Annotated in this window: 39 protein-coding genes and 2 tRNA genes (2 of these 41 only partly in view); 12 read left to right on the plus strand and 29 right to left on the minus strand. The window is 43.1% G+C overall.

The annotated features are described in order from the left end of the window. From D1164_RS07265 to D1164_RS07290, 6 genes are all read left to right on the plus strand, one after another. A protein-coding gene (locus D1164_RS07265; protein WP_119349288.1) for a hypothetical protein crosses the window boundary here: on the plus strand, nucleotides 1–699 show its 3' portion. The gene continues 171 nt to the left of window position 1, outside the view; the window shows 699 of its 870 coding nt (coding positions 172–870); the start codon falls outside the window, past its left edge; it ends in the stop codon at nucleotides 697–699. Next, the gene (locus D1164_RS07270; protein WP_119349289.1) at nucleotides 699–2,030 is read left to right on the plus strand and encodes an NAD(P)-binding domain-containing protein; all 1,332 of its coding nucleotides are present in this window, start codon (nucleotides 699–701) and stop codon (nucleotides 2,028–2,030) included. Before D1164_RS07265 ends, D1164_RS07270 begins: the two co-directional genes overlap by 1 nt. 28 nt (nucleotides 2,031–2,058) lie before the next feature. Further along, nucleotides 2,059–3,648, plus strand: a complete 1,590-nt coding sequence (locus tag D1164_RS07275) for a cytochrome C (RefSeq protein ID WP_119349290.1) — start codon at nucleotides 2,059–2,061, stop codon at nucleotides 3,646–3,648. Beyond that, on the plus strand, nucleotides 3,630–5,357 hold the full coding sequence (locus tag D1164_RS07280) for a hypothetical protein (protein ID WP_147372083.1): 1,728 nt from the start codon (nucleotides 3,630–3,632) through the stop codon (nucleotides 5,355–5,357). Before D1164_RS07275 ends, D1164_RS07280 begins: the two co-directional genes overlap by 19 nt. Beyond that, nucleotides 5,350–6,957 carry a TonB-dependent receptor gene (locus D1164_RS07285; RefSeq protein WP_119349292.1) on the plus strand — a complete coding sequence of 536 codons (1,608 nt, stop codon included), beginning with the start codon at nucleotides 5,350–5,352 and terminating at the stop codon, nucleotides 6,955–6,957. The genes D1164_RS07280 and D1164_RS07285 overlap by 8 nt, the downstream gene beginning before the upstream one ends. 65 nt (nucleotides 6,958–7,022) lie before the next feature. Beyond that, a complete protein-coding gene (locus D1164_RS07290; protein ID WP_119349293.1) occupies nucleotides 7,023–7,763 on the plus strand; it encodes a hypothetical protein in 741 nt (246 codons plus the stop codon). A gap of 32 nt (nucleotides 7,764–7,795) precedes the next feature. Here the strand turns inward: D1164_RS07290 and D1164_RS07295 are convergent, their stop codons facing one another. From D1164_RS07295 to rpsO, 8 genes are all read right to left on the minus strand, one after another. Continuing rightward, a complete protein-coding gene (locus D1164_RS07295; protein WP_119349294.1) occupies nucleotides 7,796–9,163 on the minus strand; it encodes a citrate synthase in 1,368 nt (455 codons plus the stop codon). 168 nt (nucleotides 9,164–9,331) lie between these two features. Further along, nucleotides 9,332–10,759: a sulfatase gene (locus tag D1164_RS07300; RefSeq protein ID WP_119349295.1), complete on the minus strand. Its 1,428-nt coding sequence runs from the start codon at nucleotides 10,757–10,759 to the stop codon at nucleotides 9,332–9,334. A 198-nt stretch (nucleotides 10,760–10,957) separates the two neighbouring features. Next, nucleotides 10,958–12,328: a dipeptidase gene (locus D1164_RS07305; RefSeq protein WP_119349296.1), complete on the minus strand. Its 1,371-nt coding sequence runs from the start codon at nucleotides 12,326–12,328 to the stop codon at nucleotides 10,958–10,960. A gap of 143 nt (nucleotides 12,329–12,471) precedes the next feature. Further along, nucleotides 12,472–14,142 (minus strand): tetratricopeptide repeat protein, encoded by a 1,671-nt coding sequence (locus tag D1164_RS07310; protein WP_241558266.1) that lies wholly within the window; start codon nucleotides 14,140–14,142, stop codon nucleotides 12,472–12,474. Between the two features lie 175 nt (nucleotides 14,143–14,317). Then, nucleotides 14,318–14,950 (minus strand): deoxynucleoside kinase, encoded by a 633-nt coding sequence (locus D1164_RS07315; RefSeq protein ID WP_119349298.1) that lies wholly within the window; start codon nucleotides 14,948–14,950, stop codon nucleotides 14,318–14,320. Between the two features lie 16 nt (nucleotides 14,951–14,966). Continuing rightward, complete coding sequence (locus D1164_RS07320; protein ID WP_119349299.1) at nucleotides 14,967–15,449, minus strand: hypothetical protein; 483 nt, start codon at nucleotides 15,447–15,449, stop codon at nucleotides 14,967–14,969. 96 nt (nucleotides 15,450–15,545) lie between these two features. Further along, nucleotides 15,546–17,831 (minus strand): polyribonucleotide nucleotidyltransferase, encoded by a 2,286-nt coding sequence (locus D1164_RS07325; protein ID WP_119349300.1) that lies wholly within the window; start codon nucleotides 17,829–17,831, stop codon nucleotides 15,546–15,548. Nucleotides 17,832–17,935: 104 nt separating this feature from the next. Next, the gene (gene rpsO / locus D1164_RS07330) at nucleotides 17,936–18,205 is read right to left on the minus strand and encodes a 30S ribosomal protein S15 (protein ID WP_119349301.1); all 270 of its coding nucleotides are present in this window, start codon (nucleotides 18,203–18,205) and stop codon (nucleotides 17,936–17,938) included. 251 nt (nucleotides 18,206–18,456) lie between these two features. Here rpsO and D1164_RS07335 point away from each other — a divergent pair, with 251 nt between their 5' ends. The 5 genes from D1164_RS07335 to D1164_RS07355 all read left to right on the plus strand — a co-directional run bounded on the left by D1164_RS07335 (nucleotide 18,457) and on the right by D1164_RS07355 (nucleotide 35,283). Continuing rightward, on the plus strand, nucleotides 18,457–21,699 hold the full coding sequence (locus tag D1164_RS07335; protein WP_119349302.1) for an HYR domain-containing protein: 3,243 nt from the start codon (nucleotides 18,457–18,459) through the stop codon (nucleotides 21,697–21,699). A 473-nt stretch (nucleotides 21,700–22,172) separates the two neighbouring features. Further along, nucleotides 22,173–25,811 carry an HYR domain-containing protein gene (locus D1164_RS07340; RefSeq protein WP_119349303.1) on the plus strand — a complete coding sequence of 1,213 codons (3,639 nt, stop codon included), beginning with the start codon at nucleotides 22,173–22,175 and terminating at the stop codon, nucleotides 25,809–25,811. A 246-nt stretch (nucleotides 25,812–26,057) separates the two neighbouring features. Further along, on the plus strand, nucleotides 26,058–29,057 hold the full coding sequence (locus tag D1164_RS07345; RefSeq protein ID WP_119349304.1) for an HYR domain-containing protein: 3,000 nt from the start codon (nucleotides 26,058–26,060) through the stop codon (nucleotides 29,055–29,057). 263 nt (nucleotides 29,058–29,320) lie between these two features. Beyond that, nucleotides 29,321–32,215 carry an HYR domain-containing protein gene (locus D1164_RS07350; RefSeq protein WP_119349305.1) on the plus strand — a complete coding sequence of 965 codons (2,895 nt, stop codon included), beginning with the start codon at nucleotides 29,321–29,323 and terminating at the stop codon, nucleotides 32,213–32,215. A gap of 275 nt (nucleotides 32,216–32,490) precedes the next feature. After that, nucleotides 32,491–35,283: an HYR domain-containing protein gene (locus D1164_RS07355; protein ID WP_119349306.1), complete on the plus strand. Its 2,793-nt coding sequence runs from the start codon at nucleotides 32,491–32,493 to the stop codon at nucleotides 35,281–35,283. Between the two features lie 74 nt (nucleotides 35,284–35,357). Here the strand turns inward: D1164_RS07355 and D1164_RS07360 are convergent, their stop codons facing one another. From D1164_RS07360 to tamL, 18 genes are all read right to left on the minus strand, one after another. Then, nucleotides 35,358–35,687, minus strand: a complete 330-nt coding sequence (locus D1164_RS07360; RefSeq protein WP_119349307.1) for a DUF3467 domain-containing protein — start codon at nucleotides 35,685–35,687, stop codon at nucleotides 35,358–35,360. Between the two features lie 12 nt (nucleotides 35,688–35,699). Next, the gene (gene rpoC / locus D1164_RS07365; protein ID WP_119349308.1) at nucleotides 35,700–39,962 is read right to left on the minus strand and encodes a DNA-directed RNA polymerase subunit beta'; all 4,263 of its coding nucleotides are present in this window, start codon (nucleotides 39,960–39,962) and stop codon (nucleotides 35,700–35,702) included. Between the two features lie 53 nt (nucleotides 39,963–40,015). Further along, nucleotides 40,016–43,828: a DNA-directed RNA polymerase subunit beta gene (rpoB, locus tag D1164_RS07370; RefSeq protein ID WP_119349309.1), complete on the minus strand. Its 3,813-nt coding sequence runs from the start codon at nucleotides 43,826–43,828 to the stop codon at nucleotides 40,016–40,018. A gap of 107 nt (nucleotides 43,829–43,935) precedes the next feature. Next, the gene (gene rplL / locus D1164_RS07375) at nucleotides 43,936–44,316 is read right to left on the minus strand and encodes a 50S ribosomal protein L7/L12 (RefSeq protein WP_119349310.1); all 381 of its coding nucleotides are present in this window, start codon (nucleotides 44,314–44,316) and stop codon (nucleotides 43,936–43,938) included. Nucleotides 44,317–44,350: 34 nt separating this feature from the next. Continuing rightward, complete coding sequence (gene rplJ / locus D1164_RS07380; protein WP_119349311.1) at nucleotides 44,351–44,869, minus strand: 50S ribosomal protein L10; 519 nt, start codon at nucleotides 44,867–44,869, stop codon at nucleotides 44,351–44,353. Nucleotides 44,870–44,881: 12 nt separating this feature from the next. Further along, nucleotides 44,882–45,577 (minus strand): 50S ribosomal protein L1, encoded by a 696-nt coding sequence (gene rplA / locus D1164_RS07385; protein ID WP_119349312.1) that lies wholly within the window; start codon nucleotides 45,575–45,577, stop codon nucleotides 44,882–44,884. Between the two features lie 21 nt (nucleotides 45,578–45,598). After that, complete coding sequence (gene rplK / locus D1164_RS07390) at nucleotides 45,599–46,039, minus strand: 50S ribosomal protein L11 (protein ID WP_119349313.1); 441 nt, start codon at nucleotides 46,037–46,039, stop codon at nucleotides 45,599–45,601. 21 nt (nucleotides 46,040–46,060) lie between these two features. Then, the gene (gene nusG / locus D1164_RS07395) at nucleotides 46,061–46,609 is read right to left on the minus strand and encodes a transcription termination/antitermination protein NusG (RefSeq protein ID WP_119349314.1); all 549 of its coding nucleotides are present in this window, start codon (nucleotides 46,607–46,609) and stop codon (nucleotides 46,061–46,063) included. A gap of 19 nt (nucleotides 46,610–46,628) precedes the next feature. Next, complete coding sequence (secE, locus tag D1164_RS07400; protein WP_119349315.1) at nucleotides 46,629–46,820, minus strand: preprotein translocase subunit SecE; 192 nt, start codon at nucleotides 46,818–46,820, stop codon at nucleotides 46,629–46,631. Between the two features lie 136 nt (nucleotides 46,821–46,956). After that, nucleotides 46,957–48,144, minus strand: coding sequence for an elongation factor Tu (gene tuf, locus D1164_RS07405; protein ID WP_119349316.1), 1,188 nt, complete (start codon nucleotides 48,142–48,144; stop codon nucleotides 46,957–46,959). A gap of 34 nt (nucleotides 48,145–48,178) precedes the next feature. After that, nucleotides 48,179–48,250, minus strand: a tRNA-Thr gene (locus D1164_RS07410). A 61-nt stretch (nucleotides 48,251–48,311) separates the two neighbouring features. Continuing rightward, nucleotides 48,312–48,384: transfer RNA gene (locus D1164_RS07415), tRNA-Gly, on the minus strand. 258 nt (nucleotides 48,385–48,642) lie between these two features. Beyond that, nucleotides 48,643–48,945: a ribosome hibernation-promoting factor, HPF/YfiA family gene (gene hpf / locus D1164_RS07420; RefSeq protein ID WP_119349317.1), complete on the minus strand. Its 303-nt coding sequence runs from the start codon at nucleotides 48,943–48,945 to the stop codon at nucleotides 48,643–48,645. A gap of 15 nt (nucleotides 48,946–48,960) precedes the next feature. After that, on the minus strand, nucleotides 48,961–49,854 hold the full coding sequence (locus D1164_RS07425) for a tyrosine-type recombinase/integrase (RefSeq protein ID WP_119349318.1): 894 nt from the start codon (nucleotides 49,852–49,854) through the stop codon (nucleotides 48,961–48,963). A gap of 41 nt (nucleotides 49,855–49,895) precedes the next feature. After that, nucleotides 49,896–50,087, minus strand: a complete 192-nt coding sequence (gene rpsU / locus D1164_RS07430; protein ID WP_119349319.1) for a 30S ribosomal protein S21 — start codon at nucleotides 50,085–50,087, stop codon at nucleotides 49,896–49,898. A 111-nt stretch (nucleotides 50,088–50,198) separates the two neighbouring features. After that, on the minus strand, nucleotides 50,199–51,302 hold the full coding sequence (locus D1164_RS07435) for a helix-hairpin-helix domain-containing protein (protein ID WP_172594374.1): 1,104 nt from the start codon (nucleotides 51,300–51,302) through the stop codon (nucleotides 50,199–50,201). A gap of 12 nt (nucleotides 51,303–51,314) precedes the next feature. Further along, nucleotides 51,315–52,679, minus strand: coding sequence for a sodium-dependent transporter (locus D1164_RS07440; protein WP_119349321.1), 1,365 nt, complete (start codon nucleotides 52,677–52,679; stop codon nucleotides 51,315–51,317). A gap of 123 nt (nucleotides 52,680–52,802) precedes the next feature. Next, nucleotides 52,803–55,139 (minus strand): translocation and assembly module lipoprotein TamL, encoded by a 2,337-nt coding sequence (tamL, locus tag D1164_RS07445; RefSeq protein ID WP_172594375.1) that lies wholly within the window; start codon nucleotides 55,137–55,139, stop codon nucleotides 52,803–52,805. A 92-nt stretch (nucleotides 55,140–55,231) separates the two neighbouring features. Here tamL and D1164_RS07450 point away from each other — a divergent pair, with 92 nt between their 5' ends. Further along, on the plus strand, nucleotides 55,232–55,996 hold the full coding sequence (locus D1164_RS07450) for a TrmH family RNA methyltransferase (protein WP_119349323.1): 765 nt from the start codon (nucleotides 55,232–55,234) through the stop codon (nucleotides 55,994–55,996). Here the strand turns inward: D1164_RS07450 and porT are convergent. The 3 genes in view from porT to D1164_RS07465 are tightly spaced (at most 43 nt apart) and all read right to left on the minus strand, a layout consistent with a single transcriptional unit that may run on beyond the window. Then, a complete protein-coding gene (porT, locus tag D1164_RS07455) occupies nucleotides 55,984–56,772 on the minus strand; it encodes a type IX secretion/gliding motility protein PorT/SprT (RefSeq protein ID WP_119349324.1) in 789 nt (262 codons plus the stop codon). The genes D1164_RS07450 and porT overlap by 13 nt on opposite strands. A gap of 26 nt (nucleotides 56,773–56,798) precedes the next feature. Continuing rightward, nucleotides 56,799–57,536 (minus strand): bifunctional demethylmenaquinone methyltransferase/2-methoxy-6-polyprenyl-1,4-benzoquinol methylase UbiE, encoded by a 738-nt coding sequence (ubiE, locus tag D1164_RS07460; RefSeq protein WP_119349325.1) that lies wholly within the window; start codon nucleotides 57,534–57,536, stop codon nucleotides 56,799–56,801. A 43-nt stretch (nucleotides 57,537–57,579) separates the two neighbouring features. Continuing rightward, a protein-coding gene (locus D1164_RS07465) for an AIR synthase-related protein (protein ID WP_119349326.1) crosses the window boundary here: on the minus strand, nucleotides 57,580–57,671 show its end. It continues 949 nt past the right edge of the window; the window shows 92 of its 1,041 coding nt (coding positions 950–1,041); its start codon lies beyond the right edge, outside the window; the stop codon is at nucleotides 57,580–57,582.

The raw sequence follows: 57,671 nt of genomic DNA on the forward strand, positions 1-57,671 counted from the left end.
CTTGGGATTCTCGGTTCCTTTTTTATACTATTTGGGGTTTTCAGTTATATGGTCAGGAAAAGAATTCGCCGTTTTTCAAAAGTAGGATTACTAAAATACTGGCTCGAATTTCATATTTTCCTTTGCACATTAGGACCGGTACTGATTTTATTTCACACCTCCTTTAAATTTGGCGGGTTGGTTGCTGCCAGTTTCTGGAGCATGGCCGCCGTAGTGGCCAGCGGCGTCATTGGGCGTTTTATCTATTTGCAAATACCCCGTTCCATTGGAGGGCGCGAATTAAGCCGGGAAGAATTAAACACATTAAAAACGGGTTTATTGGCTGACCTGACAAACAAATATAACCTGGATGTGGAAATGGTAGCTTTTTTAAGCGATGCACTGACGCAAAAAACCATTTACCCGGAAAGGAATCCAATCATTAGGCTCTACCAACGCTTGAGGTCAGAAAAACGATTGCTAAAAGAGATGAAAGTGAAGCTAAAAGCACATAAGATCCCATCATCGGATTTTAAAGGGGTCAACAAAACCATAAAACGGGAAATTGTTCTGACCCGAAAAATCGATTGGTTGTGGTTTATGCAACGCATATTCCGTTACTGGCATGTGGCACATTTACCATTCGCATTCGTTATGCTGGCCATAATGGTTGTTCATATCATTGTAGCCATACTTTTTGGGTATAACTGGATATTCTGATGACAGTCCTAACAGAAAAAATAATCATATACGGAGCGGCAGGAATTCTCCTGATCGCTGTCATCTATCTTTACATAAGGAAGCTACGTAGAGAATCTAAAATTGTAGACGATAAAATAAGGCTGGCAAAAGAGGAAGGATTGTACGAACCGGTTTCCCTTCACCCGGTTATCAATCCCAATTCCTGTATTCAAAGCGGAGCTTGCATAAAAGCTTGTCCCGAAGAGGATATAATTGGCATTAAAAACGGAAGGGCGATGGTTATTAATGCCAGCCGCTGTGTTGGACACGGGGCTTGTTTTCATGCCTGCCCTACCCAGGCAATTACCCTGTGCATAGGCACTGAAAAACGCGGCGTTGATCTTCCACATGTCAACCCGTATTTTGAATCGAATGTGAAAGGAATTTTTATTGCGGGAGAAATGGGAGGAATGGGCCTAATCAAAAATGCTGTTGAACAGGGTCGTCAGGCTGTGGACAATATTATTCGTTCCCTGAAAATCAGAGAAAGGAATGTCTATGATCTGATTATTATTGGAGCCGGTCCGGCAGGGATATCAGCTACCCTCGAAGCAAAAAAGCATAAACTAAACACCATAACACTTGAACAAGATTCGCTCGGAGGAACCGTCTTTTCTTTTCCCCGTACCAAAATTGTAATGACCTCCCCCATGGATTTACCGCTTCACGGGAAGGTAAAATTATTTGAAACCAATAAAACCACCTTGCTGAAACTCTGGACTTCGGTACTCAGCAAGAATGAGATTGAAATTCTGGAATATAAAAAAGCAGAAAAAATTATTCGTCAAAACGGAGGGTTTATTGTCAATACGGCTGATGGGAGCCAGTATACTACGCAACGTGTTTTGCTGACTATTGGAAGAAGGGGCTCTCCTCGAAAACTGAATATTCCGGGAGAAGAGCTTCCAAAAGTTTTTTATCGGTTGTTGGAACCTGAGTTCATCCACCATAAAAAAATTGTAGTGATTGGTGGCGGAGATTCGGCAGTCGAATCTGCTTTGCTTTTAGCGGAACAAAATGAGGTAACTTTATCCTACCGGAAAGATACCTTTTCGAGATTAAAACTTAAAAACAACCAGAAAATAAAAGAAGCCATGGCTTCCGGCAAACTGGAAGTTCTGTTCAACTCAAATTTGATGGCCATTGAAGAAAACAGGGTGACCATAAAAACAGACGGGGAAGAACAACCCATTCAGTTGGTAAATGACCTGGTTTACATCTTTGCCGGAGGGGAATTACCTACGGAATTTCTGAAAAACGCAGGGATTGAAATTACCCGTAAATTTGGAGAAGCAATTTTAAAACACTAAAAATATCAATACAAACTAATTTATCCGGATGCATATAAAACTTAAAACCGGATTTTGGGTTTTTACCTTATTGTTTTTGGGAAACCGGGCTCTTGCACAGCTTTCTCCGGGAGAGTTGTCTCATGCCCACGCCCATCTGGAGGGACTGGCCAATTGTACCCAATGCCACATTCTGGGTGAAAAGGAAACAACATCAAAATGCCTGGCATGCCACAAAGAAATACAGTCTTTAGTACTTCAAAATAAAGGGTATCATGCATCTGCCGAAGTAAAAGGGAAGGAATGCGCACAGTGTCACGGGGAACATTTCGGCCGAAAGTTTAAGGTGATTCGGTTCGATGAAAATTCGTTCGATCATAATCTTACCGGATACAAATTAGAAGGCAGACACAGCAAAATAGAATGTGCCGACTGCCATAACGGCGAACTTATCCAAAAAAGCATTTCGCAGAAAAAAGACAATACCTTCCTGGGACTGGGAACCGAATGCCTGAGTTGTCACGATGACTATCACCAGAACACCCTTTCTGCCAATTGCCTTTCGTGCCACAACCAGGATACCTTTCTTCCGGCAACCGGATTCGATCATCAGAAAACCGGATTCCCATTAATTGGCAAACATAAATTGGTGGATTGCGCAAAATGCCACGCTGTTGAACAAGTAAACGGGAAGGAATTCCAGCGGTTTGCAGGTGTGGATTTTTCCAATTGTACCAGTTGTCACCAGGACGTGCACCGGAACAAATTCGGGAACGATTGCCGGAAATGCCACAACGAATTTTCATTTCATGAGATAAAAAGCCTGAGCGCCTTCAACCACAACCGGACAGATTTTCCGCTACGCGGGATGCACCAGGCCGTCAATTGTAAATCATGCCACTCGGGAAGCTACACACAGCCGGTAGCACACAACCACTGTTCAGACTGCCACAGCGATTACCATGAGAACCAATTCCAAAAAAACGGTGCTTCACCCGACTGTGCCGTGTGCCACTCGGTAAATGGTTTCTCCCCTTCTTCCTTCGGGATTGAAAGACACAACCAATCGGAATTTGCACTGGAAGGCGCGCATCTGGCAACTCCTTGTTTTGCCTGTCATTTTCAAGAAGAAAAATGGAATTTTGCCAATCCGGCAACTGACTGTATTGATTGCCATGAAAACATTCATAAGAATGTATTAAATGAAAAATATATTCCAAATAACAATTGCAAAAATTGCCATTCGACTTTCTCCTGGGATAAAATTTCATTTGACCATAGTGTAACTAATTTTCAGCTTTTGGGTAAACATGCTCAGGTTACCTGCCGTGACTGTCATTTCAGGGAAACCAGCGGAATGATAAACCAAAAGTTTGCACACCTTGCTGAAAGCTGCGAAAATTGTCATGAAGATGTACATTTCAATCAATTTGAAGTGCAGAAAAAGAATGAATGCCAACGGTGCCATGCATTTAATGACTGGCTACCGGAAAAATTTAATCATGACGATACTCAATTTAAACTTGACGGGAAACATGCAGGACTGGCATGCAAACAATGCCACAAAACAACAGGCGATTTACCCCGGAATTTCATCGTTTACAAATTTGAAGATATATCATGCGCAAGTTGCCACTAGCTACCGGATTCTTAATGCTTGTTGGAGCAGGGCTGTTCCAAACTATTAACGCAGGATTATTTCAGCAAAACCCACACGGCGATGCTCTGAAAATCGACTGTGCCAAATGCCACTCTACTGAAGGATGGACTTTTTCTGCATCAGCGGCAGTTTTCAGTCACGATTCCACCCGGTTCAAACTGGAAGGTCAGCATGCTTATACCGATTGTAAGGCATGCCACACCTCACTGGTTTTTTCCAAAACCACAACCAACTGCGTGGATTGCCACACCGATATGCATAACAATACGGTTGGTTTTGATTGCGCCCGGTGCCACGACTCCAAATCATGGTTGGTACAAAACATATCTGAAATTCACCAAATGAGCCGTTTCCCGTTACTGGGAGCCCATAATACTGCGGATTGTGCATCGTGCCACACATCTGTTTCCTTTCTTGAATTTCAACCTTTGGGAGTTGAATGTATTGACTGCCACCGAAAGGAATACCTGGCAACCACCACTCCGAATCATATTCAGTCCGAATTTTCCACCGATTGTATAGAATGTCACAAAATAGATGCTTTTACATGGACAACAGAGGGATTAAACCACGACTTTTTCCCTTTAACCAAAGGGCATGAAACAAGCAACTGTGCAGCCTGTCACACCTCAGGGTTACAAGAGCCTTTATCCACAGATTGCTACAGTTGTCATCAACAAAACTTTGCTACAGCCATTAATCCGTCTCACCAGCAGGAGGGATTTACCACAAACTGCATCGATTGTCATACTACTGACCCGGGCTGGCAGCCTGCAAAATTCGAAACTCACGATGCCTTTTACTTCCCAATCTACTCAGGCGAACACCGAGGTGAATGGGAAAGCTGCACCGATTGCCACACCCAGCCAGAAAATTATTTAGTTTTTAGTTGTATTAATTGCCACGCACACAATCAAAATGAAATGGATAATGAACATCAGGGAATCAGCGGATATTCCTACAATAGTTTATCCTGCTTTGCCTGTCATCCCACTGGCAACAAAGAAGGCGCTTTCAACCATGGTGCTACAGAATTTCCGCTAACCGGCGCCCACCTGACTACTGAATGTGCCGACTGCCATACCACTGGTTACGCAGGCACTTCCATGTTGTGTGGTTCATGTCATACAAACAATTTCAATGAAAGTACAAATCCGAATCATCAATCGCTGGCAATTCCTACAAACTGCGAAGATTGTCACACCACCAATCCCGGATGGGAACCGGCTTTGTTTCCCATTCATGGAGATTTTTATGCATTAAATGACGCGCATGCATCCGTTGCAAACAATTGTTTCCTGTGTCATGAAGGAAATTACGCCAATACGCCAAACAGTTGCTACGGGTGTCATTCAACAGATTACAACAATACCACAAACCCGGCACATGCACCTGCACAGTTTCCTACAGACTGCATATCTTGTCATAATGAAGCTGCCTGGTCTCCGTCAACCTTTAACCACGACGGGCAGTTCTTCCCTATCTACAGTGGAAGGCATCAGGGCGAATGGAATACATGTGTCGACTGCCACACCGAACCTACCAATTATTCCGTATTCTCCTGTATTATTTGTCACGAACACAACCAACCGGAAACAGATAGCAGGCATACAGATGTATCCGGATATGTTTATTCAAACACCAGTTGCTACACATGTCACCCAACCGGAATTGCAGAGGATGATTAGAAAAAAAACATACAGGATCCCGGCTCTTTTTTTCACTTCTATTTTGAGTGCTGCGTTGCAGATTTCCGCACAAAATCTTCCAGGCACGTCTCAAGGAAACATCTCATACATCACCAGCCAGAATATTTATGTGAAATTTGAATCTACTGAAGCGATTGAAAATGGGGACACACTTTTTATTTTACAAAATGAGGTTTTGGTTCCTGCCCTTGTGGTCCAGCACCATTCTTCCATCTCTTGCCTCTGTATGCCCCTCGAAAACCATACATTTCAAATTGCTGATATAATTTTCGTTAAAAAGAAAAGAACAAAAAAAAATAGTTTGCAGGAAACGCCCCCGGAAAGTGTTCCTGAAAAAGACATAAGCGAACACGTCCTGACTTCGCAGGAAAAAGAGAGGGAGGAGAACTTCAGCGGAAGGCTTTCCTTCTCATCTTATTCCAATTTTGCAAATACATCTTCTGCTGACGCGCACCGGTTCCGTTATACTTTCTCCTCAAAAGCCGATAATATCTCAAATTCGAACCTTTCCGCTGAAACTTACATTTCTTTCACACATAAGCAGGGCCAGTGGAATTTGGTAAGGGAAAATCTCAACAATGCCCTGAAAATATATAACCTGGCTCTAAAATACGAATGGAACAAATCGGCCACACTTTGGGCCGGGCGGAAAATCAACCCTGTCATTGCCAACGTAGGCGCAATCGACGGATTACAGTTCGAATATAATTTCGGTAAAATATTTACAGGTATTGTGGCAGGTTCGCGACCCGATTTCGAAGATTACGGGTATAATTTCAACTTGTTCGAATACGGTGGCTATTTCGGACAGAAACTGAAAGTAAAAAATGGTTTTGTACAAACATCGCTGGCTGTATTCGAACAAAGAAACAACGCTCAGGTCGATCGGCGATTTGCTTATTTTCAGCATACAAATTCAGCTGTCAAAAACTTACATCTTTTTTCTTCCATTGAATTGGACTTATATAAACTGGAAAACAACCAACCCAAAAACACACTGAACCTTATCAGTTTATATTTTTCTGTAAGCTACCGGATTTCCAGACGGATATCGCTATCTGGTTTATATGACAACCGCAAAAACGTCATTTACTACGAAACATTCCGAAACTACGCTGACGAAGTATTGCAACAAGCCAGCCGGCAGGGAATCCGTTTTCGAGTAAATTACCGCCCGGTGAATTACCTCACATTTGGTATAAATGCAGGAACACGCTTCAAAAAAGAAGATCCACGGCCGACAAAAACATTAAATGGGTACGGTTCCTGTACCCGGATTCCAGGCATAAATACCTCGGTTAGCATATCTGGCTCACTCATGCAAACCGGTTACCTCGATGGCCATATTTACGGGGTGCGCTTCACGAAGGACATTATCCCGGGAAAAATATTTTCCATGTTGCACTACCGGCACGCCGAATTTAAATATTCAAAATCAAGCCTGAAACAAAACATTGCGGAAATAGACTTTTCTTACCGTCTCAACAAAAAGTGGTATTGGTCTGTTAACTTTGAAATTACTGAATCAAAAAATGATTTTTATAATCGATTGTATTTTAGTACAAAATACAATTTCTGATAAAAAAGAAGCCAGGTTGGGCAAAAGAGTATATTACATTTTGAATGATATAATTAATTAAAAAAATGAGAATCTTCTTAATATTGATTTTAGCGTTAGGGGTGGCCTCGTGCGTAAGAAATAAAAACGGGCAATCAGTTCAGGGAACAGAAACTACAAATGAAAAAGTTTTTGAGGTCGCGGAAGTGATTCAGGCAAGTAGTTACACCTATCTGAAAGTAAAGGAAAATTCAGATGAAAAATGGATGGCTGTTACCAAACAGGACATCCGGGTTGGTGATGTGTATTATTATGAAGGAGCATTACAAATGACCAATTTTCATAGTAAGGATTTAGACAGAACATTTGAAGAAGTCTATTTCATAAGCCAAATCAGCAAAAAGCCTTCGATGATGGACAAGCTGGAAAACATGGGCGGACCGGCTGAGCCGAAACACTCCGGTAAAATTGAGACAAAACAGAAGAGCACCATCAAGCTAGAAAAAAGCAACAGTGAAATGACCATTGCAGAGGTATTTGCCAACCGCGATAAATACAGTGGCAAAGGAATTGAAATCAGAGGGGTGGTGGTGAAGGTAAACAAGGAAATAATGGGCCGAAACTGGATCCATATTCAGGACGGAACCAGCAGCGATGGCAAATTCGACTTAACCATTACCTCGCAGGATTTGGCCCAGGTAAACGACGAAGTAACTTTTAAGGGTGTAATCACGCTTGAAAAAGACTTTGGGGCCGGTTACTTTTACGATGTAATAATGGAAGACGCTTCACTTACAAACAAGGTAGAAGCTGGCGCAACCATGTAACCCAAAAGCTTTCTTCCGGCCCTTTTCAACCATTACACTCTTTCATCCAGTGTAATATAATTTTGTTGAGGAAATACATTTTTATAGGCAGGACGGATAATCCTCCCGGAGCCAAACGTAAGCTCTTCCAGGCGGTGTGCACACCATCCTGCAATTCGTGACATGGCAAATAACGGGGTGTACAAAGGTTCCTTAATGCCGATACAATTATATACGAAACCCGAATAGAAATCGACATTGGCACATACCCGTTTGGCCACTTTGTCTCCTTTATATTCATAGAATATCTGAGGGGCCAGGTTTTCAATCATCTCGTAGAGTTCATATTCTTCGAGACGGCCTTTTTCCCTGGCCAGTTCGCGGGCTTGGTTTTTCAGCAACTTTGCCCGGGGATCGGAGATGGTGTAAACCGCATGGCCAATCCCGTATATCTTTCCGGAAAAATCGTTGGCCTGCCGGTTTAGTATTTTTTTCAGGTAATCGGAAACTTCACCCTTGTTATCCCATTGTTTTACATTCTTCTTAATATTGTCCATCATACAAAGGACTTCGTGGTTTGCGCCGCCGTGCAAAGGCCCCTTTAGCGAGCCAAGTGCCGAAGCCACCGCCGAATAGGTATCAGTCAAAGTTGAACTGGTTACCCTGATCGTAAATGTTGAGTTGTTACCTCCGCCATGTTCTGCATGAAGAATCAGTGCAAGGTCAAGAATATCAGCTTCCAGCCGGGAATATTTACCTGCCCCTTTCATCATCATCAGAAAGTTCTCAGCAGTGCTCAACTCCGGATCGGGATGCCGGATTGACAGCGTTCTTTTCTGATAATAATGACGCATGGAATGATAGGAATATGCAATGATGGTCGGGAATTTGGCAATCAAATTCAACGACTGGTCAATCAGATTCTCGGTTGAAATGTCTTCTGCATTATCATCAAGAGTATATAAGGCAAGAACAGTTCTTGCCAAAACATTCATAATGTTTTGCCCTTTGTTGGCCAAAATCATACTGTTGGTAAAATCATCGGGAAGTTTGCGCAATTCCCCCATGTACTTCACGAACTCACTGAGCTCTGTTGCCGTAGGTAATTTCCCGGAAAGTAACAGGTAAACCACTTCGTCAAACCCATGACGCTTCTGCTCTGCGGCACCATGTACCAATTCCTCCACATCTATCCCGCGGTAGATCAATTTTCCGCCAGTAGGAACCAGAATGTCTCCCTCGCGCTGGTACCCGACCACATCACCAATATTGGTAAGGCCTACTAAAACTCCCGAATGGTCCGCATTGCGAAGCCCACGTTTCACATTAAATTTTTCAAAAAGAGAAGGTTCTATTTTTGAAACGTTTTCCACTGACCCGGATAAATATTTTACAACGGAAGAAATCTCTGACTTGCTCATAATAATCTCTGATAGTTATTCGATCCAAATTTACTTCAGGAACAAATTGAACGGACTGGAAGCAATAAAAATCAGATGCATTGGAATGAAGATTTAATATTCATGATAAAAATCATGACAGTGCCAGTTGGAAGTAAATGATTAAATCACTCGTAAAGCAGGGTCAAATCACTGTTCAACCTGATAAGCTGGATTTGAAACGGGAAATTGAGCCCCTGATTCCAAAAGCTTGTTATCAAGTACCTTTTTGAGTTCCCTTGTTTTTTGGGGAAGTTTTGCTGACAAATCTGTTGTTTCTCCCGGATCAGCAGCCAGGTTAAATAATTCCATACGGCTGTCCTCGTAATAAACTACCAGCTTCCAGTCTCCTTCTCGTAATGCGGAACCCGGTTTCCAGGCGCTGCCGTGGTAATGTGGAAAATGCCAGAAAAGTACATCGCGCCCGATATTTCCATTTTGGGTCAGAACTGGCAGTAGACTTTCTCCATCATATTTTTCATGTTCAATACCTGCAAGATCTAAAATCGTTGTATAAAAATCCATGCTGATAACGGGTTGCTCTGCAACCTTGCCGTTTTCCTCAATATCCGGCCCGGCAATAATCAACGGCACCCGGATTCCTCCCTCGTAACACCAGCCTTTCCCGGCGCGCAACGGACCATTGCTGGTTGGGGCATTTTCCCTTGTAAGCGTGGAAAGTCCGCCATTGTCGCTGGTAAAAATGACCCATGTATTTTTATCCAGCTCCTGATTTCTGAGGGCTTCCATAACTCTCCCCACGTTTTCATCCATCGCTGCCACCATGGAAGCAAAATCGGCATTCTCCTGCACCAGCTTCGTCCAACCATCGCCTTCTTTTTTATGCAGAACCGAATCAAGCGCCAAATTTTCCCTTTTTAGCCGGTATTTGCCGATGTGTTTTTTTGATGCCTGAATCGGAGTGTGCACGGTATAAAATGCAAGGTACAGCAAAAACGGATGGCCGTTGCTTTCCCGGATAAACCGGATACTTTCATTCGTCAGCCGGTCGGTTAGGTATTCACCTTCGGGCCCGTCTTCCAGCTTCGGATTTTTGTAGGGTGAGTAGTATCCTCCAGGTGGGCTGCCCCGGTGGTGACCGCCAATATTGATATCAAACCCCTGATCTTCCGGAAAGAAACCTTCATCGCCTAAATGCCATTTCCCAATGAAGCAGGTTTTATACCCGGCTTCTTTGAGCTTTTCAGCCAGGGTAACCTCCTCCAAAGCCAGTTCATTCTTATCCTGCGGGCCCAACAAAAGACGGTTTTTAGGATCGAGCCCGGGAATCCAGTCGGTAATATTCACCCGGTTCGGATGTTTTCCTGTCATTAGCGCCGCACGGGTAGGACTGCATACCGGATTTGCTGCGTAAGCCTGGGTAAACCTTACCCCGTTTTCAGCAAGCCGGTCGATGTTCGGTGTGTCATAAAAACTTTCCGGGTAGTTACATTTTACATCGGCCCAGCCCAAATCATCCACCAGAATAAAAACAAAGTTGGGCGGCTGCTTTTCCCGGGAGCAGGAAAACCAAAGGATTGGGATAAAGATGAAAACCAACAGTTTAGTTCCGGACATCTATAATATTTGACTGTTTCGTCAGATTTAATTCGTATTATTCAGCGAGCGACCCAGAGTTGCCCGCTGAATAATTGCTTCATGTTATATTCATTTGATGTACGATTGAACTCTAAAAACGTTGGCCTAGTACTGACATTTAATCAACTGAAAGAGCGAAACGAATTTAAAAGTTCAACTCAAATGACAATTAGTACATTATTTACTCATCTCCGCAAAATACTTGTAAAACAGCGGAATCGTTTTTATTCCGTTGAAAAACTGCTCCAGCGGATAATTCTCGTTGGGTGAGTGAATGGCATCCGACTCGAGGCCAAATCCCATCAAAACCGTTTTTATTCCCAACACCTCTTCGAACGTTGAAATAATAGGGATACTGCCTCCCGAACGCACTGGAACCGGACGTTTACCATACACATCGGAGTATGCTTTTTCTGCTGCCTGGTAGGCAGGAATGTCGATAGGACACACATATCCCTGGCCGCCATGCAACGGAGTTACCTCCACTTTAACAGATGCAGGCGCGATATTCTCAAAATAATTTTTGAACAATTCAGAAATTATTTGGTAGTCCTGATTGGGAACCAGCCGGGTGGATATTTTGGCAAAAGCTTTCGACGGCAAAACGGTTTTGGCACCTTCGCCGGTATAGCCTCCCCATATTCCGCACACATCAAACGAAGGACGGATGCCGGTACGTTCGGTGGTTGTAAATCCTTCCTCACCGGCCAACTCATCCACATCAATCGCCTTCTTATAAGCTTCCTTGCTAAATGGCGCCCGCCCCAACAGTTCACGTTCTTCAGAAGACACCGTCAACACATCGTCGTAAAACCCGGGGATGGTTACTTTTCCTTTTTCATCCACCATTTGATCGATCATGGAACAAAGTACATTTATCGGATTGGCCACTGCACCCCCAAACAAACCGGAATGCAAATCGCGGTTGGGACCGGTAACCTCCACCTGCCAGTAGGCCAGTCCACGCAAACCGGTGGTAATAGACGGCGTGTCGGCAGAAATCATAGCTGTGTCGGAAACCAGAATCACATCGGCCTGCAACATCTCCTTGTGGTTTTCGCACCACTTGCCAAGGTTGGGCGACCCAATCTCTTCCTCTCCTTCAATCATAAACTTCACATTGCAGGGAAGCGTACCGGTTTTTACCATCATTTCAAATGCTTTGGCATGCATCATGCCCTGCCCTTTATCATCGTCGGCACCGCGACCCCAGATTTTTCCTTCACGAACCTGCGGTTCAAACGGGTCGGTATCCCACTTTTCAATGGGATCAACTGGCATTACATCCATGTGGGAATAAACCAAAACAGTTGGTAAGTCCGGGTTAATAATTTTTTCAGCATAAGTAACCGGGTTCCCTTCGGTCTCAAAAACTTCAGCTTTATCCACTCCTGACTCCAGCAAAAGCTCTTTCCAATATTTGGCAGCTTTATACATATCAGGTTTATGTTCTTTAATGGAACTGATTGATTGAATACGCATCAGTCCGAACAATTCATCCAAAAACCGGTCTTTGTTTGCTTCAATGTAATTATTGATGGTTTCCATAATTTATTTTTTTTGAAAATTTCAGTAAAAAATATAATTCGGAAAAAATACAGTTTTCTCTTTGAATAAGAAAAGCAAAATGTCATAAAAAAAGGGCAACCTGTTAGCGGCTGCCCTTTCAGTCATTCATATATCTTTAAACGCTAGTTCACAATTTGCTGAAATTTAGCATTGTTGAAATACTTTGCAAATTCCACATCGGTTTTTGCTTTCCCTTTCATAGCAGGATCCATGCTACATGCTGACTGGAGACTTTCGAGCAGCAGGTTTTCTCTTGCTGTGCGTGCGCCGATAACAGCTTTCAGGTATTCATTCAGAGCCGATTCACTTTCATCAGCTTCCAAATCTCTGAGAGCGCCGTTGTTGTCGCCACTCAATATTTTTGCCAGAGCGCTGTTTTCATCTTTGAAATCACTCATGTATCTTACAGCCTGATCGTAATTTGCTTTTTTGATATTAACCATACCCTGGTTGTAATCTACCTCGTCGCCAGCGCCTGAAGCAGCTCCAAATAATGTTTCTGCCGCATCCACGCTTCCTTCATAAAGAGCGATTGCACCAAGATTATTTTTAATGATAGGCTCATCGTTTTTCAACCTTTCAGCTTTTTCAAACAGTGGTTTTGCATCGTCATAATTCATTTGTTTAACCAGAATATAACCTGCATTGTTTGGTCCACGCCAGTCATTCGGATAAACTTTGATGAATGAATTATAAATGGCGAGTTGTTCATCCAGGCTGTCGAACAAGGTAGCCGCATAAAGCAACTCGGCAGGATTCAACGAAGCAGGATCTGATTTGGCCAGCGCCTTCAGCTCTTCATCAGTCTTACCAATGAGTTCAACACTGGTGAGCAGCTTGGCACGACGCAATTCAGGAAGAACGGTTTCTGCCAGTTCGGTGAAAGTTTCAGACAAGTTCCTGATTTCACGCTCACGTACTTCAGGATCGCTGTACATAGAAAGAACTCTCAAAATCAACTCTTTATCCTGAATATTAGAAGCTTCCAGTTTTTCTTTGAAACCATCCCAGTCTTCCGGGGTATATTTGGTTTGCAGGTCGATATTTACACCTACTTCTTTCAATTTTTTCGAAAGAAATTCGGAAGATGTATTTTTACGTTTGCCAGCCAGTTCAGTATTGAAATCGATGGTTCCGTCTGGTGAAGCATACGCAGAAACCTCTACATTTTTCAAATCAATACGTTCTTCCTCATTGGCTTTTTGGGTGTACTCCAAATAAGCCTTAATATCTTCGGCGGTAATTTCTTCATTCCGCAAGTTGGCACGGTTAATCAGATAATGAATATCTGCAAGCATTTCATCCGGAACAATTCTTTGAAACGGATCGATATTCGGATCGTATTTACCTGTGTTGTTTGCTTCGCGACGAACGCCTAAAATGGCTTTCGGTGCATTCGCAACCATTGTGCTGGTAGCAACTACGCCATCAGCTATTTTAATGGGATCAAAATCAAGTGTTTTAGCCCCTTTTGAGGCAGTCATGTTTACGATAAGTTGTGATCTCCTCATGGCTTCTACAAATTCTGCAGCATCTTTATAACTAAAAGTTCCTCCGGCATTGTAGCTAATCACCCTGTTGTTACCCTGAACCTTTTCTCCCTGAAGCGTAACCGGCCCCAAAGCCTTTTCGCCTCCTTCGTATTTCAACACAGGAGTGGCCGTTAAAGTGGCCTTCTTGTTGAAATATTTTACCGGGAACCTGCCATCGATAACTACATCAACTTCCCCTGCATGGGCTTCAAGTACCTCGGGTGTCACTTTAAATTGAATCTGATCAGCATTCTTTTTCATCTTTTTCAGCCCCGCACAACCCGAAAAAAGTACAGCAGCTAACGCCAAGAAGAGTAAAGATTTAAATTTGAAATTTTTCATAACATACCGTATTATTTAATTGATTTAAACATTATTTCCCTCCGCACACAAAAATAGCAAGCTTTTTCATTTCAGAAAGAGTTAGCCGGGAATTTTATGACAAAATCACCCGATTTATTCCTAATTTGTAATCACTTTTACTTATAATGTTTTTCAGAAGCTGGTAGTGCTCCAAATTTTTCACAAAATCAATCTGGCTTATATCCACCATAAGCACCGGGAATGTATCAACCTGTTTTAAATGACTAATATATCCTTCCTGTACCTTGCGGAGATAACCGGCTGTAATTCCCTGTTCATAATCTCTTCCCCGCATTTTTATATTTTCGAGCAACCTGGGTGTTTCGGCATGCAGAAACACATATAAATCAGGGTTTGGTATGCCATCGGAAACGATATCATAAATCTGCCGGAACAACTGATATTCATCAGAGTTCAACGTATGTCGGGCAAAAACAGCTGTTTTGGAAAAATGATAATCGGCTACAAACTGGGGCCGGGAAAGATCCGGACTCATTATCTCCTGCTTCACCTGAGTGTACCGGTTGGCCAGAAATGAAAGTTCAAGAGGAAAGGCATACCGGTCCTTATCTTTGTAAAACTTTGGCAGAAAAGGATTGTCATCAAACTGTTCTGTAATAAATTTGGCATTTAAGTCTTGCGCAAGCATTTTCGCCAGGGTAGTTTTACCTACTCCTATATTTCCTTCAATCACTAAAAACCGCATGCTTTGTCCAATAACCTTACATTAGTTTTTTGTCCATTCTCACTTTCCTGTCTTTTTTACTTCCCCAAAAGTAACCGGTAATCAACCCTATGGAGAAACCTGCCGACAGCATAACCCAGTCCTCTTCAGGGAATAGTTTCATCAGCAAGTAGCCCAGTAACAATCCGGCAATCATTCCAAAAAAGGAAAACAGGTACGTAAAATAAAAAGGTGGAAAATAACCGTGGAATTTTTGCATGTGAGAAGACAGGCGGTTAATGAGCCGGTCGTATTCGCGGCGTGACTTTCCGGGAATCTGAATCGCTTCATCCATTTTCCGGGAAATTTCGGCAATGTTCAGTTTTTCTTTTTCACAAACAGGGCAATCTTTGGAAAAAGCCCCTACCCGCTCAACATTTCGTTTAAACTCTTCTACCCTGAAAAACTGCAGATCACGCTTCCTGGTACCTTGCAGTTTCTCATCGAGCTGAGAAATCAATTCAGTTGCCCACTTTTCCATAATCTCAAAATTATATTGAATCAAATTTAGCAATAAAAAAAGAAAAGCCGTTCGGTAAAATACCGAACGGCCTTATCTCTTTAAGTATTTTATTGACTAATTATCATGTCGCGGATTACGATAATCTCTGCGATCCCTGTTGTCGCGTCGGTTATCCCTGCGATTATCGTGGCGGTTGTCGTGGCGGTTGTCGTGGCGGTTGTCTCTTCTCGGGGGACGATCACCTCTTGGCGGACGCTCAACATACCCCTCAGGTTTTGGAAGCAGTACTTTGCGCGAAAGCTTCAGTTTACCGGTTTTTTCATCAATACCGATAAGCTTCACTTCAATTTCTTCCCCTTCCTTAATAAAATCTTCGGCAGATTCCACCCGTTCCCAGGCCATTTCAGAAACATGAAGAAGTCCGTCTTTTCCAGGAATAACTTCGACAAATGCACCAAAAGAAACAACAGATTTTACTTTCCCTTTATACACTTCTCCCACTTCGGGCAGGGCAATAATAGCTTTAATCCGTTTTTTGGCAGCTTCTATTGCCTCAATACCTGCTCCTGAAATTTCAACAATACCCTTATCTTCGTTTTCTTCAATAACGATGACCGTTTCGGTTTCCTCCTGTATTGCCTGAATGATTTTACCTCCGGGGCCAATAACGGCGCCAATCATATCCTTCGGAATCTCAATCTTTTCTATCCGTGGCACATTGGGTTTAAAGTCTGCCCGTGGTTCGGGAATTACTTCAAGCATTTTACCCAGAATGTGGAGCCTTCCTTCTTTGGCCTGACTCAACGCCTGCGAAAGCACTTCGTATGAAAGTCCGTCTACCTTGATGTCCATTTGGGTAGCCGTGATCCCGTTTTCAGTACCAGCCACTTTAAAGTCCATATCACCAAGATGATCCTCGTCTCCCAGGATGTCAGAAAGGATGGCATATTTATCCGATTCTTTGTCTGTAATCAATCCCATCGCTATCCCTGAAACCGGCTTTTTCATCTTCATACCCGAGTCCATCATGGCCATCGTTCCGGCACACACAGTTGCCATGGAAGAAGAACCGTTTGATTCCAGGATGTCAGAAACCACACGAACGATATACGGGAAGTCCTGCGGAATCATCTTTTTCAGCGCCCGGTGCGCCAGGTTACCATGTCCTATTTCACGACGGCTAAGTCCTCTCGGCGTACGCGGCTCACCTACACAAAACGGTGGGAAATTATAATGGAGCAGGAATTTTTCTTTCCCTTGCACTGTTACATTATCGATAATCTTTTCATCCATTTTGGTACCCAGAGTTATCGAAGTCAGCGACTGGGTTTCGCCCCTGGTAAAGAGGGCCGAACCGTGAGCGCCGGGCAGGTAGTCTACCTCACCCCAAATTGACCTGATTTCATCTGTTTTCCGCCCATCGAGCCTGATTTTATCATCAAGAATCATTCGACGCATAGCCTCTTTTTCCACATCGTGGAAATATGTTTTAATCAGCATTTCCTGAACGTCGAGGTCTATTTCCCCATTTTCCGCGTTGGCCTCTTTGTATGCTTCGATAAACTCATCGCGGATGGCATCAAATGCCCCCATACGTTCCTGTTTGTTGTTGATTTGCTGTTTAGCCAAATCATAACATTTCTGATACAGGTCGGTCTTCACTTTTTCACGCAGCTCTTCGTCGTTTACTTCATGGCTGTATTCCCTTTTTACTACACCCAGTTCGGCAGCCAGTTCTTCCTGCGCCTTACAGTGTTTTTTTATCTCCTCGTGGGCAAACTTAATAGCTTCCAGCATTTCTTCTTCTGAAACCTCCTGCATTTCGCCCTCAACCATCATGATATTGTCGAAAGAGGCACCCACCATAATATCGATATCAGCCTGTTCCAGCTGTGCATGAGTGGGGTTAATCACAAATTCACCATTTATACGTCCCACGCGTACTTCGGAAATAGGTGTTTCAAACGGAACATCGGAAACAGCAATGGCTGCTGAAGCTGCCAGCCCGGCCAATGCATCAGGCAAATCTTCCTTGTTAGCCGAAATCAAAGATATCATCACTGCAGTTTCAGCATGGTAATCTTCGGGGAAAAGAGGACGTAACGCGCGGTCAACCAAACGTGCTACCAAAATTTCCTCATCAGAAGGCCTGCTTTCGCGTTTCAAAAATCCACCCGGGAAACGACCTGCTGCCGAAAATTTCTCGCGGTAATCAACCGAAAGTGGCATAAAATCCACATTCTCTTTTGCTTCCTGTGCTGACACAACGGTGGCCAGCACCATGGTTTCACCCATTCGTACCACTACTGAACCATCGGCTTGTTTAGCCAGCTTACCGGTTTCTATGGTAATCGACCTGCCATCGGCAAGTTCGATTGTTTTTGTTGTTGCATTTACCATAATTTTTCTTAAAAATTCAAATATTATCTTAATTACAATGGGTGGTGAGGCTTTGCAATATATAAAAAAGAAAGGCAATATACTATTGCCTTTCTGATATTTTTTTACTTACGTAAATTCAATTTTTCAATAATGGCGCGATAACGTCCAATATCCTTTTCCTTTAAATAATCGAGCAGACGACGACGCTTTCCTACCAATTTAATCAGCGCCCTGCGGGTACTAAAATCTTTTTTGTTTTGTTTCAGGTGTTCGGTCAGGTGAATAATCCTGAAGGTAAATAACGCAATCTGCCCTTCGGCGCTGCCAGTATCTTTCTCATCCTTGCCATACTGGGCAAAAAATTCCTGTTTTTTTTCCGGTGTTAAATACATTTTTAAAATTTTAAATTATACCATATTTAAACCGCAGCATCGCCTTCAATAACAACGGCTTAAAATTACCGGGCGCAAAAATAGGTAAAAGTTTTTGATTTCCAAGCCATATATTAATGATTGTGCAAGTCCCAAATTTATTCCAAAATTTTCTTATTCTCATAAAATATATTATTTGATTTTAGACCGATTGTTTGTACCTTGTCTCCATTTTTAGAAAAACTATTATTAATCTTAAATTTTAATATACTATGAGAAAAATTTACTTGTTGTTTTTGACAATAATGAGTACATCCGTGTTCTGCTATGGACAGATTTCACACCGGACGATTGAAGATAACGCCGGGATCGGGTTAAAATCCCAGGAGATCAACACTGATGTGCCCGTACAATTGTCTGCCGTTGCCGGCGAAGTGGTTTACCTAAAAACAAACACCTGTGATTACTGGTCTGTTGACGGCAATGTTATGGCATTAGACGCAACATTTGGTTCCGGAAACTGGACTGCCATGGAATTTGAGACCGTTGATGTAGGGGCATTGCTGGCCAGTGAGGTAAGATTCATTTTTATGGACGGATCTGATTGTGGCACATGCGAGTTTATAACCTTTTTAAATGCCTACAGAACGGATTTTGAGGATTGGGTTACAAACGGAGGATCTTTATTTTTAAATGCTGCCAGAAATGAATGCTCCGGAACCTTCGAAATGATGGCAGGAATATCTTTAAATGACGGATCAAGTGGCGTGGGCTATCCTGCAGACAATACACATCCTGTTTTCGTGGGGCCCAAAACCCCTGTATTGGCCAATCCTTATTACGGAAGTTCCTGGAGTCACGATTATCTTTCAGGACCTGACTTATATGTGATTATGACCGGCTTGCATACAAATCCAATATTGGCAGAAAAAGATCTCGGAGCCGGCAAAATAATGTTTGGCGGATTAACCCTGGATTTCATTGGAGACCATGAGTACTGGACTCCTGAACCCGAAGTCTCAAACCTGTACTCAAACATACTGCAATACATGTATGACGCTTCAATCTCCAGATGTCCAGACATTGTAACCAATAACGATCCCGGCACCAGTGGGGCTGTTGTAACCTATGATGCCCCGGCAGCTGAAGGCGCCATTGTTACCCAGATTGATGACAGTGGCCTTACCAGCGGAGACATTTTCCCAGTGGGAGAGACTGTACAGGAGTATGAATTCGACTTTGGCCCGGAAGGAAAAGATACTTGTAGTTTCACCGTTACTGTTGAAGACAATGAAGCGCCAGTGGCAGTTTGTAAGGAATCGGGAATAGGCAATGCGGCATATATCATCTCAACAAGTGGTGCTCCCTGGGGTCAAAATACAAATGAACAGGCCATGGATATGGTTTTCGGAAGTGGAAACTGGGATCAGCTGTATTACGAAACACTTGATCCGGGCACATTGCTATCAAATGCCTATGATTTTATTTTCATGGAAGGAGGAGATGATAACGCCAATGAAATGGAAACGTTCGTTGATGCGAATATTTCAGCTTTGGAAACATGGGTCGCCAATGGCGGACATCTCTTTTTAAATGCTGCTCCCAATGAAGGCGACGGAATGAATTGGGGATTCTGGGGAGTAGAACTAAATTACCCCTCTTCTTCAGGCTCGGCAGAGGCAGCTGCTCCCGAGCATCCTATTTTTGCAGGGCCCTTTACTCCTGTTATTACCGGACCTTATTCAGGCTCTTCATATTCTCATGCAAGTATTCCTGAAGAATTAAATGTTGTTGTGTTAATTCAGGAAGTAGGCAATCCTAATAAGCAAATATTATCTTATGCTGAATGGGGTTCAGGACTGGTATTTTTTGGTGGAATGACCACTACAAACTTCCATTCCCCACAACCCGAAGCAACAAATTTGCGTGCAAATATGATTGACTTCCTTTCAAGAACACAACTTGATTTCCAATTGGATAAAAATAAATCTGTTACCATTACTCCTGCTGATATTGATGGAGGAAGTTCTGACAATGTCGATATTGCATCCATGGAGGTAAGTCCTTCACAATTTGGAATTGATGATGTGGGCGAACAACTGGTTACGCTTACCGTTACCGATAACGCCGGAAACTCATCGTCTTGTACTTCCACCATTATCATTAAGGCAGATTACGTTACTGCCCCCCAAGTGGTTGCCAATTCACTGGAAGTTTATTTAGATGAAACAGGAAAGTATGTACTGAATCACGAAGATTTGGAAGTAATGGCAGAGGGCACCACCGATAACCTCACGCCTTTCGAAGAACTTGACCTTTCTGCATATCCTAAAATTTTTGAGTGTGACAATATTGGAGAAGTTATTCACACCCGGCTTACTGTTGAAGATGCTGATGGAAATATTTCGCGTGCATGGACTACTGTTACAGTGCTCGACACCCTTCCTCCTGCGGCCCTTTGCCAGGATATCGAAGTGTACCTCGACGAAAACGGGGAAGCATCCATTACTCCTGAAGACGTTGCTGTTTCCGGGGAGGATGGCAGCTATGATGCCTGTGGTATTGTATCATTGGAACTGGACAAACAAACCTTCGGGTGTGCCGATGCCGGCCCGAACAATGTAACCATTACCGTGACCGATCCAAGTGGAAATACAGGTACCTGTACCGCTGTTGTTACGGTAAAAGATACCTTCCCGCCGGTATTTGAACCGGTAGCCGACATTCAACTGGAAGTTGAGCCGGGTGTTACCGAAACAGCCATCAACTATCCCGGCATTGTGGTGACCGACAACTGTACGCTGGAACCGCAACTTTCTGAAGGACTCGGGCCAGACGGTTTGTTCCCCCTTGGAACAACCACTGAAACCTGGGTTGCCAGCGATCCGGCCGGGAACATGGCAACCGTTTCCTTTACCGTAACAGTAGCTGTAATCAACAGCCCGCCGGTACTGGTAAATCCCATAGCAGACCAGGCTGTCAATGCTTCCTATGTACTCAAAGTACCGGTCAGACCGGAGTTGGGTGAAGTGTTCGATGATGTTGACGGGGATGAACTGACAATCAGCGCCATGCTCGAAAACGGGGACCCGCTGCCGGCTTGGGCGGAAATGGTGAATGACTCTCTGGTATTTACCCCGCTTATTGCAGACACCGGTTGTGTTTCCATTATTGTTAAAGCTACTGACCCTGACGGTGCAGCTGCTGCAGACACATTCCAACTCTGCGTGGACGGATACCCGGTAAGCTCTCCTGCTGTGGATGCAGCGGCCCTGAATGTTACCCTCTATCCTAATCCAACCAGGGACAGGGTAAACATTGAAGTGCAGAACAGCATTTCAGGCCCTGCTGAAATATCGGTTTTCACCATGGACGGAAAACGGATTTTACAAAGAAACTATACAGACAACCGGCGGATCTCTTTCAGCATGAAAGAACATGTTTCGGGAATGTACTTTGTTAAAATCAATCTGCAGGGAAAGGATATTGTTAAAAAGCTTATCCTGAACAAATAGAAAAAAAACAAGTAAATTTTTTAATATAGAAGGGGTGGCCTGTTAATACAGGTCGCCCTTTTTTTTTCTAAATAAAAACACTTTGAAACTACACTTAACCTTTTGCTATCTATTCACTGCTTTCTAGTTAATCGTAGATAAGCTGAACTCCAAATAAATATTCTATACTGAAAGAATACCGGCATCATTTTTTGGGTGGCATAAGATAAAAAATTTACGATTTGAATATATTATTTTACAAATCGAACATCTATCATCCTTCCAAAATTCCTAATTTTAGCTCTAATTCTCTAAAACCTTTAAACAGAAACAAATCATCAAGGATTGACCGATTTCCGGCTTAAATTGGGGCTTAAGTGACCAGAGTTCATTGAAAAGGAATAACCCGGAAAGTGTACCTAACACTTTTTTAAGACAACTTCAATAAAAAATACAATAACCAAATTATCAATTCCATTTAAAACCAAATTGTTATGAAAAAATTTTACCTTTTCTTTTTATCAATGCTAATTTCAGCAACCAGCCTCTTCGGACAAAATTTGACTTACTCCATTGAGTTAAGTGATTATTTCGGAGATGGCTGGAATGGAGGGATTATTGATGTAGCAGTAAATGGGAATGTTATTCTGGATAATATAACTCTCCCGTCAGGCCATGGCCCAATAATCTATACTTTTTCTGTAGTTCCGGGAGACACGATTACTACCGATTTTATTGGAGGTTTCTTTATCGGGGAATGTCAATACGTTATTAAAAATGAAGAAGGAGTTGTGGTGGTGGAATCCGGGCAAGGGCTAGCTATTCCCGTTAACATTACCTATACGGTCCCGGGATATTCTTGCCCTGATGATATTTTGGTTGACAATGATCCGGGAATTTGTGGAGCAATTGTTAACTTTTCGGTTACTGCACCTGAAAAAGGTAGTATTGTTCAAACCGGTGGATTACCTGGTGGCAGTGAGTTTCCGATAGGGACAATGACAAACACATTTGAGTTAACTGATTCTCTTGGGGTTGAAACAACTTGCAGCTTTACGGTTACCGTTAACGACACCGAAGCGCCGGTATTGGATTGCCCCGAAAACATTGTAATTTCCAACGATCTGGACGAATGTGGCGCGATTGTTACTTTTAGTACACTGACTGATGAAATTCTACTGGATGAAGTTCTTCCCGGCAGTCTTTCTGACTGGGAAATTACAGATGAACAGTATAATCCAACATTATCTTATGACGAGATTGTTTCTCCCTATGACCAAACTACTGCAATTCGAACCAGAGTAGTTGGAAATACTCTTATGATGTGTGAAACGAAAGTTCTTACAAAAACCTACAACACCAGCGGCAACACCGAAACAACTGACCTTCAGGCCTATCTAGAATTTTCCTCAAATCTAACTACATATAATTTCCCTTATATTATTGTAGAATTGTTAGATGAGAATAATCAAAGTCTTGGACAACAAGTTTATTATGGAAAGGATATGGTAGGAAGTTTCTTTCTAAACGCATATATTTTGACAAATCCTGGTAATTATACAGAACTTCCTTCTGCAACAGGAGATATGATTCTGGATCTTTCAGCCATTGGAGAGAACATAGACTTTAACAAAATTAGCATTAAACTTTCCAATTATACCTGCATAGGAGAAAATTCCATAATCTTCGACCACCTGCGGGTTATTAATGGCGGTTCAGGTAATACTGACCCGGTAGCATCTGATAATTGTTCCGGTGTTCTGGCCGAAGCCAGTATTCCATCGGGTAGTTTTTTCCCAATTGGCACAACTCCTGTAACCATAACGGCATCCGATGCAGCAGGCAATACAGCAACCTGCATTTTTACCGTAACGGTAGAAGATACTGAAGAACCCGTAGCATTATGCAAAGAACAAGGAGAGGAGGGCAAAGCAGCTTACCTAAGAAATTCTGACTTTGACCCATGGCAAAACGGAAATGTGATTGGAATGAACAAGGTATTTGGCGAAGGCAACTGGGATGATTTGAGGTTTTCAACCGTTGATCCCGGAATACTCTTTTCCCAGGAATACAGCTTCGTTTTTATCGATGGCTGTAATGACGGAGCCGCAGCAATGGAAACTTTCATCAATGCCAATACAGCCCAGATGGAAAGCTGGGTAAATGATGGAGGTGCCTTATTTTTAAATTCTGCCCCTAACGTAGACGATGGAATGAATTTCGGATTCGGAGGCTTTGAACTGACATTTCCGGAAAGCACCGGTGAGGCAACAACAAACAATCCGGGCCATCCTATTTTTAACGGTCCCAACCTTCCGGTGGGCACCCAGTGGACAGGAGATTCCTTTGCCCATGCCATTATTACTCCCCCGGAACAGAACTATACTTCGCTGATCGTCAACACCTCAAGCCAAAAGGATGTACTGACAGAAATCAAATGGGGCAAAGGCACAGTTCTTTTTGGAGGGATGACCCTTCCCATTTTCCAGGAACCCGGTTTTGGTTCGGGCCCTCATCCTGAAATCGAGAACCTGCATACTAACATGCTGCAATACCTTGCAGATAATGCTGCCAACTACCAAAATTTGATTTTTTATCTGGATGAAAACGGACAAACATCAGTAGCACTGGAGGATATAGATGCAGGAAGCTCCGACAACTGCGGCATTGCATCAATGGAACTCAACCAGTACGACTTTGATTACAACCACATTGGAGAACAGCAGGTCACTTTAACGGTTACTGACGAAGCAGGAAATTCCTCATTCTGTACCTCCATTGTTATGATCGCCGACAGCATTGCACCCGTTGCGGTAGCCAATCCAATAGAAGTGATTCTTGACGAAACCGGAAGGTATGTGCTTAATCAAGAAGACCTCGAAGAAATGGCTGCAGGCACCTCCGACAATGCGACTCCGTTTGAAAATATAAAACTGACCGCCTATCCCAAAATATTTGTTTGTGACAACGTTGGTGAAACAATGCATGTAAGGCTGACAGTGGAAGATGAAAGTGGAAATATCGACAGGCAGTGGACTACTGTTACAGTGCTTGATACCCTTCCTCCTGCGGCCCTTTGTCAGGATATCGAAGTATACCTCGACGAAAACGGGGAAGCATCCATTACTCCTGAAGACGTTGCTGTTTCCGGGGAGGATGGCAGCTACGATGCCTGTGGTATTGTTTCATTGGAACTGGACAAACAAACTTTCGGGTGTGCCGATGCCGGCCCGAACAATGTGACCGTGACCGTGACCGACCCAAGTGGAAATACAGGTACCTGTACCGCTGTTGTTACGGTAAAAGATACCTTCCCGCCGGTATTTGAACCGGTAGCTGACATTCAACTGGAAGTTGAGCCGGGTGTTACCGAAACAGCCATCAACTATCCCGACATTGTGGTAACCGACAACTGTACGCTGGAACCCCAACTTACCGAAGGACTCGGACCAGACGGGTTGTTCCCCCTTGGTACAACTACTGAAACCTGGGCTACCAGCGATCCGGCAGGGAACATGGCAACCGTTTCCTTTACCGTAACGGTAACTGCAATTAACAGCCCGCCGGTACTGGTAAACCCCATTGCCGACCAGGTTGTCAATGCTTCCTATGTACTCAAAGTACCGGTCAGACCGGAGTTGGGTGAAGTGTTCGATGATGTTGACGGAGATGAACTGACAATCAGCGCCATGCTCGAAAACGGGGACCCGCTGCCGGCTTGGGCGGAAATGGTGGATGACTCGCTGGTATTTACCCCGCTTATTGCGGATACTGGTTGTGTTTCCATTATAGTTAAAGCTACCGACCCCGACGGAGCTGCTGCTGCAGACACATTCCAACTCTGCGTGGACGGATATCCGGTAAGCTCTCCTGCTGTGGATGCAGCAGCCCTGAATGTTACTCTCTATCCTAATCCAACCAGGGACAGGGTAAACATTGAAGTGCAGAACAGCATTTCAGGCCCTGCTGAAATATCGGTTTATACCATGGACGGGAAACGGGTTTTACAAAGAAACTATACAGACAACCGGCGGATCTCTTTCAGCATGAAAGAGCAGGTGTCGGGAATGTACTTTGTTAAAATCAATCTGCAGGGAAAGGATATTGTTAAAAAGCTTGTCCTGAACAAATAGCAAAAACAAGTAAATTTTTAATATCGAAAGGGTGGCCTGTGATTACAGGTCGCCCTTTTTTTATTCTTGTCCGGGCTCATTTAAAACCAAACTTATGGTTGAAAACTTTTAGAATAAAAAATTAACTTTTTCTTTGAAAAACATAAAAATTATTACTTCTTTTATTATTCTGCAATAAGTACCATACGTTCAGAATGATACAAAAACATAAAAATCAACAGTTTATAACCTTTTAAAAATTACAGAATGAAAAAAAATTTACTTGTTTTTTTTAGTTTGATGTTGCTTGCCCTGTTTGGCTATGCCCAGCAAAAAGCGCTATCGGATTTGTTTCCCAAAAAAGATGCGCTTCTGAAGAGTGCTTCTCTGGAAGTAACTTCTCAGGTTATTCAAAAATCAGCAGAAACCTCCAATTGTACTATTGATGCCCTAATTCTCTTTTCTGACGATGAGGCTACCACTTTACAAACCAATTTAATGGCAACCGGCAAGTTCAATTCAGTCGGTTTGTTTAATCTCAACCTAAATCCAAATGTAACGTTAGCCGATATTCAGAATTACGATGCTGTTCTTGTATATTTTAATTACCCAGCCAATTACAGTATTATTAAACAAGCACTTCAGGGTTATATGGATTTAGGAGGAGGAGTTGTTACGTGTGTTGCTACAAACTTTGGAAGTTGGAATTTACAACTCGACCCCGGCTATGCCGTGGTTGGCACAGCACCAGGCTATACCTTCTCCGCACTGTCTTTCGGGACTATTCATGACAGTTCTCATCCTATAATGGAAGGAATTTCAAGCATTACCTTAAGTAATAATGCATACTACTACGGCGCCCCCCTAAATCCTGAGGCAACTATCATTGCTGATTGGAACAACGGCGAACCGGCAATAGCTGTAAGGGAGAATATTAGCACAGGAAGCGCCCGCGCAGCCGATCTGAATTTTTTCCCACACCCATACCATGTTGAGGACCCAAATGCCTATTTATTAATGGCCAATACCTTGCTCTGGACATCACAAAAATGTGACTGCCCAGACATTGTAGCCGATAACGACCCCGGTACCTGCGGAGCCGTTGTAACCTATGATGCCCCTGCACCGGGAGGCGCCATTGTTACCCAGGTTGATAACAGCGGCCTTACCAGCGGAGACCTTTTCCCCATAGGAGAGACTGTACAGGAGTATGAACTCGACTTTGGCCCGGAGGGGAAAGACACCTGCAGTTTCACCGTAACGGTAAATGACGCGGAATTACCCGTGCCAACCTGCCCGGCAAATGTCACTACAGGAAATGACCCGGGCGAGGACGGAGCCCTTGTTTGGTACGCATCCACACAAAACTTTACAGGTCCTTTTGCTCCTGAGAACTGGGACCTGGTAACCAATGGAGGTAATGGGCACATCGATCTTTCTGGCGCCCCAACACAGATTACATTGTGGGGTTCTGACGGTAGTGGGGCATCCTCACCGGATACCGAATACAAAATTACTATCCCTTCTGATGGTATGATGTCATTCGACTGGGACTATTACACCTACGATTGGGGGCCCAACTATGACCCATTCGGATACAGCATAAATGGTGTATTCACACAGTTGACAGACAATTCAGGGAGTGGTACACAAAACGGTTCCATTTCCATTCCTCTAAACCAGGGCGACGTATTTGCTTTTGTTGTCCAAACAACGGATGACGCTGTAGGTCCGGGGACCTCAACAATGGTAAGTTTTAGTTTTGACAGCAACAATATTGATGTCAGCGATAATTGCCCCGGGGCAACCATCGAAGCCGATCACGAAAATGGCTCCTTCTTCCCATTCGGGGAAACAGTGGTCACTTTAACGGCTACCGATGCATCAGGCAACATGGCCACCTGTAGTTTTACAGTAACAGTGGTAGACATCGATCCCCCCGTTGCTGTTGCCAATCCAATAGAAGTAGTACTTGACGAAACCGGAAAATATACACTCACTCCCGAAGACCTCGAAGAAATGGCACAGGGATCAACGGATAATTATACTGCTTCCGGTGACCTGAAACTAAGCGCCTACCCCAAAATGTTTGTTTGCGATAACGTGGGCGAAACAATGCACGTAAGGCTGACCGTAGAGGACGAAAACGGGAATACCGATTGGCAGTGGACTACTGTTACAGTGATTGATACCCTTCCCCCTGTGGCCCTTTGCCAGGATATCGAAGTGTACCTCGACGAAAACGGGGAAGCATCCATTACCCCTGAAGACGTTGCTGTTTCCGGGGAGGATGGCAGCTACGATGCCTGTGGTATTGTATCATTGGAACTGGACAAAGAAACCTTCGGGTGTGCCGATGCCGGCCCGAACAATGTAACCATTACCGTGACCGATCCAAGTGGAAACACAGGTACCTGTACCGCTGTTGTTACGGTAAAAGATACCTTCCCGCCGGTATTTGAACCGGTAGCTGACATTCAACTGGAAGTTGAGGCAGGTGTTACCGAAACAGCCATCAACTATCCCGGCATTGTGGTAACCGACAACTGTACGCTGGAACCCCAACTTACCGAAGGACTCGGACCAGACGGGTTGTTCCCCCTTGGTACAACTACTGAAACCTGGGCTGCCAGCGATCCGGCAGGGAACATGGCAACCGTTTCCTTTACCGTAACGGTAACTGCAATTAACAGCCCGCCGGTACTGGTAAACCCCATTGCCGACCAGGTTGTCAATGCTTCCTATGTACTCAAAGTACCGGTCAGACCGGAGTTGGGTGAAGTGTTCGATGATGTTGACGGAGATGAACTGACAATCAGCGCCATGCTTGAAAACGGGGACCCGCTGCCGGCTTGGGTGGAAATGGTGGATGACTCGCTGGTATTTACCCCGCTTATTGCGGATACTGGTTGTGTTTCCATTATAGTTAAAGCTACTGACCCTGACGGTGCAGCTGCTGCAGACACATTCCAACTCTGCGTGGACGGATACCCGGTAAGCTCTCCTGCTGTGGATGCAGCGGCCCTGAATGTTACCCTCTATCCTAATCCAACCAGGGACAGGGTAACCATTGAAGTGCAGAACAGCATTTCAGGCCCTGCTGAAGTATCGGTTTTCACCATGGACGGGAAACTGGTTTTACAAAGAAACTATACAGACAACCGGCGGATCTCTTTCAGCATGAGAGAGCATGTTTCGGGGATGTACTTTGTTAAAATCAATCTGCAGGGAAAGGATATTGTCAAAAAGCTTGTCCTGAACAAATAGCAAAAACAAGTAAATTTTTAATATCGAAAGGGTGGCCTGTGATTACAGGTCGCCCTTTTTTTTGTTCTTGTCCGGGCTCATTTTATCAGTGCCCCTTTTTTTATATCAAACCTATGGTTGAAAACTTTTAGAATAAAAAAATCAACTTTTCCTTTGAAAAACATAAAAAATATTATTTTTTTATCCTCCTCAATAGGCATCACACATTCAGCGTATTGCGACAAATAAAAATCAATAGTTCACAACCTTTAAAAAATTACAGAATGAAAAAAATTCTACTTGTTTTTCTTACAGTGCAATTTTTGTTGTACAATGCATTTGGTCAGAATGAGAATTCTCCGGGGATTTATATTCCGGGCATTAAAACACTCAAAAAAAGTGCTGTTATTCCTCAGGTGCCAGATTCAAACCCAAAAGCCTCTACATCAGGAACTATCGTCCTTAATTTTGAAGGACTGAACAATATGGATCCAATAAATGAATTTTACAACGGCGGAACCAGCGGGAGTGGAAACACCGGGACAGATTATGGAATCTCATTTACTGCTGATGCGCTTGCCATTATAGATGCAGATAATGGAGGTTCGGGAAATTTTGCCAATGAACCCAGTCCAAGTACCATTATGTTTTTTGTAAATAGTGATCCAATACTGAATTTACCTGCCGGGTTTACGACGGGTTTTTCCTTTTACTACTGCTCTGCCGCTAATGGCGTGGTAGAAATCTATGATGATTTGAATGGCACAGGGAATTTGATAGGCTCATACACTTTTGCTTCTAATAATGGCATAGGGGCAGGCGACCCTACCGGCGATTTTGCAAATTGGGAGCCTGTAGGAGTACCTTTCAACGGAGTTGGAAAATCTGTTATTTTTGAAGGAGTTGCCAATCAGTGTGGATTTGATGATATTACCTTCGGAAGCATATCTCCGGGGCAACCTACTTGCCCAGACATTGTAGCCGATAACGACCCCGGTACCTGCGGAGCCGTTGTAACCTATGATGCCCCTGCACCGGGAGGCGCCATTGTTACCCAGGTTGATAACAGCGGCCTTACCAGCGGAGACCTTTTCCCCGTAGGGGAGACTGTACAGGAGTATGAACTCGACTTTGGCGAAGGTGGAAAAGACACCTGCAGTTTCACCGTAACGGTAAATGACGTGGAACCACCGGTGCCAACCTGCCCGGCAAATGTCACTACAGGAAATGACCCGGGCGAGGACGGAGCCCTTGTTTGGTACGCATCCACACAAAACTTTACAGGTCCTTTTGCTCCTGAGAACTGGGATCTGGCAACCAATGGAGGTAACGGGTATATCGATCTTTCAGCCGCCCCAACACAGATTACATTGTGGGGTTCCAACGATAGCGGGGCATCCTCACCGGATACCGAATACAAAATTACTATCCCCACTGATGGGACGATGTCGTTCGACTGGGACTATTTAACTTTTGATGTAGACGGTCCCTACTATGACCCATTCGGATACAGCATAAATGGCGTGTTCACTCAGTTGACAGCGGACAATGGAAGTGATACACAAAACGGCTCCATTTCCATTCCTTTAAACCAGGGCGACGTATTTGCTTTTGTAGTCCAAACAACTGACGATGGAATGGGACCGGGAACCTCAACGATGGTCAGCTTCAGTTTTGACAGCAACAATATTGATGTCAGCGATAATTGCCCCGGGGCAACCATCGAAGCCGATCACGAAAATGGCTCCTTCTTCCCATTCGGGGAAACAGTGGTCACTTTAACCGCTACCGATGCATCAGGAAACATGGCTACCTGTAGTTTTACGGTAACAGTGGTAGACATCGATCCCCCTGTTGCTGTTGCCAACCCAATAGAAGTAGTGCTTGACGAAACCGGGAAATACACTCTCACTCCCGAAGACCTCGAAGAAATGGCACAGGGATCAACGGATAATTATACTGCTTCCGGTGACCTGAAACTAAGCGCCTATCCCAAAATATTTGTTTGCGATAACGTGGGCGAAACAATGCACGTGCGACTGACCGTAGAGGACGAAAACGGAAATACCGACTGGCAGTGGACTACTGTTACAGTGCTCGACACCCTTCCCCCTGTGGCCCTTTGCCAGGATATCGAAGTGTACCTCGACGAAAACGGGGAAGCATCCATTACCCCTGAAGACGTTGCTGTTTCCGGGGAGGATGGCAGCTACGATGCCTGTGGTATTGTTTCACTGGAACTGGACAAACAAACCTTCGGGTGTGCCGATGCCGGCCCGAACAATGTGACCATTACCGTGACCGATCCAAGTGGAAATACAGGTACCTGTACCGCTGTTGTTACGGTAAAAGATACCTTCCCGCCGGTATTTGAACCGGTAGCTGACATTCAACTGGAAGTTGAGGCAGGTGTTACCGAAACAGCCATCAACTATCCCGACATTGTGGTAACCGACAACTGTACGCTGGAACCCCAACTTACCGAAGGACTCGGACCAGACGGGTTGTTCCCCCTTGGTACAACTACTGAAACATGGGCTGCCAGCGATCCGGCAGGGAACATGGCAACCGTTTCCTTTACCGTAACGGTAACTGCAATCAACAGCCCGCCGGTACTGGTAAACCCCATTGCCGACCAGGTTGTCAATGCTTCCTATGTACTCAAAGTGCCGGTCAGACCGGAGTTGGGTGAAGTGTTCGATGATGTTGACGGGGATGAACTGACAATCAGCGCCATGCTTGAAAACGGGGATCCACTGCCGGCTTGGGCGGAAATGGTGGATGACTCGCTGGTATTTAACCCGCTTATTGCAGACACCGGTTGTGTTTCCATTATAGTTAAAGCTACCGACCCCGACGGTGCAGCTGCTGCAGACACATTCCAACTCTGCGTGGACGGATACCCGGTAAGCTCTCCTGCTGTGGATGCAGCGGCCCTGAATGTTACCCTCTATCCTAATCCAACCAGGGACAGGGTAACCATTGAAGTGCAGAACAGCATTTCAGGCCCTGCCGAAGTATCGGTTTTCACCATGGATGGGAAACTGGTTTTACAGAGAAACTATACAGACAACCGACGTATCTCTTTCAATATGAAAGAGCAGGTGTCGGGAATGTACTTTGTTAAACTCAATATCCAGGGAAAGGATATTGTTAAAAAGCTTGTCCTGAACAAATAGCAAAAACAAGTAAATTTTTAATATCGAAAGGGTGGCCTGTGATTACAGGTCGCCCTTTTTTTATATAATCCTCTTTGATCTATTCCCCAAAAAAATGTGCGAATCATTCCAAACGCGCGGAACAATTTATCTTTCAATTTGTTTTACCTTTATACAGAATAAAAAACAAATTCAAACTTTCTAGGATGTACACAGCCACAAATCTTTTACAAAGCCACTTTTATTAACAATAATATATCAAACAATTAAAATTTATAACCTTTTATAACATTATTATGAGAAAGATTTACCTGCTTTTATTAATCATGATTTATTCCTCCGCTCTCATGGCACAAGACTGCCCCGGAGATATCGTGGTTAACAACGATCCAGGCATCTGCGGAGCCGTCGTAGATTATGCCGCGCCTTCTCCGGCAGGAGCCACCGTTACCCAGATTGACGAAAGTGGCCTCACCAGCGGCGACCAGTTTCCTGTCGGAGAAACCCTTCAGGAATATGAACTTGATTACGGCATAGGAGGAAAAGATACATGCAGTTTTACCGTTACGGTAAACGATACTGAAGCGCCTTTGCTTAGCTGCCAAAACATTTCAGTTAACAATGATCCGGGCGAGGCCGGGGCTGAAGTAACCATCCCTGTTCCGTATCATAACAATCCGGCAGTAACAGAGACTGTTGATGTGCTTCTCTTGTATGCTGACTATGATTCGTATGCCCAGGATGTTAAAGCCAAATTGCTGGGAACGGGAAATTTCTCAACTGTGCATACTTTTAATATAAGTAGCAGAGTTCCTGAGTTAGAAGGCTTGCTGGAATTTGATGTAATTATGCTGTGGAGAAATGGATCCTTCCCTGATCCGGAAGCGCTGGGCAATGTTTTAGCCGGGTTTGTGGATGCAGGAAGAGGATTGGTTATGGCCGGCAATGCCCTCTCCGATATATCTTACCTGGCAGGGGCATTTGAGACAGATGAATACGGAGTTATTGTTCCGGGTTACATTCAATACGGGGGACAAGCATACCTGGGAGATGTCCATCTTACCAGTCACCCGTTAATGAACAGCATCACATCTTTCGACGGTGGCCTCCTGAGTTACAGGTCGATCTCCAATGCCATTACTCCAGGTTCCTACAGGGTAGCAGACTGGACCGACGGGAATCCGTTAATAGCTGCAAAAGAAAATGTTGGTGCATCCAATGCCCGGCGCGTAGACCTCAACTTCTTTCCCCCTACCGTAACCGATCATGGAAGGGTCCCCTGGGATGTAAATACTGATGGCGATTTAATTATGGCCAACGCCATTCTATGGGTTGCCGGTGCACCCATTGCCTACGACAATTGCGGCCCCGTGGAATTTTCCAATAATTTTAATGCATCTACTTCCCCCTCCGGATATTATCCGATAGGTTCCACATCTGTTACACTAAATGCTACCGATGAAGCGGGGAACACTTCTACATGCAACTTCACCGTTACAGTGGAAGATATTGACCCTCCTGTTGCTATTTGTAAAAATATTTCTGTTGTTCTCGATGAAAACGGACAGGTCACAATTGAGGGATCCGATGTGGACGGTGGGAGTACCGATAATCATGCTATTGCAACGTATGAATTAGATACGAATACTTTTGATGACAGCATGCTGGGAGAAAACACCGTGGTTTTAACAGTTATTGATGAAGCAGGAAATAGTTCTACGTGTACAGCGACAGTTCAGGTTTTTGACAATAATCCTCCTGACATTGTTGTTCAACCAATCGAAGTAGCTCTGGATAATACCGGAAATTATGAATTGACCCTGGAAGATCTGAAGGAAATGGCTGAAGGTACAACTGACAACGGCACATCTTTCGACAATCTGAAATTTAGCGCTTTCCCAACAACATTTGCTTGCGAAAATGTGGGTGAAGAAATAAACGTAAGACTAACGGTAGAAGATGAAAGTGGGAACAGTGACAAAAAATGGACCTCAGTCACCGTAGTTGATATTATTCCACCAACTGTTGTTTGCCAAAACATTGAAGTGTATCTGGATGAAAATGGGGAAGCTTCCATTACACCTGAAGAAATAAATGTAAGTGGAGAAGGTGGAAGCTACGACGCATGTGGTATTGCGTCACTCGAACTGGATAAAATGGCTTTTGGCTGTGAAGATACAGGAGAGAATAATGTAGTCCTTTCTGTTACTGACCACGGTGGTAACACCGGCTCCTGCACTGCAATTGTTACAGTAAAAGATACCTTTCCGCCAGTATTTGAACCGGTGGCTGACATAGTTGTGGAAGTAGAAACGAATATCACCGAAACAACTATTGATTATCCGAATATTGTAGTGACAGACAACTGCTCCGTTACTCTGGAGCTTACAGAGGGTTTGGGTCCCGATGGGGTATTTCCCGTTGGTACCACAACTGAAACCTGGGCTGCCAGCGATCCAGCCGGGAACAGCATGACCCTTACATTTACCGTGACTGTTACACCGGTCAACAGCCCGCCGGTACTGGTAAACCCCATTGCCGACCAGGCTGTCAATGCTTCCTATGTACTCAAAGTACCGGTCAGACCGGAGTTGGGTGAAGTATTCGATGATGTTGACGGGGATGAACTGACAATCAGCGCCATGCTCGAAAACGGGGACCCGCTGCCGGCTTGGGCGGAAATGGTGGATGATTCACTGGTATTTACCCCGCTTATTGCAGATACTGGTTGTGTTTCCATTATAGTTAAAGCTACCGACCCCGACGGTGCAGCTGCTGCAGACACATTCCAACTCTGCGTGGACGGATACCCGGTAAGCTCTCCTGCAGTGGATGCAGCGGCCCTGAATGTTACCCTCTATCCTAATCCAACCAGGGACAGGGTAAACATTGAAGTGCAGAACAGCATTTCAGGCCCTGCTGAAATATCGGTTTTCACCATGGACGGAAAACGGATTTTACAAAGAAACTATACAGACAACCGGCGGATCTCTTTCAGCATGAAAGAGCATGTTTCGGGAATGTACTTTGTTAAACTCAATATGCAGGGAAAGGAAATTGTTAAAAAGCTTGTCCTGAACAATAAATAGAACAAGATAAGTTCCAGTAAAAAGGGGCGGCTGATAATCAGCCGCCCCTTTTTTATTTCTTTTATGTTATGAAATTATGCCTGAGCTGTTGGCCCGCCAAAATTCATCGGAGGCATGCCACCATGATCCGGACCTGATTTGATGTTTTTAATCGGCCCGTGAACAGCTTCAAACTTTTTAATGTTATCCTGCAAGGCAAGCAACAATCGTTTGGCATGTTCCGGTGTCAGAATTACCCGCGACTTAACGTTCGCCTTGGGAATTCCGGGCATAATACGTACAAAATCAACTACAAATTCTGAACTGGAATGGGTTATAACCGCAAGGTTGGAATAAATACCCTGGGCCACTTCTTCACTCAATTCAATATTCAATTGTTGCTGTTTTTGCTTTTTTTCATCCATAACATTACTCTGTTAATCGTTCTTTTTCATATCAATCAACCGATCATATTCCTCTTTGGAACCCACAATCAGATTTTTGTATTCTTTCAGACCGGTGCCTGCAGGAATAAGATGACCACAAATCACATTTTCCTTCAGACCGTCAAGATAATCGGTTTTACCGTTAATCGCCGCCTCATTCAATACTTTCGTTGTTTCCTGGAACGACGCTGCCGACAACCAACTCCGGGTTTGCAATGCAGCTCTTGTGATTCCTTGCAAAATCTGGCTCGATGTTGCGGAAATAGCATCCCTTGCTTCAACCAGTTTTTTATCCTTCCTTCTCAGCTGAGAATTTTCATCTCTCATCCTACGGGCGGAAATAATCTGACCGGCCTTCAAACCTTCGGCATCACCCGGTTCAATAACCACTTTCTTATTCCAAATCCAGTCATTCTCCGAAATAAACTCGTTTTTATCGACAATCTGTTTCTCAAGGAAACGGGTATCACCCGGATCATCAATCTCAACCTTACGCATCATCTGACGAATAATCACCTCAAAGTGTTTATCGTTGATTTTTACCCCCTGCATTCGGTAAACATCCTGTACTTCATTCAGAATATATTCCTGCACTGCTGTGGGGCCTTTAATCCCTAGAATATCGGAAGGTGTGGTTGCTCCATCGGAAAGTGAAGTTCCCGCCCTGATATAGTCATTTTCCTGTACCAGGATTTGTTTTGAAAGCGGGACAAGATACTTTTTCACATCACCTGTTTTCGAAGTGATAATGATTTCACGGTTACCGCGTTTGATCTTTCCGAGAGAAACTTCACCGTCAATTTCAGAAACCACTGCCGGGTTAGAAGGGTTACGTGCTTCGAAAAGCTCTGTTACACGTGGCAAACCACCAGTGATATCGCCTGCTTTACCAGCAGCCCTTGGTATTTTCACCAAAATTGTCCCAGCTTTTACTGCTTGTCCTTTCGATACAGCAATATGACCACCTACAGGAAGGTTATACGAACGAATCATTGATCCGTCTTTATCCATAATCTTCAGGGTAGGATTCTTGGTTTTATCCCGGGTTTCGATAATTACTTTCTCACTGTAACCAGTCTGCTCATCCGACTCTTCACGGAAAGTGATACCTTCAATCAGGTTTTCAAATTCAATTTTACCATCGAATTCAGTAATAATCACACCATTAAACGGATCCCACTCGCAAATCAACTTCCCTTTCCTTACTTCTTCTCCATTTTTCACATACAGTTTCGAACCGTAAGGAATGGCATGTGTTGACAGTGGAATTTTAGTGTTTTTATCTATTACTTTAAGCTCTGCCAAACGACTGACCACTATATTGATAGGGTTGCCGTCTTCCCCTTTTAACTCAACAGACCGCAGTTCTTCGATTTCAACATAACCATCGTAGCGGGCTTCAACAGTAGATTGTGCCGAAATATTCCCGGCAATACCCCCAACGTGGAAGGTACGCAATGTTAACTGTGTTCCCGGCTCACCGATTGACTGTGCTGCAATAACCCCTACTGCTTCACCTTTCTGCACCATTTCGCCTGAGGCAAGGTTACGTCCGTAACATTTTGCACAAACACCGACTTTCGATTCGCAGGTTAGTACCGAACGAATTTCAATACTTTCGATGGGAGAATCTTCTATCTTTTGAGCAATATCCTCTGTTATTTTATCTCCCGATCTGATGATAAGGTCGCCATTAAGCGGGTGATATATATCGTGTACCGAAGTCCGCCCCACAATTCTGTCGAAAAGTGAAGCCACTATTTCCTCATTATTTTTAATGGCTGCAGCCACAATACCACGCAATGTTCCGCAGTCTTCTTCCGAAATAATAACATCCTGAGCCACATCCACCAAACGCCGGGTAAGATACCCGGCATCGGCTGTTTTAAGTGCCGTATCAGCCAACCCTTTACGGGCTCCGTGAGTTGAAATAAAATATTCCAGTACCGACAACCCTTCCTTAAAGTTAGCCAGAATCGGGTTCTCTATAATTTGAGACCCGGTAGAGCCAGACTTTTGTGGCTTTGCCATCAATCCCCTCATTCCGCACAACTGGCGAATCTGTTCTTTCGAACCACGGGCGCCGGAGTCGAGCATCATATAAATGGAATTGAACCCTTGCTTATCGGTACTGAGTGTTTTCATTACCGACTGGGTAAGCCGTGAGTTAGCATGTGTCCAAATATCGATTACCTGATTGTAACGTTCGTTGTTGGTAATGAATCCCATGTTATAGTTGGAAATCACTTCCTCTACCTCTTCGTAGCCACCACCAACGATTGTTTCCTTATCTTCAGGAATAATAACATCATCGACATTGAAAGACAAACCACCACGGTATGCCATATGATATCCGAGATCCTTAATTGCATCGAGGAAAGCCACAGTTTCAGCATTTCCACATCTTTTGAACACATCGGAAATAATTGAACGGAGCGATTTTTTTGTAAGTAACTGGTTAATATATCCCACTTTACGGGGAACGTACTCATTAAACAGTACCCGTCCGACTGTCGTTTCAATTATATGCTTAAAGTAATCGCCGTTTTCATCCACGTCTTCTACTTTCACCTTGATGATAGAATGAAGTCCGATGGCCCTTTCGGCGTATGCAATCATCACTTCTTCCGGAGAATAGAAAGTCATTCCTTCCCCTTGTGATCCCTCACGTGGTTTGGTCATGTAATACAATCCAAGAACCATATCCTGGGAGGGTACCTGGATGGGCGCGCCATTAGCCGGGTTCAGCAGGTTATGTGAAGCCAGCATCAACAATTGCGCTTCCAAAATAGCCGCATTTCCCAACGGGAGGTGAACAGCCATCTGGTCGCCGTCGAAGTCGGCATTAAATCCGGTACAAACCAGCGGGTGCAACTGAATAGCTTTTCCCTCAATCATCACCGGCTGAAAAGCCTGGATTGATAAACGGTGCAGAGTGGGCGCACGGTTCAGGAGAACCGGATGTCCCTTCAATACATTTTCAAGAATCTCCCAAACTACCGGGTCTTTACGATCCACGATTTTTTTGGCAGACTTCACCGTTTTCACAATTCCTCTTTCAATCAGCTTCCTGATTACAAAGGGTTTGTATAATTCGGCAGCCATATCTTTCGGCAAACCGCATTCATGTATTTTCAACTTGGGGCCTACCACAATAACTGAACGGGCTGAATAATCCACACGTTTTCCCAACAGGTTCTGACGGAAACGCCCCTGTTTCCCTTTCAGGCTATCGGAAAGTGATTTCAGCGCCCTGTTATTTTCAGTTTTAACGGCATTCGATTTCCGTGAATTATCGAAAAGCGAATCAACAGCCTCCTGCAACATCCTTTTTTCATTTCTGAGGATTACCTCAGGTGCTTTAATTTCAATCAACCTTTTTAACCGGTTGTTACGAATAATCACCCTGCGGTAAAGGTCATTCAAATCGGATGTGGCAAAACGTCCGCCATCAAGCGGTACAAGTGGCCTCAAATCAGGCGGAATAACCGGAACAACTTTTACAATCATCCATTCCGGACGGTTCAGGCTTTTACTTGCCCTGAAAGCTTCTACCACCTGAAGGCGTTTTAGCGCTTCGTTTTTCCTTTGTTGCGACGTTTCAGTATTTGCCTTATGCCTTAAAGTATAAGACAAATCATCCAAATCAAGCCTGCTCAAAATTTCGTACAAAGCTTCAGCCCCCATTTTTGCGATGAATTTATTGGGATCCTCATCGTCAAGGAACTGATTGTCTTTAGGCAAGCTATCAATAATATCGAGATACTCTTCTTCTGTAAGGAAGTCAAGTTCTTTAATCCCGTCAATGGACTTTACCCCTGGATTAATTACCACATACCTTTCGTAGTAAATAATTGAATCCAGTTTTTTTGTTGGCAAGCCGAGGAGGTAACCTATTTTATTCGGCAACGAACGGAAGTACCATATATGTGCTACAGGAACCACCAGGGCAATGTGCCCCATTCTTTCGCGGCGAACCTTTTTCTCAGTTACCTCAACTCCACAGCGGTCACAAACAATTCCTTTATACCGGATACGCTTGTATTTCCCGCAATGGCACTCGTAATCTTTCACGGGACCAAAAATACGTTCGCAAAACAAACCGTCCCGTTCTGGCTTATAAGTTCTGTAGTTTATTGTTTCGGGTTTCAAAACTTCACCATACGATCTTTCCAGAATCTCTTCGGGAGAAGAGAGGCTGATTGAAATTTTCGAGAAACCACCTTTTGCTTTGTTATCTTTTCTGAATGCCATAATTCTAATTAAAAATCATTATAACAGAACCAAAATCACATGAAGAAAGACGACTATTCCATCTTTATGCTGAGTCCCAAACCTCTAAGTTCGTGTAGCAACACATTAAGCGATTCCGGAATACCCGGTTGTGGCATTGGCTCTCCTTTCACAATGGATTCGTAAGCTTTTGCCCTTCCCATCACATCATCTGACTTAACGGTAAGGATTTCCTGGAGTATGTGCGATGCACCAAATGCTTCCAGCGCCCAAACTTCCATTTCCCCAAATCTCTGTCCACCAAATTGTGCTTTACCACCCAACGGCTGCTGGGTAATGAGAGAATAAGGGCCAATAGAACGGGCATGCATTTTGTCTTCCACCATGTGCCCCAGCTTCATCATATAAATAACTCCCACTGTTGCCTGCTGGTCGAAAGGTTCACCGGTTTCCCCGTCATGAAGATTCGTTTTCCCAAAACGCGGCAAGCCGGCTTTATCGGTATATTCAGATATTTCTTCAAGGGAAGCGCCGTCAAAAATAGGTGTCGCAAACTTGACTCCCAACTCTTTTCCTGCCCAACCAAGCACTGTTTCATAAATCTGTCCGAGGTTCATCCTTGAAGGAACCCCCAGTGGATTAAGAACAATATCAACCGGAGTACCGTCAGCTAGAAACGGCATATCTTCCTGGCGAACCACCCGCGAAACAATCCCTTTGTTCCCGTGTCGACCTGCCATTTTATCCCCGATCTGCAGCTTCCGCTTCTTGGCAATAAATATTTTGGCTAACTGAATAATACCAGCTGGCAATTCGTCTCCAATGGTCACATTATATCTTTCACGCCGCGCAAAAGCTTCCGCTTCTTTGTGCTTCATGATATAATTATTGATTACCTTGAAGATCAAATCGTTCTTCTGCTTATCTGTTGTCCATTTCGAAGGATTCACCGACAAATAATCGATTTCCTGAAGTTGTTTCAATGTAAACTTCATTCCTTTGGAAATGACTTCAGTACCGTAGTAATCTTTTACTCCCTGAGAAGTTTTTCCACTTACCAGGGTAAACAGCTTGTCTTCTAAACGGGTCCGCAGAGCAGCAATTTCACGATCAAAATTTTCATCTATCTGATCGAGTAACGTTTTGGTAGCTGTTTTGCCTTTTTTGTCTTTGGCAACGCGTGAGAATAATTTTTTGTCAATAACAATACCCGAGAGCGAAGGGGATGCCTTTAGCGAAGCATCTTTCACATCTCCTGCCTTGTCTCCAAAAATAGCACGCAAGAGTTTTTCTTCAGGCGACGGGTCAGACTCTCCTTTCGGTGTAATTTTTCCGATAAGAATGTCTCCCGGTCTCACATCAGCTCCAATTCGGATTAAACCGTTTTCATCGAGGTTTTTGGTAGCCTCTTCACTTACGTTTGGAATGTCTGATGTAAACTCTTCGAGTCCCCGTTTTGTATCTCGTACTTCAAGACTGTATTCATCCACATGAACCGATGTAAAAACATCTTCGCGAACAATACGTTCTGAAATTACAATGGCGTCCTCGTAGTTATATCCCTGCCAGGGCATAAAAGCAACCATAAGATTTCGTCCGAGCGCCAGTTCTCCTTGTTCGGTGGCATATCCCTCAGAAAGAATCTGACCTTTTGTAATCCTTTCACCTTTATGCACAATCGGCTTCTGATCAACAGTGGTCCCCTGGTTGGTTTTAGTATATTTCGGCATCACATAGGTGACTACTTCAGGATCGAAACTAACGAAACGGTCGTCATCAGTCACGTCATAACGGACAATTATTGTAGTAGCATCTACATATTCAATAATACCGTCACCCTCGGCCTGAACAAGTATTCGTGAATCAGCAGCAGCCCTGGCTTCCAAACCGGTACCTACAATCGGTGACTCGGGGCGGAGCAACGGAACTGCCTGACGCATCATGTTGGATCCCATCAGTGCCCGGTTGGCATCATCGTGTTCCAGAAAGGAAATAAGGGAAGCGGCAACCGATGCGATCTGGTTTGGCCCAACGTCCATCAACTGCACTTCTTCTTTGTCGACAAGTGGATAATCACCGTCGAGCCTGGATTTCACTTTGGAGTTTACAAAATGCCCGTCAGCATCAATGGGTGCGTTTGCCTGAGCAATTATCTTATCTTCTTCTTCTTCGGCAGTAAGGTAAACAGCACCTTCATCTGAGAGGTCCACTTTACCATTTTCTACTTTTCTGTATGGAGTAGAAATAAAGCCGAGATCAGTAATTTTGGCAAAAACACATAAGGAAGAGATCAAACCAATATTAGGTCCTTCCGGAGTTTCAATCGGACAAAGCCTTCCGTAGTGTGTGTAGTGCACATCCCGCACCTCAAAACCAGCTCTTTCCCTTGATAAACCGCCAGGCCCCAAAGCCGACATACGACGTTTGTGGGTCATCTCGGCAAGAGGGTTCGTCTGATCCATAAACTGCGAGAGTGCATTGGTACCAAAGAAAGAGTTGATAACTGATGAAAGGGTTTTCGAGTTTATCAAATCGATAGGCGTAAACACCTCGTTATCGCGTACATTCATTCTCTCACGAATAGTACGGGCCATACGGGCCAACCCAATTCCAAACTGGTTATACATCTGCTCGCCAACCGTACGCACACGGCGGTTACTCAGGTGGTCAATATCATCCACATCGGTTTTCGAATTTACCAATTGAATGAGGTACCGGATAATCTCTATTATATCCTCTTTGGTTAACACCCGGATGTCTGAATCGACATTCAGTCCCAACTTTTTATTGATCCTGTAGCGACCCACTTCACCAAGGTCATACCTTTTATCAGAGAAAAATAATTTATCAATTACATCCCGTGCCGTAGCTTCATCCGGCGGTTCGGCATTCCGCAACTGCCGGTAAATGTGCAATACGGCCTCTTTTTCAGAGTTACAGGGATCTTTCTGCAATGTATTGTAAATGATAGCAAAATCCTGCTGCCGCTGGTCATCTTTGTGCAACAAAATCGTTTTTACACCTGATTCAATAATTTCATCGATGTGATCATCTTCAAGGACCGTTTCCCGATCGATGATTACCTCATTCCGTTCAATAGAAACTACTTCACCGGTGTCTTCATCTACAAAATCTTCAACCCATGATTTCAATACACGGGCAGCCAGTTTCCTTCCTACTACTTTTTTCAAGCCGGTTTTGGAAACTTTCACTTCATCGGCCAAATCGAAGATTTCGAGAATATCTTTATCACTTTCGTAACCGATAGCCCTCAAAAGCGTGGTGACAGGCAATTTCTTTTTCCTGTCGATGTAAGCGAACATCACGCTGTTGATATCGGTTGCAAACTCGATCCACGATCCTTTGAAGGGGATAATACGGGCCGAATAAAGTTTTGTACCGTTAGCATGTAAGCTTTGGCCAAAGAAAACGCCCGGCGACCTGTGCAATTGCGAAACAATCACCCTTTCGGCACCATTAATGATAAACGTTCCCTTTTCGGTCATGTACGGCACTGTTCCAAGGTACACATCCTGAACCACGGTATCGAAATCTTCGTGTTCCGGATCTGTACAATACAGCTTTAGCCTGGCTTTCACCGGCACACTGTACGTTAAACCACGCTCAATACATTCGTAAATAGAATATCGGGGCGGATCAACCTGATAGTCAAGAAACTCCAGGACAAAATTGTTCCGAGTATCCGTAATCGGGAAATTTTCCTCGAATACACGGCTCAATCCTTCCTCCTTCCGCTTTTCAGGCGTGGTGTTTAACTGGAAAAAATCTTTAAACGATTTAATTTGTACTTCTAAAAAGTCAGGGTAATCAAACCTGGTTTGTGTTGAGGAGAAATTAATCCTCTCGATTTTTGTATTAACTGCCATGTATTTATACAGGTTTAATATATAAAATATAAATACACAAAAAGGTTTAGAATCCTGCTTTGCAAGATTCTAAACCATACAACCTTTTAAAAAGGTCTTGATTGCGATTATTTAACTTCAACTTCAGCTCCTGCTTCTTCCAACTGATTTTTAAGGGCTTCTGCCTCATCTTTGGATACTTTTTCTTTAATTGCTTTCGGAGCTTCATCAACTACTGCTTTGGCTTCTTTCAAACCAAGACCAGTAAGTTCTTTAACGAGTTTAACAACTGCCAGTTTTGATTGACCGGCTGCTTTCAGAATCACGTCGAATTCAGTTTGTTCTGCTGCGGCTTCTCCTTCTGCTCCACCGACAGCAGGGCCAGCAACTGCAACTGCTGCTGCAGCTGGCTCAATGCCATATTCGTCTTTCAGGATTCCAGCTAATTCGTTAACCTCTTTAACAGTCAAGTTTACCAACTCTTCTGCAAGCTGTTTTAAATCTGCCATTTTTATTTGTTTTTATTAAAGATTTCTAAAAAAATTATTCTCTCTCTTTCAGTGTTTCAAGAACACCGTGAATTGTATTACCACCCGACTGCAATTGTGAGAGTACTGTTTGCATCGGTGATTTTAAGAGGGCTACAACATCGGCAATCAACTCGTTTTTCGATTTTACTGCTATCAGCGCGTCGAGTTGGTTCTCTCCCATATAAACTGATTCTTCCACAAATGCGGCCTTCAATAAAGGCTTTTTATGCTTTTTCTGGAATTCTTTAATCAGTTTTGCAGGAACATTTCCGTTCTCAGCGAACATTACCGAGGTATTCCCCTTGAGTGCATCGTAAAGCTCTTCGGTATTCTTTTCCGAACTTTCGAGGGCTTTACGTAACAGAGTGTTTTTCGCAACAACCAGTTTTACATCTTGTTTAAAGCATAGTCTCCTTAAATCGCTGGTATCAGCAGCATTTAAACCACTAATGTCAGTCAGGTAAAAATGGTTGTACGAATCGATCTGATTCTTTAGGTTATCAATAATAACTTTCTTTTCTGTACTCTTCATTTCTCCTTTGTTTTAGTCAGCGACTGACTTGGGTTCAACTTTAATACCAGGACTCATGGTACTGGAGAGATAGATGCTTTTGATATAAGAACCTTTAGCGGCTGTTGGTTTCAACTTAATAATGGTATTGATAAACTCTACAGCATTTTCTTTTATCTTTTCGGGAGTAAAAGAAGTTTTACCAATAGAGGTGTGTACAATACCAAATTTGTCTACTTTAAAATCAATCTTCCCCTGTTTTACTTCGCTCACTGCTTTACCAATCTCCATGGTAACAGTTCCGCTTTTAGGGTTTGGCATCAGACCACGAGGGCCAAGAATACGCCCTAACTGACCAACTTTCCCCATTACTGGAGGCATAGTAATTACTACGTCAACGTCGGTCCATCCGCCTTTGATTTTATCAATATAATCGTCTAATCCAACATAATCCGCTCCGGCCTCTTTGGCTTCGTCCTCTTTGTCAGGAGTAACCAAAGCAAGCACCCGAATCTCTTTTCCGGTTCCATGGGGTAACGAAACTACGCCTCTAACCATCTGGTTAGCTTTTCTTGGGTCCACTCCCAATCTTACATCAATATCGACGGATGCATCAAATTTAGTGAAGGTAATATCCTTCACCAACTGAGCTGCTTCTTCGATGGAATAAGATTTTCCCTTTTCGAGTTTATCAAGAGAAGCCTTTTTATTTTTCGTAATTCTGCCCATCCTTAAAAGATTTTATTTTTGTTATTTGAATGGTGAAGCACCTTTTACGGTAATTCCCATACTTCTGGCAGTTCCAGCCACCATTTTCATTGCCGATTCAATAGTAAAACAATTCAAGTCAGACATTTTTACTTCAGCGATTTGTTTTACCTGATCCCAGGTAACAGCGCCAACTTTACTGACATGTGGTTCTGATGAACCTTTTTTTACTTTTGCTGATTCGATCAACTGGACGGCTACGGGAGGTTGTTTTATAATGAAGTCGAACGACTTATCGCTGTAAACAGTAATAATAACCGGTAACAATTTACCGGCCTGGTCTTGTGTTCGACCATTAAACTGTTTACAAAACTGCATTATATTAACTCCCTTGGCACCTAATGCTGGTCCCACCGGTGGTGACGGATTGGCCGCCCCACCTTTGATTTGCAATTTAATTAATCCAGCAACTTCTTTCGCCATAATAAATTAATAAAAGCGTTACTATTCCTTCTCAACCTGCATGAAGCTAAGTTCTAAAGGAGTTTTACGTCCAAAAATCTTCACCATCACTTGCAGCTTTTTCTTCTCTTCATTGATTACCTCAATGGTTCCGTTAAAGCCGTTGAATGGTCCATCGATTACTTTTACGGTTTCTCCCACTACGAACGGAATATTCAATTCCTCTCCGGTTTCAGCAAGTTCATCCACTCTTCCCAAAATTCTGTTCACCTCATTGGTCCTCATTGGTACAGGGTCCCCACCTTTGGTGTCGCCAAGAAACCCAATTACATTAGGCACATTTCTAAGTATGTGTGCCACTTCACCAACCAATGTAGCTTCAATAAGAACATAGCCAGGGAAAAAGTTTCGCTCTTTACTGATTTTTTTACCGTTCCGGATTTGATAAACCTTTTCCGTAGGTATTAAAACCTGTTCAACAAAACCCTTCAAATCTCCATTAGCGATTTCGTTTTCGATATATTCTTTCACCTTTTTCTCCTTACCTCCTATCGCACGAAGAACATACCATTTATTTGTTGTGTCGCTCATTATGATCTAAGGATTTCGATTAATAAAACAATCCATAAACAAAACTCATTACGTTCCTGAATGACAGGTCCATAACGAATACTAAGAGTGATATAATAAAGGAAGCAACCATTACAACCAATGCACTGCTTTGCAGTTCTTTCCAAGTAGGCCACGTAACTTTGTGAACAAGTTCATCGTAGGCATCCTGTAAATATACTTTTAACTTCATTTTAGTTTGTAGTTATTTCTGTACGGAAGGTAAGAATCGAACTTACTAAAAAACAAAAACTCCCAGACTGAGCTTCTTCCGTAAACAATCCCGGACCGCAGCCCGGGACTGTTATATTTTTAACAGATAATGCCTGTTATTCAACAATTTCCGTAACCTGACCTGCACCAACAGTACGTCCACCTTCGCGAATTGCAAAACGCAAACCTATGTTGAGAGCAACCGGGTAAATCAGTTCTACCTGAATTGACACGTTGTCACCGGGCATTACCATTTCACGTCCTTCTGGAAGGTGAATTTCGCCGGTAACATCAAGGGTCCTCAAATAAAACTGCGGACGGTATTTGTTGTGGAACGGAGTATGGCGTCCACCTTCTTCTTTTTTCAATACATACACCTCAGCTTTAAACTTGGTGTGAGGAGTAATAGATCCGGGTTTAGCCAAAATCTGTCCGCGTTTGATCTCTTTTTTGTCAACCCCACGAAGCAACAGCCCTACGTTATCACCAGCCTGTCCGTCATCAAGTATCTTACGGAACATTTCAACCCCTGTACAAACAGTCTTACGTCCTTCTGCGCCTAAACCAATCAACTGCAGTTCGTCGCCAGTATGAACCATACCTGTTTCAATACGACCGGTTGCAACTGTTCCACGTCCGGTAATTGAAAATACATCTTCAACCGGCATCAGGAATGGTTTGTCAACTTCACGAGGAGGAAGTGGAATCCAGCTGTCAACTGCATCCATCAATTCCATAATTTTTTCTTCCCATTCAGGTTCACCGTTCATTGCACCAAGTGCAGATCCCTTAATTACAGGAGTATTATCACCGTCGAATTCATAAAAATCGAGTAATTCCCGAATTTCCATCTCAACGAGTTCCAGTAATTCTTCGTCGTCAACCATATCAACTTTGTTCATGAAAACGACCAATTTCGGTACGTTTACCTGGCGAGCCAAAAGGATATGTTCACGGGTTTGGGGCATCGGGCCATCAGTTGCGGCTACTACAATAATAGCGCCGTCCATCTGAGCCGCACCCGTAACCATGTTTTTCACGTAGTCGGCGTGACCGGGACAGTCAACGTGAGCATAGTGCCTTGAAGCAGTCTGATACTCAACGTGAGCAGTGTTAATTGTAATACCCCTTTCTTTTTCCTCAGGAGCATTGTCAATAGAATCGAATGATTTGATTTCGGAAAGGCCTTTTTTGGCCAATACCATTGTAATAGCTGCTGTCAGGGTAGTTTTGCCATGGTCGACGTGGCCAATAGTACCAATGTTGACATGGTCTTTATCCCTTACGAATGTTTGTTTAGCCATAACTCCAAATTTTAATTATTATCTAAATTAATCGAGCCGAAGACGAGAATTGAACTCGTGACCTCATCCTTACCAAGGATGCGCTCTACCCCTGAGCTACTCCGGCTTTTTAAGCACACAAAGAGACCGGAGTTAAAAGCTACGCTTAAAACTCCAATCTCGTTTTGAGCGGGAGACGGGATTCAAACCCGCGACCCTTAGCTTGGAAGGCTAATGCTCTATCGACTGAGCTACTCCCGCAATATATTTCACGCAAAATGCGCTGCAAAATTACAAAATTTAATCAAAAACAGCTGACAATCTTTTTTACCATCCCGAAATTCAAAGAGCAAAACAGATAAAAAACCGGCCTCTCATCATTTCAAAAAATAAATAAAAAGTGGCGTAACGTGTTAAACTACTTTAAATTCAGATGTTTCTGAAACGCCCCTAAAAAGGGTGTGCAAATGTAAAAATATTATTTTAAAAATCTAAAAAACTACTTGTAAAAATTAATATTTATTTGTTCTTGAGTTTTTCTTTAAACTTTCCGAGCTGTTTACGAATGGCATCAATAGCCAAATCAGTAGCTTCCTCAAAAGTATCAGCCTGCTTTTTCGCAAATAAATACCCATTGCCCGGTATCGATACTTTTATTTCTGAAATTTTGTTCCGCGCAGTTTCGGGTTTCAAAACTCTCAATGTTACTTCAGCATTAATGATACCATCAAAAAAGGTATCGAGCTTATTCACTTTTTTATTCACAAAATCCTCCAGCCTTTTATCGGCTGTGAAATGAACTGAATTAATAATAATTTCCATAGTAACACTTTTTAGTTAACCCCTTGGATGGGCTTGTTTGTATATATCATGCAATTTCTCAAACGTTGTGTGGGTGTAAATCTGTGTAGCCGATAAACTGGAATGTCCAAGTAATTCTTTTACTGCATTCAGATCAGCGCCTTTATTAAGCAGATGAGTAGCATAAGAATGCCGCAATACATGTGGGCTCTTCTTTTCAAGCGATGTAACCATCTCCAGACTTCTTTTTACAACCCGGTATATTAATTTTTCGTAAACCGGCTCTCCTTTTTCAGTTACAAGTAATGCATCGGGGGTATATCCAACTTCCCTGTTCCTTATTTCAAGATACTGTTGCAACAACGGATTAATGCTTCTTGGATAAGGAATAATCCTTTCTTTTTGCCGCTTACCCAATACCTTAATCAGGTATCCTTTCATATCAAAACTACTTTCTTTCAGTTTTAATAATTCTGCCAGCCTGATTCCCGTACCATATAATAAGGTTATAATCAACTTATCTCTTACCCCTCTAAAATCATCCGAGAAGAAACCGTCATCAAGCAAATGGTGCAGGTTGTTTTCCTCCACAAAACCGGGTAATTTCTTTCTGATTTTGGGAAGGGGAAGATTGATAGCAGGATTCGTTTCTACTCCACTGGTTTCAGCGTTTTTCATCAAGAACCTGAAATATGCTTTAATGGTAGAAACTTTTCGGTTTACCGACCTGGGAGTATATCCTCTCTCCATTAAACTCACAATCCAATTTCGAACCAGCTTGGTATCTACCCTCTTAACATCAAATTCCCCGACCATTTCTGTGCAAAATAACACGAATTGATCGAGGTCTTTCTTGTACGCTATAACCGTATGCGAAGAGTTTCTCTTCTCATACTTTAAATAGTTAATAAACGATTCCTGATAATTCATTCACCTTCTTAACTAACTCCACCAGGAACCAAAAAACCTTCTTAGTCTTCCTGGCGTTGTAACTTCTCTATATAAGCCGCCTTTTTAACCTCTTCCCTTCTTTTAATCGAAGGTTTTGTAAACTTCTGACGTTCACGTAATTCCTTAATAACGCCTGTTTTTTCAAATTTCCTTTTGAACCTCTTTAGAGCCCTTTCAATATTTTCGCCCTCTTTTACCGGAATAACAATCATTTTCTACACGGTTTTAAAAATTGAGGCGCAAATTTAGAAATTATTCACAGCAAATCAAATTTAAAAGAAAAAAATAATAATTCCTACCGGCCTTGTTCGTTTTAAAGATTTTTAACGACAGGTAAGATAGGGCAACAAATTTACAAAAGTGGCTGTATCAATGAGCCCGGCTTTGAGTACCTGATCATTGGAAATAAACGGTCCGTTCTTTTGCCGGTAATTCAAAATGGCCTCCACATGAACCTTATTAAGATAAGGATGGCGCAACAACCCGGGGAAATCCACAAAATTTATTCGTATTTTTTCTACCTTCATTGTGTCGGTAAAAATGTTCTCTTTTATCGAAAGAAATGTTTCCTCCGGGAAACCATACACCTCCATCAACTGGCTTACAGAATAATATCCACCAAGTAATTCGCGGTATTTCAAAATTCGGGAGGCAAAAACAGGACCTACTCCCTTTAAACAGATCAGTTGCAACGAGTCAGCAGAATTCAATTCTATAAGTAATGGTGGCGAGGAGTTCTCTTCTTCCAATGCAATTTCCTCCGGTTTTTCCCGGATCAGGATATGAGGTTTAACCAATGCAAAAATCGCTGAGTCGATACCATAGATTTTCATTAAATCTTCGGGACGGGAAAAATCCCCACCCTTTTCCCGGTATTTCAAAAGGTTAGAAACTTGAAAACGATCAAATCCAAAACGTAACAACTCCTCTGCATTTGCCTCGTTTGGGTCAAAAGTCCCGCTAATAATTACAGGATCTGCCTGCTCTTTTTTAACCACTGACGGAGCATTTTTTTCAGGAATCGCAATAAATGGTTCAATCAGGGAAAAAATACTGTCGTTCATTCCATATAGTTTCCTCACATCGGAAGGCTTTTCAAATTGCCCACCGGCTGCACGGTAACTCAACAGGTTCCTTTTCACAAAAGACGGGATGCTCAGCGAGTCAAGCTTTTCTTTGGAGACAGTATTGGGGTTGAATTCAAATAATGAATAAAATTCAGGTATGTCAGAATTTTGACCTTCCCATTTTTCAAGCGCCTGCTCAAACCCGGAAAAATCATTGGGTGTTTTAATTTCAATATGATCCACTACAAAATGGGCAATGAAAACCAAACCAATTAAAACTCCCAAAATAATTACTGCATTCCGGTCTTTTCTCGAAAAATTAAAATACTCTTTAAACAATTGCCTGAAGGGTTTCTCCATACGCATTGTTTTTTATGAAAGTTTTATCAATCCCACTCCCTGAAGAAAAATGAAAGCAATGGCTAACGGAGCCATATATTTAATAACAAACATATAGAACGGTAAATATCGCGTTTTTAATTTCCCGCCATTAGACAACTCATTACCTGCCTTCTCCCGTCCATAATACCATGCGACGAAAATAACGATAAAAAATCCGCCCAGCGGTAACAAAATATTTGCAGAAGTAAAATTCATAAGACCAAAAACAGTAAAACCGAATAGTTTTACATCGGCCATTGAACTGGTTGAAAGCACGCACATAACTCCCAAAATAGACACTGAAGATGTTGCCAGCAAGGTAGCTGCTTTTCTTCCAAGTCTTAACTCTTCAACAAAAAAGGCCACAATCACCTCCAATACAGAAATGGTAGAAGTGAGTGCAGCTACTCCCAGCAAAATAAAAAACATAAGGGAGAAAAAATAGCCGCCTGGCATTTGCTGGAAAATGTTTGGAAGGGTAATATAAACTAATCCTTCACCAGATCCGGGTTCAATATTAAAAGCGAAAACCGCAGGAAATATAGCCAGGCCGGCAAGAATGGCAATGAATGTATCGGCAAAAGCAACCGAAACAGCCGTTGATCCGAGGTTATCCTTTTTTTGAATATATGAACCATACGTCACCAACGTCCCCATCCCAATACTCAGTGAAAAAAAAGCCTGCCCCAACGCTTCAAGGATGGTAGAGGTAGTTATTTTACTAAAGTCGGGTTTAAAAAGAAAAGATATTCCTCCTGATGCCCCCGGAAGAGTTACGGCTCTCACTACCAAAACAATTAACAAAAGCAATAGTACCGGCATTAAAATTTTGGTATATTTCTCGATTCCCTTTTGAACACCTGACATTATAATTAGTGCCGTGAAACTCATAAAAACAAAAAACCATAATAACGGGCGCCAGGGACTTCCTATAAAAGAGAAATACATGTCATTTAACTGCCCCGAAGACAATCCTTCAAATCCATTTATAATTGACTGAAAAATATACTCAAGGGTCCAGCCTGCCACAGCAGTATAAAAAGCCAAAATCATAAAAGCTGCCACAACCCCCATTATTCCAATAAGATACCAGGGCCTGCCGGGTGCCAGTTTTCGGAACGAGCCAAAAACATTACGCTGAGCACTGCGCCCAATAGTAAATTCAGAAAGCATCACCGGAATGCCTATTAACAGAACAAATCCGAGATAAATAATTAAAAAAGCAGCTCCTCCGTTTTCGCCGGCAACATATGGAAAGCGCCAGATATTACCCAACCCGATAGCCGAACCGGCAGTAGCTGCAATGACGCCAAACCTGGAACCAAAAGAGTCGCGCTCAGAAGGAATATTAGACATAAGTAGCCAGTGTTAAATTATTTACAAATGCTCTGTTTTTCTTTTAATCTATCATAAAAACGGGGCTAAAAATGCAAAAAATAATTCAACCTTTATGAGTATTTGACTAAAAAGTGTTTGGTTTTAAAACGGATAACCAATGGCAAAAGACACATTAAAATCATCGCCGGTATATTTCCGGTGCCCTATTATCCATCCGTTATGAGCGCTTTGAGAAGGGTCGCGTAACTTCATACCTACGTCAAGCCGGAAGATAAAATAATTAAAATCGAACCGAAACCCGACACCGGTTCCCAGGGCCAGCTGCCGGTAAAATTTATCGAACTCAAATTGTGCCCCCGGACGATTGTCTTTCTCATTGATTGCCCAAACATTTCCTGCATCCGCAAAAAGAGCCCCCTCCAAAAAGCTGATCAGCTTAAAGCGGTATTCCAAATTTGCCTCCAGTTTGATATCAGACGACTGGTTGGGATAAGCATTGGCCGGCCCCCGGTATGTCCCGGGTCCCAGCGAACGTACCTGCCATGCCCGGATACCATTGGCACCTCCTGTAAAATATTTCTTCTCAAACGGTAAAACATCAAAATTACCATAAGGGAAACCAACTCCCAAAAACGCTCTCCCCACCAAAGCATTATATTTATCGATAATATATCCGTACCGGAATTCCAAATCAGACTTTATATATTGAGCAAATCGCGTATTCAACACCTTATAATATTCTGAGAACCCCAGTCCGATAGTATCAACTACCTGATGAACAGGCCTGTTTAAAGTCTCCGACAGTAAATAAAGTAAATTACCTGCTGACTCTACATTGAAACGGAGGTACTTATAATTTTGAAGGCTACCTATTTTTTGGGTGTTGTAAATAAATGAATAGTTGGTTGCCAAAATAAGGTGGTCGGTAAAACTACTTTTAATATATAAATCTTTGATAAGTTCAATAAAACCGGGATCGAACTGGTAAAGATCAACCATATTAAAATCCAGTAGATTCCAGGTATGTTTCCGGTATTCAGAAGTCATCCAGTCGTAACCAAACTTGATATTCGAGATAGTACGGGTATATTCAGGGCGCCTTTGGTAATTGTAGCCCAGCGTAAACACGGTTTTAGGTAAAAAATTACGAAAGGCGCTTACTGCCTGTCTTGGCCCCAGTATTTTAGGAAAGGAAAGTGTCGCCTCCGTGCCAATTTCACGGGTATTAAAATACTCCGGCGCATTATCAGCCATCCTCTGTTGGCGCTCCATGGCCCCTTTCAAATTCAGCTGCAATACTTCAGCGCCGCGAAACATGTTCCGGTGCCGATAATTCACATTACCCGCCACACCAAAATTTCCGGAAGTATTTGTTCCCTCAATATCAAATGAAACGCCCTGCTTGTCCAGAGGTGCCAGACGAATGTGACAGTCAAGTAAATTCGTATCTCTCAGCATATCGGATTTGACAAACTGAATATCAATGAAGCGGAACTGTCGCAAACGGTTAAATGCATCGAAAGTATAACGGGCGTCATCCAGCCGGTACAATGAATCGCTTCCCATCCGCAGAAGGTTTCGGAACAGGTTGGGACGGTAACGAATCTCGGGACTTAAATACAACGTGTGATCTTCCCATCTTAGCGTGTCTGAAAAATGCCCGAAACTACTTTGAGGAGAAGATACCGGGACAGAACCGGGCAAAACCGAAATATAAAAATGATTCAGATAGTGTGGCAAAAACTTCCGTGGCTCTTCCTGACCGGGATTGCTTCCTATATAAAGATCCAGCAAGATTTCTTTATCTACCCTGGTACTGTCTGCAAGGTAGCTTACGTCATCTTTTGTAAAATAAAAATATCCTTTGTTTTTATATAAATCCACAATGTTTGACCGCTGTTTCTCAAGCCTGTCAAAATCGAATGATGTACCCGGCCTGATAAAAGCTTTGGTGGAGTCTCTAAAGAAAAGAGTTTCAAGAGCAGAGTCGCCAAAATGGTAATTAATTTTGCTGATTTTATACTGATCCCCCGTCTTGATTTTATACCTGATATTTGCTTTCTGTTTCTTGTCTTTAAAGTTTACCTCCGTATCAACCGTGGCTCTAAAAAATCCTTTGTTTCCTAAATACTGTTTCAACTGGTTTTCTGAGGCGTCAACCAGAGTTTCATCAAAAACCTCGGGAGGTTCGCCAATCCGTTTCAGCCAACTATTTGTATTCTTTTTCGAAGACAAATTATACAGCCACAAATGGAACTTGGCAAATCCCAGGATTTTATAGTTTTCTTTCTGCCTGATGTGCACCTTTGCTTCGTCCTTATTTATTAACTGATTATCGACTTCCACCTCTACTTTATTCAGCAGGTAGCGGTTTTCGGGAACGAACTTCACCGGCGAACAGGAAAAAAAAGAAACAATCGTGGCAAAGACAATCCATTGCACGAAGACTGATAAATATCGTATCGCTTTATTACCCAAGACGCTTGTTTTAATTTCAGCAAAAATAATGAAGTGTTTTAGAAGGAAACAGTAAATTTGGAACATTTATTACTGGGAATTCAATCATTTTTATGATTAGCAAAAATAAACTGAAACAGATAAAATCTCTCTCCCTGAAGAAATTCAGGCAAAAAGAACAATTGTTCCTGGTGGAAGGCGACAAAAATGTACTGGAAGTATTGCACTCACCCATCCGTGTGCAGGAACTTTATGCCACTGAAACTTTTCTAACAGCTCATACGGGAAGCTTGTCCGGGGCGAAACAAGTAAATGAAGCAACCCAGGAAGAAATAAAAAAAGCCAGCCTGCTGAAACAACCTCAAAATTGTTTAGCCATTTGCGAAATTCCTCCTGCCGGAGAGTTACCGCAAAAACCGGAAGGACTTTCACTCTTTCTTGACGGAATTCAGGACCCGGGCAATTTGGGAACTATCATCCGGACCTGCGACTGGTTTGGCATGGAATACCTGTTTTGCTCGCCCGACACAGCCGATGTTTTTAATCCAAAAGTAATCCAAGCCAGCATGGGATCGTTTTGCCGGATAAAAACAGTTTACACTCCGTTTGACACTCTTGCCGGTCTGTTTAACCAGACACAGATTCCGGTTTACGGAACTTTTTTGGAAGGGAAAAATCTTTATACCGAAAATTTTCCAGTTAGCGCATTAATTGTTTTGGGAAACGAAGGCCGTGGAATACGCGCTGAAATAGAAGAAAGAATTGATTTCAAGCTGAATATTCCTTCCTTTAACCATAACAGCCGCCGAGCTGAATCACTCAATGTTGCGGTAGCGGCCGGGATTATTTGCAGTGAATTTAAAACTCACTCAAAATGAAAACTAAGGGTAAAGATATTGGAGCGCAGCTCCCTGATTGCATTCGAATAATATTGCCTTTGTTCTAACGGAGGATCGTTTATCAGGTTGTTAATACCAAAGCTCATTTTAGCTTCTACCGAAAATCGGAAAAAAGCAAAGTAATGATCCCAGCCAGCTCCCACTTCGGCATAAAAACCCCCGTTTTTTAATCTCACTAAATCTTCCTTTCCTGTCCGGCTGATATCATGCCGGTAAGCAGGTCCGAAAATAATGTAAGGACGGTCATTATTAATCCGGCGTGCTTTGTATTTTATGAGCAACGGAAAATCAAGAAAAGTAGATTTGATGGAATAATATTGAAGCGGCTGGTAGTAATCGGTTTCCCAAACCGGAATATTATATAATAACTGGCGCTCACCAAATGAAAGTCCCGGCAGAAAGCGCAGATTTAAATCCTTTGTCAGCCGCAGGCTGGAAACAATTCCAACTGTAAAGCCAGGAATGAGTTCAGCCACATCAGCCCGGACGTAATGGTCGCCTGTAATTTGTTCTTTATCAAGTTGCCATACAGTAGGAACAAAATCAGGATTATTCCCAATAGGATTGTAATGCGCCAATCCAAAATCAAGCGTATTTACACCAAGAGAAAAACCAAAATGAATCAGCTTATCGTCGAACGTAGTCATGTGGTTCACCTTTTGCTTTTGGGCAAAAACCGACAGGACAATGAGTAACAACAATATGGTAATAAAAAAATTTTTCACCTGACTTCGTTCATTCCGTTCAATTTTCAAACAAATAAAGTGATTTTTTATTGTATTCAGCTTGGTTTTTTGGGTTTTTGCGCTTCGTAAATAGTAGCAATTCCCATCGTTTGCGGATGCCACTTACATCTTTCGAATCCGATATTTTTTAGAATCCCGATAAAATCATCGCCATCGGGAAATTCACGCACCGATTCAGGTAAATAAGTATACGCCCTGTTATCTTTGGATACAATTCGCCCAAGCCAGGGCAATATCCTGGTAAAATAGAAAAAATACAATCCTCTGAAGAACCTATTTCGTGGTTGGGAAAACTCCAACACAATGAACACTCCGCCTGGCCGCAGCACTCTGAAAATCTCCGTTAAACCTTTCTCCAGATTTTCGAAATTCCGAACTCCAAATCCTACAGTAACTGCATCAAAGGTGTCTTTGTCAAACGGAAGGGATTCAGAATCGGCTTTTCGTAGTTCGATGAGTTGTTCCAATCCTTTCGCCGCGATTTTTTTCCGACCAATTTTCAGCATTCCTTCCGAAAGATCGATCCCGGTTATTTTTTTTGGTTTCAGACGGGATGCAGCAACCGCAAAATCAGCGGTTCCGGTAGCAATATCGAGCAAACTACCGGGCTTATGTTGCCGGAGTAACCCAATGGCCCGCCTTCTCCAAATCTTATCAATGTTTACAGAAAGCAAATGGTTCAATAAATCATACCGGGGAGAAATCTGGTCAAACATCTCTTCCACCTGTCCCTTTTTGCTTAGGTTTGAGTCTTTGTAAGGAACTGCTGCCATAAAAATATAGAAAAACCTATTTGAAAAAAATCAGACAACCTTATTATGCTCCGGAAGTCATTTTGTCGATATATCCCATCGACCTGTCATCAATCCTAATTTCCCCTTTCGTGATGTGCCCCAAGGTAAAAAACG

The sequence above is a fragment of the Mariniphaga sediminis genome, assembly GCF_003573545.1.
GTDB classification, from domain to species: Bacteria; Bacteroidota; Bacteroidia; order Bacteroidales; family Prolixibacteraceae; genus Mariniphaga; species Mariniphaga sediminis.

Bases quoted from the DNA above. Each gene is read 5' to 3' on its own strand.
- D1164_RS07270 (WP_119349289.1), top strand. From the start codon at position 699: ATGACAGTCCTAACAGAAAAAATAATCATATACGGAGCGGCAGGAATT.
- D1164_RS07275 (WP_119349290.1), top strand. From the start codon at position 2,059: ATGCATATAAAACTTAAAACCGGATTTTGGGTTTTTACCTTATTGTTT.
- D1164_RS07280 (WP_147372083.1), top strand. From the start codon at position 3,630: ATGCGCAAGTTGCCACTAGCTACCGGATTCTTAATGCTTGTTGGAGCA.
- D1164_RS07285 (WP_119349292.1), top strand. From the start codon at position 5,350: ATGATTAGAAAAAAAACATACAGGATCCCGGCTCTTTTTTTCACTTCT.
- D1164_RS07290 (WP_119349293.1), top strand. From the start codon at position 7,023: ATGAGAATCTTCTTAATATTGATTTTAGCGTTAGGGGTGGCCTCGTGC.
- D1164_RS07295 (WP_119349294.1), bottom strand. From the start codon at position 9,163: ATGAGCAAGTCAGAGATTTCTTCCGTTGTAAAATATTTATCCGGGTCA.
- D1164_RS07300 (WP_119349295.1), bottom strand. From the start codon at position 10,759: ATGTCCGGAACTAAACTGTTGGTTTTCATCTTTATCCCAATCCTTTGG.
- D1164_RS07305 (WP_119349296.1), bottom strand. From the start codon at position 12,328: ATGGAAACCATCAATAATTACATTGAAGCAAACAAAGACCGGTTTTTG.
- D1164_RS07310 (WP_241558266.1), bottom strand. From the start codon at position 14,142: ATGAAAAAGAATGCTGATCAGATTCAATTTAAAGTGACACCCGAGGTA.
- D1164_RS07315 (WP_119349298.1), bottom strand. From the start codon at position 14,950: ATGCGGTTTTTAGTGATTGAAGGAAATATAGGAGTAGGTAAAACTACC.
- D1164_RS07320 (WP_119349299.1), bottom strand. From the start codon at position 15,449: ATGGAAAAGTGGGCAACTGAATTGATTTCTCAGCTCGATGAGAAACTG.
- D1164_RS07325 (WP_119349300.1), bottom strand. From the start codon at position 17,831: ATGGTAAATGCAACAACAAAAACAATCGAACTTGCCGATGGCAGGTCG.
- rpsO (WP_119349301.1), bottom strand. From the start codon at position 18,205: ATGTATTTAACACCGGAAAAAAAACAGGAATTTTTTGCCCAGTATGGC.
- D1164_RS07335 (WP_119349302.1), top strand. From the start codon at position 18,457: ATGAGAAAAATTTACTTGTTGTTTTTGACAATAATGAGTACATCCGTG.
- D1164_RS07340 (WP_119349303.1), top strand. From the start codon at position 22,173: ATGAAAAAATTTTACCTTTTCTTTTTATCAATGCTAATTTCAGCAACC.
- D1164_RS07345 (WP_119349304.1), top strand. From the start codon at position 26,058: ATGAAAAAAAATTTACTTGTTTTTTTTAGTTTGATGTTGCTTGCCCTG.
- D1164_RS07350 (WP_119349305.1), top strand. From the start codon at position 29,321: ATGAAAAAAATTCTACTTGTTTTTCTTACAGTGCAATTTTTGTTGTAC.
- D1164_RS07355 (WP_119349306.1), top strand. From the start codon at position 32,491: ATGAGAAAGATTTACCTGCTTTTATTAATCATGATTTATTCCTCCGCT.
- D1164_RS07360 (WP_119349307.1), bottom strand. From the start codon at position 35,687: ATGGATGAAAAAAAGCAAAAACAGCAACAATTGAATATTGAATTGAGT.
- rpoC (WP_119349308.1), bottom strand. From the start codon at position 39,962: ATGGCATTCAGAAAAGATAACAAAGCAAAAGGTGGTTTCTCGAAAATT.
- rpoB (WP_119349309.1), bottom strand. From the start codon at position 43,828: ATGGCAGTTAATACAAAAATCGAGAGGATTAATTTCTCCTCAACACAA.
- rplL (WP_119349310.1), bottom strand. From the start codon at position 44,316: ATGGCAGATTTAAAACAGCTTGCAGAAGAGTTGGTAAACTTGACTGTT.
- rplJ (WP_119349311.1), bottom strand. From the start codon at position 44,869: ATGAAGAGTACAGAAAAGAAAGTTATTATTGATAACCTAAAGAATCAG.
- rplA (WP_119349312.1), bottom strand. From the start codon at position 45,577: ATGGGCAGAATTACGAAAAATAAAAAGGCTTCTCTTGATAAACTCGAA.
- rplK (WP_119349313.1), bottom strand. From the start codon at position 46,039: ATGGCGAAAGAAGTTGCTGGATTAATTAAATTGCAAATCAAAGGTGGG.
- nusG (WP_119349314.1), bottom strand. From the start codon at position 46,609: ATGAGCGACACAACAAATAAATGGTATGTTCTTCGTGCGATAGGAGGT.
- secE (WP_119349315.1), bottom strand. From the start codon at position 46,820: ATGAAGTTAAAAGTATATTTACAGGATGCCTACGATGAACTTGTTCAC.
- tuf (WP_119349316.1), bottom strand. From the start codon at position 48,144: ATGGCTAAACAAACATTCGTAAGGGATAAAGACCATGTCAACATTGGT.
- hpf (WP_119349317.1), bottom strand. From the start codon at position 48,945: ATGGAAATTATTATTAATTCAGTTCATTTCACAGCCGATAAAAGGCTG.
- D1164_RS07425 (WP_119349318.1), bottom strand. From the start codon at position 49,854: ATGAATTATCAGGAATCGTTTATTAACTATTTAAAGTATGAGAAGAGA.
- rpsU (WP_119349319.1), bottom strand. From the start codon at position 50,087: ATGATTGTTATTCCGGTAAAAGAGGGCGAAAATATTGAAAGGGCTCTA.
- D1164_RS07435 (WP_172594374.1), bottom strand. From the start codon at position 51,302: ATGGAGAAACCCTTCAGGCAATTGTTTAAAGAGTATTTTAATTTTTCG.
- D1164_RS07440 (WP_119349321.1), bottom strand. From the start codon at position 52,679: ATGTCTAATATTCCTTCTGAGCGCGACTCTTTTGGTTCCAGGTTTGGC.
- D1164_RS07450 (WP_119349323.1), top strand. From the start codon at position 55,232: ATGATTAGCAAAAATAAACTGAAACAGATAAAATCTCTCTCCCTGAAG.
- ubiE (WP_119349325.1), bottom strand. From the start codon at position 57,536: ATGGCAGCAGTTCCTTACAAAGACTCAAACCTAAGCAAAAAGGGACAG.